This is a genomic window from Pseudoalteromonas sp. G4 (assembly GCF_028875915.1).
In the GTDB taxonomy this organism is placed as follows: Bacteria; Pseudomonadota; Gammaproteobacteria; order Enterobacterales; family Alteromonadaceae; genus Pseudoalteromonas.
Genome location: NZ_JAPEHW010000030.1, coordinates 1 through 43,065 on the forward strand (window position 1 = coordinate 1; position 43,065 = coordinate 43,065).

Genomic DNA, 43,065 nt, shown 5'->3' on the forward strand with positions numbered 1-43,065 from the left:
ACGCTTGCCTGATAGTTGCTTAGTCACTAAACCTTTTAGGTGTGACCAAGTTTCAGGAGTCATTGGTTTGTTGTCGTTTTTACCTTGATCAGACCACCACACAGTGTCAGCTGAGGTTTCATCACGTACGATGTACTTATCTTTTGGTGAACGACCGGTAAAGATACCAGTTTTCACGTTAACTGCGCCTAATTCAGTTTCGACACCTTTGTCATAACCTTCAAGGCCCGCTTTAGTTTCTTCCGCAAAAAGTAACTCGTAAGATGGATTGTGAACAATTTCTGAAACATCGTGAATGCCATATTGCGACAAATCAATCGAGTTTTCTAAAGCTGACATAGTTTAAACACTCCTAGGGGTTTTGAACGGGTAGTAAAATAAAATCGAATAAAATTCGAGCGTCAATTCTATCGTAATAGTAGAGTAAAACCAAAGCTGAAACCCCCGATTTTTCTAGGATTTATGTATTTTTTTTCATGATACCGGTGTCATTTTTAAATACCCAATATGCATTTAAAAAATGACATCGCTGTCATTTTTTTTGGGTGAGTTTTTAATCACTTTTATACAAGCAAATATCTGACGATATTTCTCTATTTTGATTGGTTTGATCTAAAAAAAGCAGGAGAAGGGTTTTAGGTAATAAAAAAGCAGGTATAAAACCTGCTTTTAAGATATTTAGCTTAGTTAAAGATATTTTCAATATCGCGTTTATTGAATTGATATTCTTTTAAGCAGTATTGGCAGTTAATTTTAATAGCACCCTGTGCTTTTGCATCTTCAAGCAAGACATCTTTGCCAACATTAACAATCGCATTTGCTATTTTGTCGCGGCTACAGCCACAGCGGAAGCTAACTGGCTGAGGATCAAATAAGCGCGGGTTATCTTCATGATAGAGTCGCGTTAATACCGTATGGCCATCAAGCTCTAATAACTCTTCATCTTTAATGGTATTTGTTAAAGCTTCTAAATGCGTAAAGTCTTCTTCCGCTTTTTCTTTATTTACTGGCAATACTTGCAGCAACATACCTGAGCACTTTTCTAGCTGAGTATCTGTGCTAATCCACATGCGAGTGCGAAGCTGTTCAGACTGCTGAAAATACTGTTCTAAACATTCAGCTAGGCTGTTAGATACCAAAGGTACAATGCCTTGGTAACGTTCTCCTTTGAGCGGTGTGATGGTAATTACCATATGGCCTTTGCCAATTAGGTTTAATACGCCATTTTCGGTAATATCACCTTGAATACGCGCAATACCACGCATATTTTGTTGGTGGTCACCGTTTATAACAGCGTATTTTACCGGGCCATCGCCTTGCAGTTGAACGGCAATATCACCTTCAAATTTCAACGTTGCTGTAAGTAAACATGTTGCTACTAAAAGCTCACCGATCAACTGCTTAACTTCAGTTGGGTAGTTGTGGTTCTCGATAATTTCCGAATAGGTTTTGTCTAATTGAACTAACTCACCACGTACATCATGGTTTTCAAAAATATATCTGTGTAATAAATCTTGCATTGGTCAAATACCTTGTTTCAAGCACTATGCTTGAGAAATATTAACTGTGTTTAAACTTAATAAGTTCGCGACGCTGTTTTTTATCCGGGCGATGTTCTGGGCTCGGAGAGAAAAATGCGTTGTTTTTGCGTGCCCAAGCGTTTTCTTCACGCTTACTAACACTTTCTTGTGTTTCTTTATATAAGGTCTGAGCAACGGGAGCACCACGTCTTTTGTCACTTATTTTTTCAATTGTGACAATTTTTTCATCAAACCCTTGCGAGAATTTAACGCTAGCGCCTAGCTCAACAATTTTACTGGGTTTACATCGTTGACCATTATAGTGCACTTTACCGCCTAATATCATTTCTCGGGCAATGGCGCGGGTTTTGTAAAAGCGAGCAGCCCAAAGCCATTTGTCTAACCTAACGGATAACGTTGAGTCTTGATTTGAAGTGTCTACTGAATTTTGCTTTTTACTCATGGAGTGAGTGAATAACTGCATTGAAAAGTGCGTGAAATATACCATAAATGCACCTGTAGACAAAATTGATACATTTATTTACCAAAATTAGAGACTCAGAGAAATGCAGCCAGTGACACAGAATTGTCATCTTTACAGTGTAAATTCCAGCCACTTTCCAGTTTACCTGCTTGTTGTAGTAAAGCTGACAGGTTAAGATGGTCGTTCAAAAATAATCAAACACATAATAATAATGCAGTTAAACCAAGCGCAAATTGAACAAGTAATAGCAAAGTTCCCGCATAGAAAAGCAAGCAATATTGTGCTTGTGCTTGTGGTTATTTATGTGGCTTATTTAGCAGCTCAATTAACTTGGATGCTCTGGCCAAAACCACAGCAACACATTATTTCTGTGACATCTAATACAGGAACAAAATCGTCTTTTAATTACGATAGCAAAGGTTTGGTTGCGCAAAATATTTTTGGCAGTGCAGAGCAAAAAGCTGAAGAAAAAAATCAAGAAATTATCAGTGACGCACCTGAAACAACGTTAAATATTAAATTAACGGGTGTAGTGGCGATTGCTGGTGATGAGAAAGCCGGTCATGCCATCATCGAAAGCCAAAATACGCAAGAAACCTACTCAGTAAGCGAGTTAGTTAAAGGCACTCGTGCACAAATCGAAACCATTTTTGCTGATCGCGTTATTATTAAAGTAAGCGGTCGTTTCGAAACCTTAATGCTCGATGGTATTGATTACTCAAAAACCGTTAAGCAACCTACCAAAAAACAAGGCAAGTCCTTTAACCAACTTCGTTCAGCAAATGAGTCTCCGGCTACTGCTATAAATGCAACGAAAAATGCAGACCTTAAACAAGAATTAAAAGCAAAGCGCAGAGAATTACTTGAAGAGCCTGGGAAACTTTTTGATTATATTCGCATCTCACCTAAGCGGGTTGATGGACAAATTGTTGGATATAACCTCAGCCCAGGTAAAGATCCCAAATTGTTTTCACAAATGGGGCTTAAAAGTGGGGACCTTGCGACTTCCATTAATGGTTATCAGCTAACCGATATGAAACAGGCTATGGCAGCGATTGGTGAACTCAGAAATGCATCATCAGCGACAATAGTTATCGAACGTCAAGGGCAAACTCTCGACGTGCTATTTAGCCTAGAATAAGAATACGACTCGGAGTAACTAAATGAAAAGCGTGTTAAACCTAAGCAAGGTTTACAAAGGATTACGTAAATATGCAGCATTATTAGTTGCTGTAGGTGTTTCCTATTCTGCACTTGCAGTGGAGTATTCACCTAGTTTCAAAAATACTGAAATCACTGAATTCATTAATGTTGTTGGTAAAGACCTTAAAAAAACCATCATTATTAATCCTAATGTCCGTGGCAAAATTAATGTGCGCAGTTATGAGGCGATGGATGAAGAGCTGTATTACGAGTTCTTCTTAAACGTACTTGAAGTCTATGGTTACACGGCGATTGAAATGGAAACCGGTTTTATCAAAATTGATAAAAGCGCAGATGGTCGCAAAAAGAATGTCCCGGTACTGAATGACGGTGAAGAAGTGACGGGCGATGTGATGATCACCCGTGTTGTACGTGTAAAAAATGTTAGCGTACAAGAACTAGGGCCCGTTGTTCGTCAGTTTAGTGACCAAAAAGGCGGTAGCCATGTTGCGCAATATACGGCATCAAACGTAATGATGTTAACGGGTCATGCGGCAACAGTGAATCGCTTAGTTCAAGTGATTAAACAAGTTGACCGAGCGGGTGATCAGTCTGTTGATATTGTAAAACTGAACTATGCAACAGCTTCTGATGTAGTTTCTGTAGTCGAAACGATTTACAAGCCCGCGTCAGGTGGAAAAAACAATATTCCGGCCTTCTTAATCCCAAAAGTAGTTGCAGATGAGCGTACTAACAGTGTGATTGTTAGTGGTGAGGGTGAAGCACGTGAGCGTGCAATCGAGTTAATTAAGCGCTTAGATAATGAGCTTGAGACGCAAGGCAATACCAAGGTGTATTACTTAAATTACGCCAAGGCAGAAGACTTAGTAAAAGTCCTGCAAGGTGTTAGTAAGTCAATTAATGATGAACAAAACCAAGGTAAAGCAAATACCCGTTCATCACGTAAAGATGAAATAAGTATTGAAGCGCACGAAGATACTAACTCGTTAGTAATCACCGCAAATCCAGATGTGATGCGTTCATTAGAAAAAGTGATTAAAGACCTAGATGTGCGCCGTGCACAAGTACTGGTTGAAGCAATTATTGTCGAAGTGCTAGAAGGTGATGGCGTTAACTTTGGTCTGCAATGGATTTCAGAGCAAGGCGGCATGGTGCAGTTTAACAACGGTAGTAGTGCGCCAATTGGTTCTATTGCCGCAGCAGCAGAAGTAGCGCGTGACAAAACTGTTACGAAGAACGTGATTGGCTCTGAAACAGGCACCGGTACCGAATATGAAGAAACTGTTGAAGGTAACCTTGAGCCTCTAGCTGGTCTACTTAGCAGTATTAGTGGTTTAGCTGTTGGTATCGCGAAAAACGACTGGGCTGCAATTGTGCAGGCAGTATCATCTGATACCAACTCGAATATTCTTGCTACGCCTTCAGTTACTACAATGGATAATGAAGAAGCATCGATGTTAGTTGGTCAAGAAGTGCCAATACTTACTGGCTCAACGTCAAGCAGTAACAATACCAACCCATTCCAAACGGTAGAGCGTAAAGAAGTGGGTGTAAAACTGAAAGTAACGCCACAAATCAACGAAGGTACAGCGGTTCAATTAAAAATCGAACAAGAAGTATCAAGTGTATCAGGTGCAACTGCGGTTGATATCTCAATTAACAAGCGTTCGATTAGCAACACTGTACTGGCCGATGACGGTAGCATGGTCATTCTCGGCGGCTTAATTGATGAAAACGTACAAGAAAGCGTGCAAAAAGTGCCATTGCTAGGTGATATTCCAGTGCTTGGTCACTTATTTAAATCAACGTCGTCAACCAAGCAAAAACGTAACTTATTGGTATTTATTCGCCCGACTATTCTGCGTGACAGTGTCAGCATGAACAAGTTAAGTCACGGTAAATATAACTTTATTCGTGGCGAGCAGGTAAAACGCAAAGACGATGGCATTAACTTAATGCCAAACGAAGCACCACCAGTACTGCCTGAGTGGAATGATGCGTTAGTATTACCGCCAACGTATCAAGAGTTCTTACACGACGAAAATAAAAAGAACCAGAAAGATGACTGAGATAGTTTCTGAGCTTAGTTTGGCACCTGTAGCACAAGTTAAACGTTTACCGTTTAACTTTGCTAAGCGTTTTAACATCTTAATGCAAACCATTAATAATGAGTTGGTGGTGAGTTATGCTGGCGATTTAAACCAACAAGCGCTGCTTGAAGTGAGACGTGTTGCGGCAAATAGCTTTACGCTTAAACAAGTTAATAAAAATGAGTTTGAATTATTACTAGAAGCGGCATATCAGCGTGATAGCTCTGAAACCCAGCAAATTATGGAAGATATCGGCAACGAAGTTGATTTATTCTCGCTTGCTGAAGAGTTACCGCAAACGGAAGACTTACTTGCATCAGAAGATGACGCGCCAATTATCAAATTGATCAACGCCATGTTAGGTGAAGCGATCAAAGAAGGTGCATCAGATATTCATATCGAAACCTTTGAACAAAACTTAGTAATTCGTTTCCGTGTTGATGGTGTTTTAAAAGAAGTATTAGAGCCAAATCGTAAACTAGCGTCGTTACTTGTCTCGCGTATTAAAGTAATGGCAAAGCTCGACATCGCGGAAAAACGTGTTCCGCAAGATGGTCGTATTAGTTTGCGTATCGCAGGCCGTGCAGTTGATGTGCGTGTTTCAACTATGCCATCAAGCTTTGGTGAGCGTGTCGTATTACGTCTTCTTGATAAAAACAATGCACGTTTGGATTTGGAAGATCTCGGTATGTCAGAGCATAACCGTAGAACATTCGCCGAATTAATACGTAAACCGCATGGCATTATTTTGGTTACAGGCCCAACAGGTTCAGGTAAAAGTACCACTTTGTATGCGGGCATGACCGAGATTAATACCCGAGACCGCAATATCTTAACGGTTGAAGATCCGATTGAATATGAAATTCCTGGCATAGGTCAAACACAGGTTAATCCTAAAGTGGATATGACCTTTGCCCGTGGCTTACGTGCCATCCTACGTCAAGACCCAGATGTAGTAATGGTAGGTGAAATACGTGATTTAGAAACGGCACAAATCGGTGTGCAAGCCTCGTTAACCGGTCACTTAGTGTTATCAACACTGCACACAAACACTGCAGCAGGTGCCATCAACCGTATGGAAGATATGGGCGTTGAGCCATTCTTACTTTCTTCATCATTACTTGGCGTATTATCGCAGCGCCTTGTCCGTACTTTATGTGATTGTAAATCGTCACATATTGCTGATGAACGCGAGTGTGAATTGCTCGGTATTGAATTTGGTAAAGGTGTCGAAATTTGTCGTCCAGTTGGCTGTAGCGAATGTAATCACAATGGTTATAAAGGGCGTACAGGTATTCATGAGTTGTTGGTGGTTGATGAAGCCGTGCGCGAGCTTATTCATGATGGTAAAGGTGAGCAAGCGGTTGAAAAATACGTGCGCAAAACCACCCCAAGTATTCGTCAAGATGGTTGCAACCGTGTACTTGCAGGACAAACGTCACTTGAAGAAGTGCTTCGCGTGACGCGCGAGGAAAGCTAGTGGCTGCGTTTGAGTACAAGGCACTAGACAGCCGCGGTAAAAACAAAAAAGGCCTACTTGAAGCAGATACGGCTAAGCAAGTACGCCAAATGCTGCGTGAGCAAGGACTTACTCCACTCGAAGTAAGTCAAGCAGCGGATAAAGAAAAGCAACAGGCCAAATCGGTTGGCGGTTTGTTTAAAGCTAAAATCTCAGCCCATGAGTTGTCCTTGATTACACGTCAGCTTGCCACCTTAGTGCAATCAGCACTGCCAGTTGAAGCTGCTGTGCTTGCCGTTGCTGAGCAATGCGAAAAGCCGCGCTTAAAAAGCATGCTAATGTCAGTGCGAGCAAAAGTAGTTGAAGGGTATAGCTTGGCTGAAGGTTTGGCTGAATTTCCGCATATTTTTGATCATTTATATCGTGCAATGGTTGCTGCAGGTGAAAAGTCGGGTCACCTTGACCAAGTACTAGTGCGCCTTGCTGACTACACTGAACAAAGACAACATATGCGTAGTCAAATTACACAGGCAATGGTTTACCCAATTATCCTTGTGGTGTTTGCCGTAGCAATTGTGTCAATTTTGCTTGGTACGGTAGTACCAACCATCGTTAAGTCTTTCCAAAGTTCAAAGCTAGCATTGCCTTGGACTACCGAAACGGTAATTGCGGCCAGTAATTTTATACAAAACTACTGGTTGTTATCATTAATTGCTATTGTTGCCAGCATTTTTGCCATCAAAAATGCACTTAAAAAGCCTAAAGTTCGTTTTTGGTTTGATTCACGTGTTTTGCAGTTGCCATTTATTGGCAAGGTAGCGCGAGGCTTAAATACCGCCCGGTTTGCCAGAACCTTGAGTATTTTATCTTCCAGTTCGGTACCGTTATTAGAAGGTATGCGTATTTCGGGTGAAGTACTGGCGAATGAAAAAATGAAAGCCGCGGTTGCTGAAGCCGCTGTAAAGGTCAGTGAAGGTGCAAGTTTAAAAGCGTCCCTTGACCAAACAAAATTATTTCCACCTATGATGCTGCATATGATAGCCAGTGGTGAAAAATCAGGAGAGCTTGAGCAAATGCTTGAGCGCTCAGCGGATAACCAAGATAAAGAGTTTGAAGCCTTAGTGAATGTGTCACTAAAGCTACTAGAGCCATTAATGATTGCGCTTATGGCAGTCATTGTCATGTTTATTGTAATGGCAATTTTACAGCCAATTATGGCGATGAATAACGCGATTGGATAAGCGTTAAGTTTTATAGAGGTGTTAAATGAAAAAGCAAAGTGGATTTTCATTACTTGAAATTATGGTAGTTCTGGTAATTATTGGCATGATTATGGCCATAGTTGCGCCGAACATTATGGGTCAACAAGAAGAAGCAAAAATTGACAAAGCGCGTATTGATATCAGTGCATTAGAAGATGCAATGAATATGTACAAGCTTCGCAATAACCGTTACCCAACAACGGAGCAGGGCTTAGAAGCGTCGTTTTCCTGAAGGTGGTTTTATTGAGAAACTACCAGTTGATCCATGGGAAAACCCATACCAGCTAGTAAGCCCAGGTGAATTTAGCAAAATTGATATCTTCTCAATGGGGCCAGACGGTGTTGCTGGTACAGAAGATGATATTGGTAACTGGGACGAAGAAGACGAGCGCTAATCACTAGCGTGAGTTTATATTATGAAAAAGTGGCAAAGCGGATTTAGTTTACTCGAAATTTTAGCGGTATTAGTAATTATCGGCTTTGCCATGAACCTTGTTGTGCTTTCGCTCAACGATCAAGATGAAGAACAACTCGAAGTGGAAGCATTAAAGCTTCACACCATGATAAATCTAGCTTCCGAATACGCTGTGATGAACCAGTTTGAGCTCGGTTTTCATATTGATAGAAATACAAACACATTTGAATTACTCGCATTTAACGGTGAAAAATGGGTGGTAATTTCAGAGCAAGATGTTTTGAAACCTCATCAGTTCAGTGAGTTTATTAATGTTGAGTTGGAATTAGAAGATCTTCCTTGGGGTGAAGAAAACTTGTTGCAACAGGTAGATTGGCGACAGTTGCTAAATAGTGAAGATGAAGAAAGCCTACTGGAATTAGATAAAATGAAAATTCCACAGGTATTGTTGCTGTCCTCCGGTGAGGTGAGCCCGTTCCAATTAATATTAGAGTTAAAAGAAAACGAGAAAGCCAAGCCTTATTTTATTAAAGGCGAGTTAATGGCACCGGTTGAGCTATCGCAGGAGCCGAATGACGATGTTTAATAATCGTGGCTTTACTTTGCTAGAAGTGATGGTGGCAATGGCAATTTGTGCCCTTGCGGGTATTGCGGCGATGAAAGCGGTTGGTGACCATATCAATCACTTATCTAATATTGAAGAGCAGCAACTAGCCAGTTGGGTTGCCGAAAACCAATTGGCCGAATTAACACTGACCACTAACTGGCCGCCTAGTGATGGCAAAACAGGTGATGAAGAGCAAGCTGGTGTTAAATTTTACTGGCGCCACAAAATTACGAAAACAGAAAGCAATGACTTGCTGGAAGCGCGCGTTATCGTGTTTTCAGATGAAGCACGCAAGCATGATGTATATGAGCTCATCACTTATATTACAAAAAATGAGGCCAACTAAATGCTAATGCGAAACTCTAAAGCATTTGGTTTTACCCTAATTGAAGTGCTGGTGGCGCTTGCAGTATTGGCGATGATTACCTTAGCCAGCCATCAAATTTTATCGACTGCAATTAATGCCAACCAAAACTCAAAAGAAAAAGTAGCAGAAATTGGCGCGCTTAATACTGCATTTCGTATGATGCAACAAGACTTCACTCAACTTGCATTGCGTAATACACGCAATGAAGCTGGCGACAGTTTAGAACAGTTTTTAGTTGCAGACCGCTTTTTGTTTGATAGCCAATACCACGGTATTGCAGGTGTGCGAGATGGTTGGAGTAATCCGGTTAATTTATTACCGCGCAGTGAATTACAGTTATTCAGTTATGTTGTAGAAGAAGATAACTTAGTTCGCAAGTACCGTATTTATGTTGATTCGTTTGATGGTACTGAACCTAAAAGCCAAACTCTGCTTGAAAATATAAAGGACTTTACCATTCGCTTTCGTGGTAATGACGAAAAGTGGGAAGAAAACTGGACACTAACAGTCTTGCCTAAAGCGATAAAAGTTGAAGTTTCGCTGGCGGATGATATAACAGTTAGCCGCATTTTTCTGCTGCCAGAACAGGAGTCTAAATCATGATGTTTAGGCAGTCAGGTGCAGCGTTAATTATTGTTTTATTTGTGGTGGCATTGGCAGCCTCTTTAGCAGTAAAAATGAATGCGCGTTTAATGGTTGAGGTGCAGCGCTCAAGTAATTTGGTATTACAACAACAAGCACGCTGGTATGCTATGGCGGGTGAAGCTCTGGCTAAGCGAGTGCTAATTGAAGTAAAAAAACAAAATAAAGATCGCATCGACTTATCGCAAAAATGGGCAATTGAAACACCACCATATCCTGTTGAAGATGGCACTATCGCAGGTAAAATAATCGATTTGCAAGCGTGTTTAAACCTTAATGCTCTGCGCTTTGTGGACCCAAATAATGCGAGTACACAAAACTTTAATGAGGCGCATAAAACATTAGAGGCTTTGCTTGATCTTATTCCTGATTTGCCAATGGAAGAATCAAAAGAAGCGTTAGCGGATAGTGTGTTTGATTGGCTTGATGCTGATAGCATGCCAAAAAGGCAAGGTGTCGAAGAGGGGGAGTATATGTCTTACAGTATTCCTTATATGACAGCGAATAATTTTTTTGCGAGTGTTTCAGAACTAAGACTAGTGCGAGGTTTTAACCCGCTAATGGTCGAAAAGCTAAAACCCTATGTTTGCGTTATTCCGCAATATGATGAATTCAAATTGAACGTAAACACGCTTCAAGCGGAACAAAGTTTATTATTGGCTGCAATGCTGAACATTTCAGAAAGCCAAGCTGAAACCATAATAAGTCAACGTCCTGATGAAGGGTGGGACGAGTTAAGTAAATTTATAGCTGATGCAAAGCAAAATGGCGCTAATACCTTAGATGACAAAGATAAGCGCTTTGTATTAAACAGTAATTATTTTGAAGCACAAATCAAGGCAAGCTTCTTTGAAACGAATTTTGCGATGAAATCCATAATACATATAACAGATAATCAAAAAGTTAGTGTACTGGCGCGTAGATTTGGAGGCGTACAGTGAAAGAAACCTTAATTATTCGCTTAGGGCATAGTGTTAATGAGCCAATCCACTGGCTTATTAGCAACGCGGATGAGACCATCGCGAGTGGTCAATTAGACAATAGCTTAGCGCTTGAAGAGTTAAGTGAAAAAGGCAAAAGCCGAGAGATAATCGCATTATTGCCAGCAACAAAAGTACAGCTTAAAACAGTAATTTTGCCGACAAAGTTTAATCGGAAGTTAGAAGCAGCCCTGCCATTTATGCTGGAAGAGGAGCTCGCTTGTGAATTGGACGATGTATTAATCACTATTGGTGAACCTTGCATGCTAGGTGAAAAACATGCTCTGCAGGTAGCGATATGTCAGCGTTCTTGGTTTGAAAATTGGCTGCAAGTTTTAAAAACTGCAGAACTATCACCTACGCGAGCATTACCAGATGCGTTATTGCTACCGCAGTTTGATGATGCTGAAATAACGGTAACATCGCTCAGTGGTAACTGGCTATTTAAATTAAATACTTGGTGTATTGCTGAAGTTGAAAGCAGTTGGGTTAACGAATTCCTTGTAACGCTTGAAGAAAAAGCGCTAGCGCATTTAAGCGATATTGATTTTGACTACCCAAATGCAGTTAAAAAGTTAGAAAATTACGATTTACCGCTCGCCATTTTTGCAAAGCAACTTCCGCTTCATAAATTTAATATGTTGCAAGGCGCATTTCAGGTTAAAAAACAAAGTAAAGGTGTGTGGCCTGTATGGCAAGTGCCTGCTATTGCGGCAGGTGTTGCATTACTCTTTGGTCTTGTTTTGAAAGCGGTCACCGCCTATCAATTGGAGCAGAAAGTAGCTGCTGCAAAAGCTGATACGATCGCAGCATATCAACAAGCGTTCCCTGGTTCAAAAGTGCGACCAAATCTAATTCGCCGCCAAATTCAGGGCAAATTAGATCAAATGTCGTCGGGTGGTGAAACTGGTTTCTTATTTTTGTTACACCATTTAACACCAATTTTTAAAGACATTGATGGGTTTACACCGGAAACTTTACGCTTTGATAGCAAACGCGGCGAATTACGTTTGCGTGCAAGTGCTAAAGATTTTCAGAGTTTTAATTTAGTAAAACAACGCTTAGAACAAGCTGCATTGGAGATTGAGCAAGGCTCATTAAGTAACTCGGGCAACCTTGTGGTAGGTGAAATAAAAATTAAGGCGGGTTCATGAAAGAATTAGAAACCTACTGGCAAAATTTAAAGCCGAATGAACAGTTGTTACTTAAATGTGCCGCTGTCATTTTTACGCTTTTTGTGATTGTGATGCTGATCATACGACCGCTTAACAATAAAATAGAAAAGGCAGAGAAAGCACTTGTTCAACAACAAGAGTTGGCTCACTTTGTAAAACAAAGCGCAGCAAAAATTAAAGGCAGTGGACAAGGTAAGGTCGCAGCAAGTGGTAGCTTAAGTCAAATTATCAATACGTCCAGCCGCCGCGCGCAAATCAGCATCAGCAAAATGCAGCCAAAGGATGATACCTTACGTCTCACGATTGAGTCGGTTGAATTTAATAAATTATTACCTTGGCTTGAGTCTTTGGTAGAGCAAAGTGGTTTAACGATTTCTGCAATCGATATAAACCGTGGTGCAGAGCCTGGTATGGTAAGTATTAGTCGTTTGGTGGTTGAAAAATAATATGAAAAAAACGCTATCTCTTATCTTTTTATTTATTTTTGCATTTATTGTATTTCTACTCTACTTGATACCTGCATCAGTAGTTTTTGGTTTTGCTGAAGGTTACTTACCTAAGAATATAAAAGTTGCGGGTGTTTCTGGCACAATTTGGCAAGGTCGTGTTGCTCAGGCTCAAATTAATCAACAACTTATCGATAAGCTAGAGTGGCAGTTAAAACCAGCTAGTCTGTTAACTGGTAAGGTGAGTGCTGATATTAAATTTGGTAGCTTACGCGGTTTTGATACGCCGTACGGTAAAGCGTCAGTTACTTTGCCATTTTCAGCGGAAACGGTGCAGTTAAGCCGTGCTAATATCCGCGTTGCGACATCAAGTATTATGGATAATGTTAAATTGCCAATGGCGCTGCCAACTAAAGGTAATTTAAAAGTAAAAGTGAGCAATGCTGAATTGCCATTAGTAGCAAAAGATAAGTTGTGTCATGTTTTAGCTGGTAATGCTGAAACGCACAATTTATCTGTGCAAGGTCTACAAGGTTGGATTGAGTTTGACACCATCAAGGGTAAGCTTGGATGTGAAAATGGGTCGCTAAGTTTAAATATTAGTGAAGAGAACCAACTTGGTCTGCAGCTAGAAGCGCAATATGGCATGCGCTTGATGAGTGTTAGTGGCTTTGTTAAACCAGATGCAAGTTTGCCAAAACAAGTTCATGATGCCGTTAAGTTTTTGGGTAAGCCAGATAATAGCGGGCGCTACCCGTTTAAGTTCTAAGTACAAAACATGATTGAATTTACACAAACAGATAAGCACGCGTTGGCGAGCTGGTTAGCAAGCAGTGAAATGGCACCTTCTGCGATGCCATTACCCCAGCTTGAAGGGTATTTATTTGCGCTTATAGCGGCGCCAGCTCCGATCATTGAAGATATTTGGGTAAGTGAAGCGCTCGGCAATAAAAGCGAGGAACTAGCCGACGATAAACTGTTTGCGTTAATGGCCTTCCATAATGATGTGAGCGATGAGGTTTTTGAAAAAGGCTATGCGCTTTCTTCTCGCATTAACATGATGCAACCGGGCGCTGCTAATTTATCAAAAAACGGTGAGCTTCATTTATGGGCGCTAGGTTTTACACAAGGCATTAAGCATTACATAGAGCCAATTGTATCGGCGAATAATCTCAATGGTGAACTAAGCGAAGCACTGGCAATGACATTAGGTTATTTATGCTTTTTTGCAGATTTAAATAATGACGCTTCATTGTGTGATGATGTTATCAGCTTGCTTGAGTCATTTGCTGAGGGGTATGCAGAGCTTATCGAAGCATGTGTGCTGGATGCAGAATTAATTGAAGAAGATGATTTAGATGACCTCGAATGAGATCATCTAAATATTCACAACTAAAGTTTGCTTTTCTTAGCTTGAGTTAACTAATCTATCTCAAGGGTGAGCCGAGTGCAGCCAGATCCGCAACTTACAATAAACTCACCATCTTTGTCGTTAAGTGCTACGCTAAGTGGTTTGTTACACGTATCGCAATTAACTGTACCGCCTTTTAAGAGCTTTTTTAAAACGGCTTTCTGATCATTAAAGTTTTTAGCAAATTTTTTATTAAGTTGCGAAAAATCGATCATTACTTTTGTCTTTCTTCACTGATGATTTTACAAAGTTGTCTTAAGTCATCACCGTAAAAATAAGAGTTAAGCTCTTTGTTGCGGCAATAACGAGTATTGAACGCATCCATTTTCTGGTTCGTTGCTAATTGTTTGCTTAAATAATCTTCTGTAGTTTGCGATAACCGAAGTTTTTCTTTGGCACGTGCAAGCGAGCGAGCAGCTTCTTGGTCAGTTTTTATTTTGCTTGAGTCACTTAACACACCCATTACTTTATCAAAAAGTTCTTGGCGAGGCTTAGCAATCGTCGGGTGATCAACACTTGCTAAGATGAGAATGACCAATATAAATAAGAAGTAATTTTTCATATTATTTTCTTTTTTTTGATTTAGCGCCTATTTGCTGTCCATTTAGTTTAATAAAATGCATCGCACTAGCAAAGACAATTGTTATAATTAGGCAACTTATCAGAAGTTTGCACACCTAGGGGCACCATGGACAAGCAAATTAAAGTAAAAAATATACCTACAGAAGTAAAAGTTCACAAACCTGATGCGGAGAAATTTGACCGCTTTAATCCGCGCAATCGCATATATGTACGAGCGGTTAAAGGATTACATCAAAAGTTGCGCAAATACCTAGGGTTTGTTGCTATGTTGAGCTTTATGTTGCTGCCATGGGTTAGCTTTAATGGACATCAAGCGGTTCTTTTCGATATTTTCAATCAGAAATTCAATATTTTTGGCATGACCTTGTGGCCTCAAGACCTTACCATTCTTGCTTGGATTTTTATGATTGGTGCTTTTGCGCTGTTCTTAGTGACAACTTTTTATGGTCGCGTATGGTGCGGCTATATGTGTCCGCAAACAGTCTGGACCTTTATCTTCATTTGGTTCGAAGAAAAAATAGAGGGCAGCGCTAACCAGCGAAAAAAACTCGACCAACGTAAAATGGACTTTGACAAATTCTGGCGAAAATCGGCCAAGCATTTAAGTTGGGTAGGCTTCTCTCTTTTTACATCATTAACCTTTGTTGGTTACTTCACGCCTATCAGGGACTTGATGGTTGACTTCTTTACTTTGGAAGCAACTTCTTACGCTGTTGGTGGGGTGTTATTTTTTACTTTTTGTACTTATGGCAATGCCGGTTGGATGCGCGAAATTATGTGTTTGCATATGTGTCCATATTCGCGTTTCCAATCAGCGATGTTTGATCAAGACACGTTTACTGTTACCTATGATGAAAAGCGCGGTGAAAACCGTGGTCCACGTGGTAGAAAGCAAGATCCTAAAGAGTTAGGCTTAGGGGATTGTATTGATTGTAAGATGTGTGTGCACGTGTGCCCAACCGGTATCGATATTCGCAACGGTTTACAATATGAGTGTATAAACTGTGGCGCCTGTATCGACGCTTGTGATGAAGTTATGGACAAGATGAACTATGACAAAGGGCTTATCTCTTACACGACAGAACGCAACTTGACCTCAGACAAGAAAACCCATGCCTTACGTCCTAAAATCATTGGCTACCTGGTGGTCATGTTGGTAATTTGCGGAATTTTCGTCGCCGATGTAATGACCCGAATCCCGATGGACTTAGACATAATTCGCGACCGAAATCAGCTTTATAGAATTAATAATGATGGGTTAGTGGAAAATACGTACACTCTAAAAATCCTTAACAAATCACAACAAGATCACAGTTACCAAATCTCGGTTGAGGGGCTAAATAATTTCACTATTATTGGCAAAACTGAAGTAAACATTCGTTCAGGCGAGTCGTACAGTTTACCGTTATCAATTGCGATTGACCCTTATGATTTAAAATCGCCAATCAGCGAATTTAACTTTGTGTTAAAGCGTGCTGATGAACCAAATACGCAACTTGCACAACCAAGCAAGTTCTTTAAAGGGCGTTAAATGTCGGCATTTGATTTTAGTGATTTAACACCTGATCGTATTTTAGATGCGATTGAAAGTATTGGTGTATATCCAACTTCAGGATTATTAGCACTCAACAGCTATGAAAACCGCGTTTATCAGTTTGTTGCGGAAGATTCTAAACGTTATGTTGTGAAGTTTTATCGTCCAGAGCGTTGGAGCTCTCTGCAAATACAAGAAGAGCATGACTTTAGTTTTGAATTGCTTGACGGCGAGGTGCCTGTTGTTGCACCAATAAAGCGTGATAAGACGAGTTTGTTTGATTATCAAGGCTACCGCTTTGCATTGTTTCCAAGTGTCGGTGGCAGAACGTTCGAAGCAGATAATTATGATCATTTGGAAGTTTTAGGGCGTTTTATTGGTCGTCTTCATAACGTATCAAAAACAAAACCTTTTGCTGTTAGACCAACAATTAGCTGCCAAGAGTTTTTACACGATGCAACACGCTCTTTAGTTGACAGTAATTTAATAACGCCCAGTCTAGAAACGCCTTTTATGACAGTGTTAGAACAAGTTATCGCGTTAACTGAGAAGAAATATCAGCCAAATAACGAGATCCGCTTGCATGGTGATTGTCATATTGGCAATATTCTGTGGACCGGCAATGAACTGACGTTTGTCGATTTAGATGATGCGCGTCAGGGGCCAGCGGTTCAAGATTTATGGATGATGTTAAGTGGTGATGAAAACGAGCAGCGTATGCAGATGGATACTTTGCTGTGTGCCTATGACGAGTTTTCTTCATTTGACTTAAAAGAGCTGCACCTGATTGAACCTTTACGCGCCCTACGTATGATCAATTACATGGGGTGGCTCGCTAAGCGTTGGAAAGATTTAGCATTTCAACGGAACTTTTCGTGGTTTGCATCAGACAAATACTGGGAACAACAAATATTAAGTTTAAAGGAGCAATTGGCTGCGTTGCATGAAGCACCGTTAAAGCTTTTGCCATAAGAGAACCCTATGACTAAGAAGTTATTTTTTATTGTTGCACTATTTTTTCCGCTTGCACTGTTTGCATCGGACTTCAAATTTGAAGAGGGAGAGCATTTCTCTCTAATTAAAACAGATAAATCAGAAAAACCTCAGGTTACTGAGTTCTTTTCTTACTACTGCCCACATTGCTATAACTTCGAAATGATTGCACAGCGATTAAGCAAAGAGTTGCCGGCAGATACTTTTGTAAAAAGCCATGTTAACTTTTTAAGAGGTATTGAGCCTAAAACCCAATCATTACTATCGACAGCTTATTTAATCGCGAAGCAAGCTGGTAAAGCGAACGAAGCAAGTGATGCTATCTTCTCGTTTATTCACCGTAATCGCGGTAGTTTCTCAACAATGGACGATGTACGCCGTTTATTTGTGTTAAACGATGTTATGACAGAAGAGAAATTCAAACAGCTTTCAGGCAATATGGCGATTGCTGCGCAAGAGCAGTATATGGTTGAGCAGCAAGACCGCTTTGCTGAATTAAACGCATTAACAGGTGTACCAACGTTTATTGTTAATGATATTTACCGCATTGAACTAACCAGCATTAAATCATACGACGAGTTAAAAGCACTGGTTGAATACTTATTAAAAAAATAACGGAGTAATAAATGAAAGCATTTTTTAAAGCTGCTCTTTTAGCTTTAGCATTGCCAGTTGTTGCAATTGCAAATCAATATGAAGAAGGCGTGCATTACGATGTAATTTCAGATCGCGCTACAAAAACACCAGAAGTAACAGAGTTTTTCTCATTTTACTGCCCTGCATGTAACAACATGGAAAACGTTATTTACGACTTAAAGCCGATGCTTGATAAAAACGTAACGTTTAAAAAAGCACACGTAAATTTCATGGGTGGAAAATCAAAAGAAAACCAAGAAATGTTATCGCAAGCATTAGCAACGGCTGAAGCATTACCGCAAAAAGACCAGATTATTGCTGGTATTTTTAACCATGTTCATGGCGAGCGAAAAAACTTTAATGAAGTTGCAGATGTAAAAGATGTGTTTGTAGCAAAAGGCGTTGAAGCATCAACTTTTGAAAAATATTACAAAAGCTTTGCGGTTCGCACTAAAGCGAAGAAAATGAGCAAAGAACAAGAGTTTTATAAGTCGAAAGGTGCACTTGGTTCTGTGCCTACTTTTATTGTGAATGGTAAATACAAAGTTAACTTTGGCCGTAAGTCGGGCATTTCGAGTGCTGAAGATATGGCTAAACTAATTAACTACCTAGCTCAAAAGTAGTTTTTGCTTATCAAAAAAAGGCGCTTATAAAGTAGACGAGTGCGAAACTGAGGGATGATTTGTCTCTCAGTTTTTTTATGCTTGTTGGAAAATAAGGGCTTGGGCTAGTGCAAGAAGGCAAAAAGCCATAAGTTTACACTGAAAAGGTCAATTAAATCAATTTGTTAGTGTCAAATTGATAATTGGCGAATTTCAATATCTTGAAATGATTAATGTTTTTAGTCCCAATCTTTTTAAAAAAGGCTTATGACTACATGTCACAACTATTAATCGCCTTTTATATAATGATATAGTCACATTTAATACAGTTGAGGTCAATTTTTTTTATATAAAAAACAGGTGCGCTAAGGATGAAGATTACAACATGGAACTGTAATGGTGCGTTGCGTAAGAAGACTACTGTGATCGATCAGCTTCATTCTGATGTGCTTATCGTACAAGAATGTGAAGATCCCGCTCTGTCGACCAAAGATTACCAAGCTTGGGCTTCAAACTGTATCTGGGAAGGTGAGTCGAAAAACAAAGGTATTGGTATATTCGCAAAGACAGGCATAGAGATAAAGCGACTTGACTGGGACGCCAGCTACACCTTAGCTACAGGGCTTTCATACCTTAACAAAAAGCTCACATGGTCAACCAAAGAGCTTAGGCAATTCATTCCTTTCATGATCAACGACAAGTATTTGTGTATAGCCGTCTGGACGAAAGGTTCAAGTGATGAAGTGTTTGGCTATATGGGGCAGTTTTGGAAGTTTCTTCAAATTCACAAAAAAGAGCTGGCTGTTGATAATGTGCTGATTATGGGCGATTTTAACAGCAATAAGATGTGGGATAAGCCAGATAGATGGTGGAGCCACAGTGATGTTATAGATGAACTTGAATCTATTGGTATAACAAGTCTCTACCATTCACAAACGGGCGAAGCCCAAGGAGAAGAATCAGCGCCCACTTTTTACCTTCAGCGCAAGCTTTCGAAGCCATATCACATCGATTATATATTTACTGGAAAGAATGTGCATAACGCATCGCTATCTATCGGTAAAAATGACGACTGGATTGAACATAGCGATCATATGCCGCTATCAATTATTACTTGCTCAACTCAGGCTTTGGGATATTTTTGACACAATTTTCAGTCCACATTTTGACTAATTTTTTTGAAGCAGTGCCAGATAGATTGCACAAATTGACTAATTGCTTATCCATGTTATTTGTGTAGCAAAAGGACAATATCTATGGGTTACAACGACAGCCAGCAACAGAAAAGAAATGAATTAAAAAACGCAGCTCTAATGGTTCGAATGGAAATGGAAGGTGACCTGTTAGAGTTTATCCCTAGCGAGCTTGGAGCTAAGCATCAGCCACTTTTGAAAAAAGTTCAGGAAATCGAAAGTGAGTTTCAAGCTTTAGCCGACCACGGAAACCTGCGCTGTATATACGCTACTATAGCTCGATTAGCGATTCATACACATCAATTCGAACTAGCAGCAGCATATGCGCTTGCAGGGATTGAATTGAATGAACTAGCAAAAGACAAAGAGGGTGTTAACGTAAACAAAGTCGTTCTTTTGGATATGCAAATGTTTTTAGGTGCATACAAAAGTTTGGTCAAATTTCTACAAGAAAACCCAGAAATAGCTACTGAAGATAGAACATTCTTGATGACTGATTATGATGGAAAAGAAGGCTCAGAAAATGATGGACTAGCTACAGACTTGTTGTCAACCAAGCTCCGCCCGCAAAGCTATGCTATAGCCATTGAGGCAATAAATAATCCATGTGGTTTATCAGCGGAAGATATTGCGAAACATTTAGGTGTCACAGTCGAGACTGCCTTGAAATATAAGAGATAAGCAGGAAACTTACCTTAATAATATGCCTTTATCTCTCTCAGTGTAATCGTATAACTGTACCTTGAATAATTATTGAACCGTGTTATTTCTTAGTAAAAGAGTGATGCGGAAATGGAAAATCTATCTACAAAAAAATTAATAGAATTATTTGAAAATATCCGAGATGAGATGATTGATGATATCGAAAATACCGATTTTTTGTCTGTACGTAGAGAATCAGTGCTAAAACATCAACCTCTTTTAGATGATATTCTGAAAATTGAAGAGGCGCTTCTTTCTACAGATGGAGGCTTTGTAAACATACGCTTTATGTATTGCAACATATCTCGATTGGCGCTTCACACTCATGATTTTGAGCGAGCGGTATCATATGCGCTTGCAGGGATCGAGCTTAACTCTTTGGCAGAGGACAAGGAGGGGGAGTTGCTAAATATGGATAATATTGTAGTTATCATGCTTTATTTGAGTGCGCACAAAAGCTTAGCCAAATACCTCCGCAGCAATCCAGAATTAGTGAGCAGGATAAGTCTTTCACTTGAAGATATTGATGGCAGATCTTCAGAGAATGACGATTTAATTACATTTTTGCTCAATAGCAGCAAACGACCCAAAAGCATGGCTCTGGCTATCAAGAGAACATTGGAAAGTGGAAACCATGATAGAGCGATTAGTGCAAAAGAGGCGGCTCTCGTTATAAAAAAATGTGCTTCAACTATGGGCGTTACTCCAAACACAGTCTTAAGAAATGCACTAAGTTAATTAATTCTCCTGCCATTTGTTTTAATTTTCAAAATTACACCTGTTCCTGTTAAAGCTGCATCATTTTTGAAAGAGTAGACACCATATTCTTCACTTGCCATTGCGACCGAAACTGGAGTTGGCTCTCCTGATACAACTTCCATACCAATCCCCATACCTGTAGACCTCGACACCTTAATTTCGGGTTTTTTAGATATGGGCTTGCCGTTATAGTCGCTTTTTATTATGTACATAAAATCTGCGTCGGTAGCTACAACAAAGCTGTTGCCATGAAGCATACGATTATAAAGGCCAACCTGTGAGTATATTTCTTTCCTAAAATTTATGAATTCTAAGTCTACCTCCGATAGCTTGGTGCTTTCGGCTGCACTCTCTTGTTTCTTTAAAAAGACATATCCAGAAGTTGTTGATGAAGGGAGTGTGCTATAACTAGGAGTTGCCTTCATGTCACCGCTATATGATGAGGTTATGTTTACTCCAGACATATAAGTAGAGCCGCCAGACACATTGTTGATAGAGCGTAGAACTAAGTCAGCCCCCAAGGCAACCGCTTTCTTTGCCATTTCGTTTTCATTGGTTGAGAAATCTACAAACTCAATAACTGTATAGTTTGGATATACCCGTTGGTGAACTATTGAGAGGTCTGTTAAATAATATTCGCTGTAGGAGATATTGTTTTGGTTATAAATAGATAGGGAAGATGTTGATGAACAAGCTGATACCAATATAAACAAAGGTAATAGCATGATTAGCTTTAGTAAATTCACTGGAAATAATCCTTTTCACACTCAAAAAATCCACTTTAATACTATACATTATCCATGGTGAAACACCTACCTTTCAAAATATAATTGGTTGTTTTATGTGTTGCCCCCTGCAATATTTGATAGAGGGCAATGAAGTTAATAGATGATATTAAACTTTTTTTAGTTTTAGCACCTCATTGGCAATACTGAACTCTAAGATGTCATGTATATCGTAGACTCTATCGACGAGACCTAAACGTTGTGCTGGCGTCGCCTTGGCACGTGGCGTTTTAGTGAAATTACGGTAAATGCGGAAGATCTCTAGTAGCATAGAAATGTATTTTGGGTTGTAAGCGCCATATAAATTCCACTTCTGATAACTTGCGCTCGCTGTTCCTGCATCAGCCGCTTCTTTTTCTTCATCATTCATATTAACCGATGTAGCTATCGGACGCTCAGCCATGGAAATACTGCGTTTAACAGCATTAAAGTAGCTGTCCACGCCTTGCAATGCCGCATCTTCAATGAATTGCTGGTCATAATCAGTCAATAATAATAAGTCTAAGGTGCGCCCTTTAATCAGCGGCTTATCTTGTCGAACCCAGACTGCGTCTTTTTGAGTTTCAGTGTGCCCTTTTTGTAACGTACTTTTTCGGGTCAGGCATGCACGCATCTTTTTCGCATTGATCATTTCCTTAAAAATCTTGGTTACGGCAAAATCAAAGCTCACATCGCTGTCGGCATATAGATCTACTGACTTCACTTGATTTAAGAAAGGCTTAAGCATCTCTAGGTGAGCGATCACAGAGTAGGTCTGACGAAGCAGCAGGTGTTTATTGGGCGTTTTCACATCAGGATCGTCATAGATGTTTTCATCGGGCAAGTTGTACTGCTGATAGCGACGCTTATGGTGTGGTTTTTCATACTCGCCAATACGCTTGAATTCTTTTGCTAACGCCATGTAGTCAGAGGTGAAATCAAAATTAACCTTGCTGCCTAGTACATACCCTGAATGATTATCAACAGTGCATGTATTAATCAGCTTTGTTCTTCTCCTATCATGTCGCGAACTCCAATTGGCATAAAATTGCATGTTATCGAGACTTAACGATAGATGGGTGTTCTTAAGCTTATGTAGGTTTTGGGCTAGGAGATATTGCTCAAATTGGAGACACTGGTAATAGAAAAACTCAATTCGGTCAAAAATAACACGATGATTAATTTTGTGCTTTGCGTAAATTCTGTTGAATGGCGCTTTGTTGACCAATTCATTGAACAATAGATAGTTGATTTGTGGGTTATGTTGACCCTTTTCAGGATCGAGTGCTGCCGTTATTCGGCTATGGCATCGCTTGCATTTAAACCGCTGTGACGCTGCATCACGAGGCACATGATACCTGCCATTAGCATCTGGATATGACACCTTTGGCAACCCTTTCACATTTTTGAGTTTCTTTTTGTTCTGACCGTCTAGCCAATATTCATCAGGATGCGAAAGAATGTCTTTGTCTTGATTAGGACAGGGCTTTTTTAGCTTGGTAAACGTCTTTTCGACCCCGCGTACTTTCTTGACTACCGTTTCGTATTTCTGACCGTCAGGGATGCCTTTACGCTTATCCTCTCTTAGTCCCGTGTTAGGGCAACTTGGCACTTTAAGTTGATATATGGATTGTAAACGCTTAATTTCCTGCACGATCCCTTTATTGCTAACAATCTTACTTGATGTTTTACACTGCTTACATGTTAACTGAAGACCATTCTTAGGCTCGCCAATTACGTAGTTTTCAAGCGAGCGCGCTTTTTTGCCAAGGTTTTGAGGATCTGGAAATTTTGGTGGCACGCCATAATTGGCGCAACGTGTGTTTTGACAAAAGTTTAGCTGGTAGCCCTCATACGCTCGTGGCAGTGGAAATTTTTCTGGCTGCGCCCGCTTTTGACTTGGATCGCGGGGGACTCTAAGAACGGGCTTATCTGCGGCCTTAAAAGCAAGGTAAACACGACCTGCAAGCTCAGCATCAAGAACAGCACCATGCATGGTACGCCTTGATAAATCGATACCATACATACGACACGCATCATCTAGGTCTAGCTTACTTTTGCGCTTCATAGGCGCTTTGACCATGAGCATAACGCACGTGCTTTTAAATTCTGTGGAGAAACGAAAGTCTGAGCCAGCAAGTTCGCACTCGTTATCGAGCATACCTAGATCAAACGCTTTGTTATAGAAGAGTAGTTCACTATCCCCAATGAACTCAATGATCGCATCAAGGCGATCTTTAAATTTCGGCTGTGTGCGCAGGAAGCTGGTTTTAAGGCCATGTATTTCGTATGCGGGGTTGGAGACTTTTTTGCGTTCAGGCGTGAAGTAGGATTGATACTGCTTACCCGTAATCTCACCATCAACGATTTCGACAAGACCTATCTCGACGACTCGGTCGCCGTTTTTATAGTTCAATCCAGTGGTTTCAGTGTCCACTGCAACGAGTCTTGTCATGCCAAAGCCTCCGATAAGAAAGCGAAGCTATATTATAATGCAACGAGAGTGAATTGTCGATTTGGTCATTAACTATTGAATTATAGTGATTTTATCTATCGAACTTATGTTTTAATGGTAAATTAAGTGCATATTTAACTTATTCTTAATGGAAAAAGGGACGAAAATCGTCCCTTAATATCGCACTCGACTACTTATAAAGCGCCTTTTTTTATGCCCATAATTTCGATTTTAAGACTAAATAATAGTGCCAATATACTGGTAATTATAAGGTTCTATGCTTGACTTATAGAATGCAGCAAAAACAGGATGTTGACATGGATTCGAAAGAGCAAACCGTCTTTATATTTGATTTAAGCGAAGAGCAACGTACTACAACGCAAAAGTGCATTGAATACCTTTGGGCTGGACGTATTTTCACAACAGGTGATCTAGCTAGCTTACAAAGTGAAGTGGTACAAGGTACTAATGAAGACACCTTAGTTATCTCTGCAAATTCTTTCGGTGATGTAGATATGGCAAGCTGGTTATTAGGTACAGGCTTTAAAGGTCGCTTAGTCTTATTGCTTACTGAAGATGATGCTGTACCCTTATTTTTGCCTTGTGAATTAATAGCGCAAATCAATAAACCTGTTAAGCTCAGTGACTTCAATCAAGTTTTCAGTCAACGTTCGGTTACAGAGCACATCATCGATAAAGAAAAATTAGCTACGATTCTTTCACGTAGAGATTGTGTAAACCTTGATTTTCAACCTGAATTTCGCAGTCAAAACGAGAAGCTATCTGGTTTTGAATGTTTAGTTCGCTTTCAAGAAAATGGTATTAAGTTAAGTACTAAGCAGGTTATGGATGCGATTGAAAAACATCAATTAATCGATGTGTTTAGTGATATGTTTTTCCAACGAGTTGCAGAAGTTTTACCTGCATTTAGCAGCGTTCGCTTATCAATTAACTTATCGTTAATCGATTTAGGGCAATATGACTTACTGCAAGTAATGAGCTCGCATTTAAACATTGCAGGTATAAACCCTGATCAAATTATTTTTGAGTTTCCTCTTGATGCGTTTTACAGCTCTAACAGCAAAGTTATTGGGTTGTTAGCTGGGTTAAAAGAGCTAGGCTTTAGCCTTGCGATTGATGGCGAAGAAGGTATTTTGACACGGCTTGAAAAACTACCCTTAGTGATTGATGAAGTGAAAATTCCGGTAGAGCAACTACAACAACTCGATAAAGAGCAAACAGACAAGGTTGCTAAGTTCTACCATCATAATAGTGTTGATTTTGTCTTTGTTAAAATTGAAAGTTATCAACAGCAGAAGCTAGTGCAAAATAATTTCACACGAAGCCATATGCAAGGCTATTACCTTGCACCACCTATTCCTGTAAACCAGGTATTTGAGATGCTAAAAAATAACTGTGTGAATTAAAAAAATTCATTATTTTTTTTATGCAGGTCATTTAATGTAATTGGCTAATAAATTATCTAACAAACTTATTTTGGTTAATTTATTCGTTAAGTGCGTTGTTTTTGCTTTTTTGTTTTTTGTTTTTGATATTAATTGCAGGTTTGTTGGTTTTTTTATGCTTGTTTTGCGTTGCTTCTAATGGTTAAATTGCTTCAGTCAATGATGGAAACCATATAAATATGTCTTACAACACGATTAGCCTACTTCTAAATAACCTCTTACTGCTTAACGGCAGAAGCGGGGCTTAGTGTGTTTGACTGAAAAGTTTGCAAAAACCCCGCTAAATGCGGGGTTTTTTATGTTAGGGCAAAGGTGCAGGTATGAGCGATAAAATTTGGATATTTGATACAACGTTACGAGATGGCGAACAAGCATTAAAAGCAAGTCTTACTGAAGATGATAAGATTAAGCTAGCACATGCTATTAGTCGCCTTAATGTTGATGTTATGGAAGTAGGATTTCCTGTTTCAAGCCCTGCAGACTTTAGAGCTGTAGAGCGTATAGCACGTGAAGTAAAAGGCCCTGCAATTTGTGGCTTAGCACGTGCGGTAGAGAAAGACATAGAAGCCTGTGGACTTGCTTTAAGACCAGCTGAAAATCGCCGCATTCATACCTTTATTGCAACCAGTCCTTTACATTTAGAGCATAAATTACGCATGAGTTTAGATGATGCAACTGCAATGGCAGTGCGTTCAATTAAACAAGCGCGCAATTACACTGATGACGTAGAATTTTCATGCGAAGATGCGGGACGTACGCCGCATAGTGATTTATGCCGCATTGTAGAAGCAGCAATAAATGCGGGCGCATCGACAATCAACTTACCTGATACCGTAGGGTATGTTACGCCTGACGAATATGCTGCGATGATCACGCATTTAATGAACAACGTGCCAAATATTGATAAAGCGCGTTTAAGTGTTCATTGCCATAACGATTTAGGTTTAGCGGTAGCTAACTCGATTGCTGCGGTACAAGCTGGGGCGCGTCAGATAGAGTGTACCGTTAACGGAATTGGTGAGCGCGCTGGTAACTGCTCACTTGAAGAAGTGTCGATGATCTTAAAAATGCGTGAAGATCATCTTAAATTACGCACTGATATCGTAAGCGAAGAGATTTATCGCGCTTCACGTCAAGTGAGCCAAATTTGTAATATGCCTGTGCAGCCGAACAAAGCGATTGTAGGTGAAAATGCCTTCGCACATAGCTCAGGCATTCACCAAGATGGTGTACTAAAAGCGCAAAACACCTACGAAATTATGTCACCAGAAACCGTCGGAGTGCCAAATAATCAGTTAAACATGACTTCGCGTTCAGGTCGCCATGTTATTCAGCACCGTTTAAGTGAATTAGGCTATCAGCCTGATGATTATGATATGGACTCGTTATATCAGAGCTTCTTAGCATTAGCAGATCAAAAAGGTACTGTTTATGACTATGACCTAGAGGCGATGATCTATTTCAATAATCAATCAAATGAGAGCGATTTTTACCAGCTGTCATTTGTCCATTCAACGTCAAATTCTCAGTCAGTGGCTAGCAGTAGTGTAGGCATGACTATTGGTGGCAAAGAAGTTACCGAAGCCGCAACCGGTAACGGCCCTGTTGAAGCCTCATTCAAGGCTATTAAACGTATGACTAATATGGATATTGAAATTATTGAATATAATTTAGACGCAACAGGACAAGGTGAAGCATCCCTTGGTCAAGTAGACATTATCGCTAAGTTTGATGGACGCCAATACCACGGTGCAGGCTTAGCAGCAGATATCGTAGAAGCGTCCGTTCGCGCTTTAATTCGAGTTCACAATTTAATTTATCGGGCACAGCAAGTATCCGATTTAAAACTACAAAGGAAAGCAGTATGAGCAGCCAAGCAAATTACGACATCGCAGTGTTAGCGGGTGACGGTATTGGACCGGAAGTTATGACCGCCGCTATCGACGTGCTAAACGCCGTAAGTGATAAATTTAATTTTTCATTAAGCTTAAATCACCATGCGATTGGTGGTGCGGCAATCGACCAATTTGGTAAAGCACTGCCGGATACGACCTTGGCTGCGTGTGAACAAGCAGATGCGATTTTATTTGGTTCAGTTGGTGGACCAAAATGGGAAGGATTGCCGCCAGCAGAGCAACCTGAACGCGCATCATTATTACCGTTACGTAAACACTTTGGTCTATTTTGTAACTTACGCCCAGCGCAGCTATTACCAGCATTAAGTGCGGCATCACCGTTACGCGCAGATATTAGCTCAAAAGGCTTTGATATTTTATGTGTACGTGAATTAACGGGTGGTATTTATTTTGGTGAAAAAGGGCGAAGTGGTGAAGGTGCTGAGGAATATGCATTCGACACTCAAACCTATTCGCGTAAAGAAATCGAACGTATCGCACGCTTTGCGTTTGAAGCAGCAAAATTGCGCGCCAATAAAGTAACGTCTGTTGATAAAGCGAACGTACTTGCATCAAGCGTGTTATGGCGAGAAGTTGTTACGGAAGTAAGTAAAGATTACCCAGATGTAGCACTTGATTATATCTACATTGATAACGCAACAATGCAGCTGGTAAAAGAGCCAAACCAGTTTGATGTACTGTTATGCGACAACTTGTTTGGCGACATTCTTTCTGATGAATGTGCCATGATCACAGGCTCTATGGGCTTATTGCCTTCTGCAAGCTTAAACCAAACGGGTTTTGGCTTGTATGAACCAGCTGGTGGTTCAGCACCTGATATTGCAGGCAAAGGTATTGCAAATCCAATCGCACAAATTTTAAGTGCAGCATTAATGCTACGTTATTCATTAAAACAAGATGAAGCAGCGCGCACTATTGAAAAAGCGGTTGCAGAAGCGGTAGCTGCAGGTGTAGGTACACCAGATATCTACCCAACGGCTGGCTACACCACACTTGATGTTGCAAAAGAAATCATTGCACGCATTTAATTTTTATATGGCCTGAAATTCAGGCCACCGTCACCGAAATTAGCAAGGGGAATGACGTGGCTCAGACCTTATACGACAAAATTTGGCAGGCACATAAAGTGACTGCAATTAACGATGAAAGTGATTTGCTTTACATCGATAGACACTTAGTACACGAAGTGACATCACCACAGGCTTTTGCTGGTTTACGCGAAGCAAACCGCAAAGTACGTTGTCCTGAAAAAACATTTGCGACCATGGATCACAATGTTTCAACTAAGAGTCGCTCTTTGGATGCAGCAAGTGAAGTGTCTAAAAATCAGCTGGTTGCTCTAAAAGAAAACTGTGAAGAGTTTGGCATTGTACTTTACGATTTAAATTCAATTAACCAAGGTATTGTGCATGTAATGGGACCTGAACAAGGCATTACATTACCAGGCACAACTATTGTGTGTGGTGATAGCCATACATCTACTCATGGTGCTTTTGGTGCGTTGGCTCATGGTATTGGTACTTCTGAAGTTGAACATGTATTAGCAACGCAAACCCTGCAGCAGAAAAAAGCAAAAAGCTTAAAAATCCAAATAGATGGCCAAATCAATCATGGTGTAACAGCAAAAGACATTATTTTAGCGGTGATAGGTAAATTAGGTACTGCTGGTGGTACAGGGTATGTTGCCGAGTTTTGCGGCGAAGCGATTAGTGCGCTTTCTATGGAAGCACGTATGACACTTTGTAATATGAGCATTGAAATGGGTGCTAAAGCAGGCTTAATTGCACCGGACCAAGCAACTTATGACTATCTTGAAGGGCGTCCATTTGCGCCTAAAGGTGATGATTGGCATCAGGCGGTTGCATATTGGCAAACCTTAAAGAGCGATGATGATGCTGTATTTGACCAGACAGTTATTTTAAATGCACAAGAGATACAACCGCAAGTGACGTGGGGCACGAGCCCAGAGCAGGTGATTGGTATTGATCAAACAATTCCAGATCCTGACGCGCAAAGCGATTTAATTAAAGCCGATGCGATACGTCGCGCACTGGCTTATATGGATTTAGCGCCTGGACAAAAAATCTCAGATGTAGCAGTAGACACTGTATTTATTGGAAGCTGTACCAATAGTCGCATTGAAGATTTACGCGCTGCCGCCTCTTTAGTGCAAGGTAAAAAAGTGGCTGAAGGTGTTGAAGCGTTGGTGGTGCCGGGTTCTGGTCTTGTTAAAAAACAAGCGGAAGAAGAAGGTTTAGCTGACATATTCAAGCAAGCTGGTTTTGAATGGCGTGAGCCTGGTTGTTCAATGTGCCTAGCAATGAATGACGACCGCCTAGGCGCGGGTAAACGTTGCGCGTCTACTTCAAATCGTAATTTTGAAGGTCGCCAAGGACGTGGTGGGCGTACTCACTTAGTCAGCCCTGCAATGGCTGCTGCTGCGGCAATTCATGGTCGATTTGTTGATATTCGAGGAGGTATCTAATGGCTATTTTTCACAGCGGTTTAATGGCGCCACTTGATAAAAACAATGTCGACACAGACCAAATTATTCCTAAGCAGTTTTTAACGTCAACCAGCCGTGATGGTTTTGATAAAGCGTTATTTTACGATTGGCGCTATTTGGAAAATGGTGACGCAAATCCAGACTTCATTTTAAATGAAGCCCGTTACCAAGGTGCCAGCGTGCTGCTTACTCGCGATAACTTTGGTTGTGGCTCATCGCGTGAGCATGCGCCTTGGGCATTAAAACAATATGGTTTTACAGTGATTTTAGCCGAAAGCTTTGCTGATATTTTCTTTAATAACTGTATGAATAATCAAATGCTTGCAATTGCGTTACCGAGTTCGACACTGGATAAGTTATTTGCGGTAACGGAGCAAATTGAGCAAGTAAATGTTGTGATAGATTTGGAAAACCAAGTAATTAAAAGTGAGCAGCTTGATGATATTAGTTTTGATATCCGTCCTGATATCAAGCAACGTTTATTATCAGGGCTTGATTTTATTGGCGTAACTGAAACGCTAAATGATAAAATTGATGCTTTTGAACAACAACTTGTGAGCCAAAGAGCTTGGCAATAATGACCTTATCAAATTAGAATTCTAAAAAGGCTGTGTTAACAGCCTTTTTTATTTTATAAGGAAAGAAAATGAGTGGTGAAACGAATCTACAACAGTTAATAAAACATATGCAACCAATGTTGCACCCTGAAAGCTATGTGTTTGTTTGTACAGAAACAGTTGATTCTTTGGATATGAGCAAGGTGTTTGCGCGTATTAATGAGCCTGAAGGTATAACGCTGATTTTAACTAAAGCTCAGGCAGATGAATGGCAGCTGACATACAGTTCAGAGTTTTCATTAATCACTTTACAGATCCACTCAAGTCTTGATGCTGTTGGTTTAACCGCTGCTTTTTCAACAGCCTTGGCAAAATATGATATTAGCGCTAATGTGGTTGCAGGGTTTTACCATGATCATATTTTGGTTGCTAAGAAAGATGCTTCAACAGCAGTCGAAGTACTTCAAGCGGTAACCAAGCAATAAGGGTAAAAATGGATTCTTTGTTCCACTGGATTGATTTAGTTGGTGTTGCAGTATTTGCGATATCAGGTGCTCTGGTCGCTTATAAAAAGAAATTAGATGGCTTTGGTGTCATCGTACTCGCGTCAGTTACAGCGATTGGCGGTGGTACAACACGTGATGTAATTTTAGATGTGCCGGTTTTTTGGTTAAAAGATCCCACTTATTTAATTTCGATTTTTATTGCGAGTGCCATCACAATTGTTTGGCTTAATCGTCAACGAGGTTTTCCACAGGTATTACTTGAAATAGCGGATGCATTAGGATTGGCATTTTTCGTGGTGATGGGGGTGCAAAAAGCCTTAAGCCTTGGTATGCCTGATTTAACCGCCATTGTAATGGGTACTATTACAGGTTGCTTTGGTGGCATGATCCGCGATGTGCTCGCGCGCACCACCCCGATGGTATTAAAGAGCGAGCTCTATGCTACAACCTGTATTTTTGGTGGCATTTTATACACACAAAGCCTTAATCTTGGACTTTCAGCAAATTTCGCCATGATTTTAGGTATGCTGGGTACATTAGGCTTACGTGCGGGGGCAATAAAATGGGGATGGAGCTTACACGTATTTAAATACAGCAAGATAGATAAGTAGCTGAGCGCTTAAATTCAGCTACACTAAAAGTAAGAGCTTAAATATAAGGACAACGGAATGTCTTTTGCCTGTGTTTATTCCCGCGCGCAAGTGGCTATGGATGCGCCTTTAGTAACGATTGAAATTCATATCACCTCTGGCTTACCCAAGTTTACCATCGTTGGATTACCCGAAACCTCAGTAAAAGAAGCCAAGGACCGTGTGCGTAGCGCCATAATTAACAGCCAATTTAAATTTCCGCAAGAGCGCATAACCGTAAACCTAGCACCAGCCGATTTACCCAAAGAAGGGGGGCGCTTTGATTTAGCCATTGCTATTGGCATTTTGGTCGCATCAAATCAATTGGGTCAGTTGGACTTAAATAAACACGAGTTTTATGGTGAGCTGTCTTTAAGTGGCGAGATCAGGCCAATTCATGGTCTGCTTGCATCGCTGATAGCGAATATTAATAGCAATAAACAAATTTATATTTCAGGCCATAATGCCAACGAAGCTGGGCTGGTATCACATTGTCAGATTAAATTAGCAACAAGCTTAAATGAGCTCTGTCAAGATTTAACGGGGCAACAAGCACTTAACTTCTTGGTAGCTGAACCTCAAGCAGAAAAAGCCATGCCACATTATTTAATTGATATGGCTGAAGTAAAAGGGCAGGGGCAAGCTAAACGCGCGCTCGAAATTGCCGCGGCAGGAAAGCACAATGTAATGTTTCTTGGTCCCCCCGGTACTGGGAAATCAATGTTAGCGGCAAGAATGGCGACTATAATGCCGCCATTAACTGAATCTGAAGCACTAGAAACAGCAACACTTTACTCAATTATTGGAAAATCGGTAGTTCAGCAGCAATGGCAAATACGACCATTTCGCTCACCGCATCATACTTGCTCAGCGGTTGCTTTAGTTGGTGGCTCTTCAAACCCTAAACCTGGTGAAATTAGTCTCGCGCATAATGGCGTGCTATTTTTAGATGAGCTTACTGAATTTGAACGCAAAGTATTAGATAGTTTACGTGAGCCATTAGAAACCCGCAAAGTAACAATATCACGAGCCGCAAGGCAATCAGAATTTCCTGCAAACTTTCAGTTAATTTGTGCACTAAATCCAAGTCCAACAGGGTGTCATAGAGATAATCGTGCATCGCCAGAGCAAATTTTGAAATACTTAAGCCGCGTCTCTGGACCCTTTTTAGATCGGATTGATCTGCAAGTTGAGTTACCAAAATTGAAAACCCATGAACTGCAATCGAATCAATTTGAGGAAAGCTCAGAGCAAATTCGCGAAAGAGTCGTAAATGCACAAAAATTACAATATCAACGTCAAGGTAAGCTTAATGCGTTACTTTCAAATCGAGAACTTGAGAAAGTGGTGCAACTTGATAATGAAAGTATGATGTTTATGGCGTTGGTTACAGAAAAGCTCGATTTATCCCCACGTTCGTATCATCGAGTATTAAAAGTTGCACGTACGATTGCTGATTTAGCTGGCAAGCAAACTGTTGATTTAATGCATATTAAAGAGGCAATCAGCTATCGTGCATTTGAGCGATTAATTAATACCTTAACACGAGTTTAAAAACATCAAAAAAATGCGCTAGCTTAGGTGTTTCCTGAGTTGCACCACTATTAACCACCTGTTAACATGAAGTTTGGTGCAATTGACAGGAGTTGAAATGAAAAAGTTAGCGAGTGTAATAGCTGGTTTATTGTTAGCAGGCCAAAGTTTAAATGCGATGGCTAATGCTGACCGTGCCATGGATCTTTATCTTAATCAAGATTATGCCCAAGCCTTTAAGCTTTTTCAGAAAACAGCTCACCTCGGTCATGGCAAAAGCCAATTTAATTTAGGGGTGCAATACCTTCGTGGTCAAGGTGTAGCACAAGACCCAATCCTAGCTTACGCCTACTTAGCAGTTGCTATCGAAAATGGCTTTTTAACAGCAAGGCAAGCACTTAAAACAGTTGAGCGCAGATTAACTCCTGCACAAATGGAAAATGCACAAGCGAAAGCCAATGAATTAATTGGTTTGTATGGCAAAAATGGCAGCGAAAATATTCGTTATGCACTACCTTTTGATCGTGACTACAACCCAACCCCCAAGCGTACTGAAAATCCAGAAGCAAAATATCCTAGCAGCCTGTTTAATAAAGGCATTCCGGGCATGGCGCGCTATTTATTTGACATTGACCGCAACGGTATTGTGCGTGATGTGCAGTTATTACAAAGCTATCCAAGCGATGAATTTGCAGAAAGCGTATTAGATAAATTAGAAAATTCGCGTTATCAAATTCTAAAAGTGGGCGGCAGTTTACGAAAGTTTAGTCAGGCACAGTTTGGTGTCGTTTTTAAACGCACAGATATTCCAGAAGAAACCCTTAAACAACTCGAGGCTAAGCATAAAAAATTATTAGCTCAGGCAAAACGTGGCAACACTAAATCCCAAGCTGAACTTGCTGATATGCTAGAGCTGATGAGTGATGACGATATGCTAAAAGTAGCTTATTTGCCAAAAGATTCTGTGGCAAGTTCAAATGGCGTTGCAAATTTACTGGCAAGTAACGCAGAAGAGTTCACTGAAACCCCAGAACTTAGCGAAGATTTCTATAACTTCAATTACCTTGTTTGGCTAGATAAGCAAGGTAAAACCATTCGTTACGAAGCAACTGGTGACTATAAAGCACCTAAAGAATTAGACAAACTTGCTGTTAAAACCATGCAAAACTGGCAAGTACTAGTCAGTGGTGATGAGCAATCAGAGTATGGGCCATTTTTAGCAGAGTTTTTCTATAACAATGAAGCACGAAATAATACTTACTCAAACTATATCAATCGCCAAAATGTAAGATTAAAACAGATCATTGCAAAACCGCGTGAAGAGATGCCGAGTTACTGGCGTTTAAAAGCAGCGCAAGGCGGTGACTTTGCATCACTTATGTTACTTGGTGCGGGATGCAATTTACGTATTTTAGGTACCGCAGCGGATCTCGGTCATACACCGGCACAAACACTGGCTGCTAAATGTATTTTACAAAAAGCAGATGCGAGTAAAGAGTTACTCAGCCAAGCGCGCGAGTGGCTCGGCGATGCCGCAGAAAAAGGCGATTATATTGCGATGCGAGAGCTTGCAGGCATATACGCACGTGAGTCGCATAACCAAGGCGAGTTGAACTATGCTATTGAACTAACAAAGTTAGTGGTTGATGAAAAGGATGACCCTTGGGCATATGAATATATGGCAGCCGCCTATGCAAAATTAGGTCAGTTTGATGAAGCTGTAGATATGCAAGAGAAAGCAGTAAAAGAAGCATGGGACAAAGACTACTTTGTTGATGCCGCGAAAGCGCGATTAGCAGCTTACGAAAACTCTAAACTTGGTACCTGGTAAAAAGCTAACATTAATCAATTATAAAAGGCCGCAAAAGCGGCCTTTTATATTTTGTTTATTAGCTAGTTAACCCGAGTTTAGGTTAGTTAAGTGAATTTTTATTATTAACCTAGCGCAATCATGTAGCCTTTGCCGCGCACGGTTACAATGCGTTTTTGTTCTTTTTCGTCACCGAGCTTTTTGCGCAAGCGGCCAACTAATACATCAACGGTTCTATCTGAAGGGCTCCAATCAGATTGGCCAATTTCTTCTGAAAGTTTTTCACGGCTAGTGGGTTTACCGGCATTGCCAATTAATGAAATTAACACTTTATGTTCAGCTTCGGTTAGCCTAATTTCTTCGCCATTGGCGACAATCAGTGTACGGTGTTCTGGGTGCACTTTAATATCTGAGTATTCAATGTATTCATCATTCGCTTGGAACAGATTAAGGCGTTTTGCTAAGGCTTTTAATCGCAGCTCTAGTTCTAATAAATCTACAGGCTTACAAATATAATCATCAGCGCCTTGTGCTAACCCTAAAATTCGGTCGGCCTGAGAGTCTCGGCTCGACAGCACGACAACACCAATATCTGAAATTAAGTTAATTTCTTTTGCGAGCACTAAGCCATCTACTTGTGGCAGAACAATATCGATAACTGCCAGCTTAATGTCATGATTTGTGCGCACAATATTAGCCGCATTAGCGCCCGTTTCGTCAACAACAAAACTAAAATCACTATTGCTAAAATGTGATTGAATGCGCCTTACTAGCAAGGAATCATCTTCAACTAGAAGTACTTGTATTGTCATAATGTTCGTTATTCGATTATCTGCCCGAAGCGATATTATCACCAATTTTGCACTGAATGAAAAATAGAAAGATAAGTATGTTAAGTATAGGTGTACAAAAAAAATAACGGCTTTAAAAAAGCCGTTATTTTTACTTAGCGTTTTATGGTTATTTTTGTGGGTATAAGTCCTGCCACCACTGTGGTTGTTCTTTCAAGTGCTTATCAAAATAAGCCAGCATAGTGTTCCACCAGTGGAAGCGCTTATCGCGCGCAAAAATTTGGTGATCTGCACCTTTATATTCAACTAATTCAACATCTTGGCCTAGTAGCTTTAATGCTGTATACATAGTGTGGCTTTCACCTACTGGTACATTGGTATCAGCATCACCGTGGATAAGTAATAACGGTGTTTTTACTTTATCTGCGTTAAATACAGGGCTGTGCTCTGAATAAAGCTTAGCGTTATTCCAAGGGAAGCTGTTTTTAGAGGCTTCACCTGAATATAAATAACCCCACCAACCTTGGCCCCAGTAAGAGGTAATATTTGAAATGCCCGCATGAGAAATAGACGCGCTAAACATATCTGTTTTGGTTGCCAACAACATGGTCATAAAGCCACCATACGACGCACCTAAGTTACCTACTTTGTTTTTATCAACAAAGGTGTACTTATCTAGGAATGCCTGAGTGCCTTTAATAATGTCATTGGCTGTGTATTCGCCCCATGCATTAACGTGTTTTGCCGAAAAATTTTGGCCAAAGCCTGTTGCACCGGTTGGTTGTAATACATACACCACATAGCCATTTTCTGCCCATAAATTAAATGGGTAACGCCCTGTAAATGCACGATTTACTGGTGACGTACCACCATAGTAATACACCAGCGCTGGGTATTGTTTTTGTTTATCTAAATTACTTGGTAAATAAACGCGGCCCTTAATTTCAGTACCTTGGTCATTTACAAAGTTAAATTCTTCAAGGCTCGGTAACTGTGTTTTAGCATAGTAAGCTTCTTTCGCATTCCACAGGGTACGAGTTTTATCACTGTTTGGTTTACTCTTAAGTTGTACTTGTTGTGGTAGTTGCGCGCCAGTACCAGCGTAAACTAAGGTTGGTGATTTATCATCAGAAACACTAAAACAGCGATTTTTACTTTCATCAAATAAATACAGTTGGCGCTTATCTTCTTCACCCACATTTAAAATAACATCATCATTGTTTAAAACCGTGAACTGGCCAATGCTAGGTTTGAATGTTTTTGACAATGCTGTGATTGTTTTGCCGTCATAACTTACAGAATATAATTGTGAATCGTAGTTATTACTAAGCTGTGATGATGCAACGTTTTTACCTGCGTTATCACCAAACTCTGGGCCAGCGGTAATGTATAAACCATCACTAGAATATTGCGCACTATTAAAAGTACGGTACTTGCCAACAGTGGTTTGGCTATTGTTTTTTAAGTTGTACTCAAGCAACTCAGTTAGCATATGCGGTGGTGCTGCATAATCTGAAATAGAACGGCTTAATAACAGTGTGCCACGTTTAGCATCAAAATCTTCAAGGCTAACACTAAATTCAGCAGGGCTTACTTGGCGCATTAAACCTGAATTTACATCGTATAAATATACGCTGGTCTTATTGCGAGCATACGACCAACGATCTTCTAAACCTTGGTAATACTTGGTAAGCGACGTCGATTTTTCAGGGCGTTTAACCCAAGTAAAAATAAGCGTGTCGTTATCATAAAAATCAACATTGCTAATGCCCGATAACTCTTCACTTAATGCGCTTGTAGTTAGCGTTTTCAGATTAAGCTTGTAAAGCACTTTATTGCTTGTGTATACAAGGTGCTTGTTGTCGCTTGACCAAGCAAAGTTGCTTGCACCTTCAGGTAATGCGAAAACAATCTCGTTGCTTTTAACCGACTTAATGTAAGTCTCTTTGAGTGCTTTATTACCGTTTTTATCGTTGTAACTGCGCGTTTGCCAAATCAAGTGCTTACCGTTTGGTGAAATACTTAGGTTGCTAACCGTTTTGCTATCAAATAATTGTTTGGCGTTTAGTGTATTTGGCGCATCACTAGAAACGCTAATGTTGGCACCTTCAAGATCGCTATTTAAATCAAGTGCAACCTTGCCCCAGTCTTCAACGCTTTCAGTGATAATGATTACTTGGTGTTGACCTGTGCTCAGCGGTAATTTATATGCATCGCCTTTTTTAGAGAGTAACTCGCCATTTAGGTAAAAACTGGCTTCTTTAACACCATCTAATTTAAGCGTTGCTGGTGTAAAGCGTGTTGTGCTGAGGGTGAACTTTAATGCTTGTAAGCCCGGTTCAGTGAGTGCGTTTAATTTATTTAGGCTCTGCCATTTAACTGTATTACCAAACAGGCTTACTGATGCTTGGTCTGCAGCCAAACTCTGTTTTAGGTTATTTAAAATGGCATTTTTGTGATTAGTTTCAAATGGCTTAAGTGCATTTTGCGGTGCGATTGGGCCTAAATAATTGATCTTACTTGTATCAATGGCTTCGGCATTGGCGATTGGAGAAATAAAATAAGCGCCGAGCATTACTGCTAAAAGAGACTTTTTCATTGTCTGTCCTTATCAAAATAGATTGCAGAATCATAACTAAAAAAAATCCTTCTGTATGCTTGAACTCGGTAAGTTGCAGCCCAATTATGGTGAACAACGAAAACAAGTGTGAATGAACTTTGCACGGGTGATCGTAATCAAATTAGCTTTGCTGTTTATAAATTCATACAATTTTACGACGGTTATTGTACGCAGTGCTTAGTTTATTGGGTAAACTAGGCTTGATAAATTTACGCCATGATTCGAGAGGTTACTGTGGCTTTGTTAATTACCTATATGCTGTTAGCTATAGGCATTTCATTTTTATGTTCAATTATGGAAGCGGTATTACTAAGTATTACCCCAAGCTATGTCGCCAGTTTAAAAAAGCAAAAACCAAAGTTGGCTGAGCGCATCAATTCATTAAAAGAAAAAGTAGATCAGCCGTTAGCGGCGATCCTAACTTTAAATACGGTTGCACACACAGCCGGTGCTGCGGGTGTAGGTGCACAAGCTGCCGCGGTATTTGGTGATGCGGCAATTGGTATTGCGTCTGCGGTAATGACACTACTGGTGTTAGTGTTGTCAGAAATTATTCCTAAAACATTAGGTGCTAATTATTGGCGCCAATTAACGCCTATCGTATCGTCATCATTGGTGGTGATGGTGCGCATATTAAAGCCGTTTATTTGGCTTTCAGACATAATTACGAAAATGCTTGGCAGCAAACAAAGCGAAAGCCATTTTATTCGTGCTGAAATTGAAGCAATGGCAGAAATGGGCAGCGAAGCAGGGGCACTTCATCAAGAAGAAAGCGAGCTTATTCGCAGCCTTTTAAAGTTCCGTCATTTAAAGCTTGATACCTTATTAACACCGCGTACAGTGCTGTTTAGGGTACATAAAGATCTCACTGTAGATGAGTATTTAAAACAACACGGTAGCGTAGCGTTTTCGCGTGTGCTGGTGTTTGATCAAGACTCAGATGATATTATTGGCTTTGTGCATAAAAACGACATCATGCTGGCATACCACCGCCTTGGTGAAGACTACAAAATTGCTAAACTAGTTAAGCCGATTTATACCGTGCCTGAAACCTTGCATGTGCATACGTTATTTCAAACACTGTTAGAAAAACGCATTCATATTTGTTTGATTGTTGATGAATATGGTGATGTACAAGGTATTGTGACGTTAGAAGATATGATTGAAAGCCTAATGGGTATGGAAATTGTAGATGAACGTGACCAAACCTTAAATATGCAATTAATGGCTAAAGAGAAGTGGCAACAACGTGTTGACAATCACGAAAACCTGATTAAAAACGAAGAACACGGTGTAGAAACAAAAACACCTGAAGCTCTGAAAAAGTCGCTCAGTGATGAGTGTAACTAAGCTGCAATCTCGTTTTATTAACCTCGCCAAGCGTTTTAACGCTTGGCGAGGTGTTATGTTGCTAGCTGCCTTTGTTGCATTCGCTTTACTGATAACATCACTGGTGCTAAATACGCCATTTTTAAATTCGTTGCAGGCAGGTTTCTTATTACTGTTTTGCTGGAGTTTATTGGGGTATTTCTTTATTGCGTGTTTTAGTTTATGCGATCAAAACCAGCCAGTTAACGCTTCTTGGTTTATGCGTTTAAAGCATAAATTAGTTAATATATTCATTAGAATTATTACTCTAATTTTTATTGTTTTAACAGCAATAACCCTCTATTTAACGCTTCGGCTAATTACTGTATTTAACAGTTAAAATTTAAATTGAATGTAATATTTAATTTTTAACATAAAATTGCATTTTTTAATCTATAACCATCTTTATTGCCACAATTTAAACCACAAAAAACCCATTAAAAGCGTCTAAGATCTCCGCGATTTATAATTCATCATCTGCGAGCGTGTTATGACGAAAGTAAACAACCAGAATCTGCTGCAATTGCGTTTTATTGAGCAAGCATTTATCGAGCAGCTAAAACCTTCTTTTGATAACTTACCGGCAAACCCATATGCCGACGGTGCATTTCGTTTACGCCGTTACTCTGTAATTAAACTTGTTGATGGCAAATTAAGCCTACAACCAACTAAAGCATTTGTTCAAGATGACTCAATTAACCAATTCCAAGGTAATATTGAGCGTACTTACGAAAACCTTGAAGAGTCGCTATTAGCGACTGACGGTATGCAGCATTTAGTTAACCAATTTATCGAAATGTCAGGCATTGCTAGCGATACTGATATCGAAATTCATCAGTTCCGCATGTTAGCGATTGATGCAGATACACCACCTGCACCAGAAGGTGTTCACCAAGATGGTTTTGACCATGTTTGTGTTGCTGGCGTGTCACACAGCAATATTGAAGGTGGTGAGCTACTAGTTTACGAATCACGCGATGCAGAGCCATGTTTCAAAATGGAAATTAAAGACGGCATGTTTGCCATGGTAAACGACCGTCAGGTATGGCACAACGCGACACCAATGAACAAAATCGATAACGATAAAGTAGGCTACCTAGACTGCTTTGTATTAACAGCGTAGGAACTGATAATGCAATTAACTAAAATCCGTAAGCAGTTTCCAGCATTAATGCAGGAAGTTGCAGGTAAATCACCGGTATTTTTAGATGGCCCAGGTGGCTCACAAGTACCGCAAAGTGTTTTAACTGCCATGTCAGCTTATTTAGGTCGTTATAATTCAAACTTAGGTGGCGCATTTTTCTCAAGCCACCAAACGGTTGACCTAGTAAACAAAGCACGTGAAAGTGCGGCAACATTGTTAAATGCACCAAGCAAAGAGCAAATTGTGTTTGGTCCGAATATGACCAGCCTAACCTTTAGCTTTAGCCGTGCTATTAGCCGCGATTGGCAAGCGGGTGACGAAATTATCGTAACTAATGCAGATCACTTCTCAAACGTATCTAGCTGGCAGCAAGCGGCAGACGATAAAGGCGTAAAAGTTCACGCATTAGAAGTCGATACAGCAGACTGTAGCCTGGATTTAGTGCAGTTAAAATCATTACTCAATGAAAACACTAAGCTTGTTGCCGTCACCTACGCATCAAACACTACAGGTACTATCAACGATATTAAAGCGATTGTTGATATGGCACACCAAGTAGGTGCGCTAGTGTATGTTGATGCTGTGCATTATGCACCGCACATGCTGGTGGATGTACAAGCACTTGATTGTGACTTTTTAGCGTGTTCTGCATATAAATTCTTTGGCCCACACTTAGGCATGGTTTATGGTAAACGTGAATACCTAGAAGGTTTTACACCATATAAAGTAGAACCAGCAACCGATTTAATTCCAGGTCGTTGGGAAACGGGTACGCAAAGCTTTGAAGCAATGGCAGGTTTTATTCAAGCCGTTGAATACATTGCAAGCCTAAGCGAGCTCGATGAAAGCGAGCCACTGCGCACGCGATTAGAGGTGGCTTTTGCCAATGCTAAACAGCATGAAGATGCGCTTTCTAAGTACTTCCTTGAGCGTATCGCAAAGTATAAATCAGTGACCTTATACGGTATTGCTGATCTGTCGCGTTTAGCCGAGCGTACACCTACCTTTGCAATTACTGTTGCGGGTGTAACGCCACGCCAAGTGTCTGAGCACTTAGGTAAAGAGCATATTTGTGTGTGGGACGGTAACTTCTACGCCAAAGGCTTATGCCAACAGCTTAACGTGTTAGACAACGGCGGTGTTATTCGCATTGGTTGTATGCACTACAACACAATCGAAGAGCTAGAGCGCTTCTTTGATGTATTAGAGCCGCTACTTGCATAAGCTCGCAATAATACCAGTTTTATTAATTATTTGATCATTCTAGCGAGTTAAATGACCCATAAACTGCGTTTTAAAATTCTAAAGTAGAACAACTACATGTCTAATTTTAAGCCTTGTTTCTGAGCCATTTTTCTGTCGCAATAAATGACCTGCTAATTAATGCAACTGGTATAATCAAACGTGAAAAAGGGTAACTGAGTTACCCTTTTTTAATGGATAATGACAGCATCAACTAAACCTAACTGAGCCAACTTGAAGTTAACCAGCTTTAAATACAAAACCCGCAAAGGGCCAGACTATCGCCATGGCGAACAAGTGTCGTTTTTAGATATAAAACAAACCTTTGGCATGGGGAATATTCGTGTGGGTAGCTGGGTAACGCGCGAAGAAAGAGACCTTGCCGCTAATTTAGTATTCGATGCACTGGCTGATTTAGCCTACATCTTGGCATTACCGCCACAAGCAATGGGCCTGCGTGGCAACTTAAACCTTGCCTTTGGTAGTGGCGGGCGAAAGGGCGTGCAAGCACATTATGCGCCTCATTATCGCGAACTGGCATTGGCTAAAAACGCGGGAGCAGGGGCACTTGCTCATGAGTTTTGGCATGCCTTTGATCATTACATTGCCGACAAAGCCTTTAATATTAATGATTCGGAGATCTTGCCAAACCGCATTCTATTCGCCAGTGACTGCTGGTTGAAAAACAAAACACAAATTGCCCACCCGTTAAATGATCGCCTAATAAATATTTTT

40 protein-coding genes and 2 pseudogenes are annotated in these 43,065 nt (G+C 40.3%); 33 read left to right on the forward strand and 9 right to left on the reverse strand.

What is annotated here, in order from left to right; all coding sequences use genetic code 11:
* From ON073_RS10405 to hslR, 3 genes are all read right to left on the reverse strand, one after another.
* Nucleotides 1-339 (reverse strand): phosphoenolpyruvate carboxykinase (ATP) (locus ON073_RS10405; protein ID WP_274761824.1); only part of this gene is annotated, 339 nt, incomplete at its 3' end.
* Nucleotides 340-683: 344 nt separating this feature from the next.
* On the reverse strand, nucleotides 684-1,520 hold the full coding sequence (gene hslO / locus ON073_RS10410) for an Hsp33 family molecular chaperone HslO (protein WP_274761825.1): 837 nt from the start codon (nucleotides 1,518-1,520) through the stop codon (nucleotides 684-686).
* Between the two features lie 40 nt (nucleotides 1,521-1,560).
* Nucleotides 1,561-1,983: a ribosome-associated heat shock protein Hsp15 gene (gene hslR / locus ON073_RS10415; RefSeq protein WP_274761862.1), complete on the reverse strand. Its 423-nt coding sequence runs from the start codon at nucleotides 1,981-1,983 to the stop codon at nucleotides 1,561-1,563.
* Between the two features lie 232 nt (nucleotides 1,984-2,215).
* On the opposite strand from hslR, the gene gspC reads away from it, so the two are divergent.
* The 13 genes and pseudogenes from gspC to ON073_RS10480 all read left to right on the forward strand — a co-directional run bounded on the left by gspC (nucleotide 2,216) and on the right by ON073_RS10480 (nucleotide 13,983).
* Nucleotides 2,216-3,145, forward strand: coding sequence for a type II secretion system protein GspC (gene gspC / locus ON073_RS10420; protein WP_274761826.1), 930 nt, complete (start codon nucleotides 2,216-2,218; stop codon nucleotides 3,143-3,145).
* A 22-nt stretch (nucleotides 3,146-3,167) separates the two neighbouring features.
* On the forward strand, nucleotides 3,168-5,237 hold the full coding sequence (gspD, locus tag ON073_RS10425) for a type II secretion system secretin GspD (protein WP_274761827.1): 2,070 nt from the start codon (nucleotides 3,168-3,170) through the stop codon (nucleotides 5,235-5,237).
* Nucleotides 5,230-6,738: a type II secretion system ATPase GspE gene (gene gspE, locus ON073_RS10430; RefSeq protein WP_274761828.1), complete on the forward strand. Its 1,509-nt coding sequence runs from the start codon at nucleotides 5,230-5,232 to the stop codon at nucleotides 6,736-6,738. Before gspD ends, gspE begins: the two co-directional genes overlap by 8 nt.
* Complete coding sequence (gene gspF / locus ON073_RS10435; protein WP_274761829.1) at nucleotides 6,738-7,958, forward strand: type II secretion system inner membrane protein GspF; 1,221 nt, start codon at nucleotides 6,738-6,740, stop codon at nucleotides 7,956-7,958. The genes gspE and gspF overlap by 1 nt, the downstream gene beginning before the upstream one ends.
* A gap of 25 nt (nucleotides 7,959-7,983) precedes the next feature.
* Nucleotides 7,984-8,374: pseudogene (gene gspG / locus ON073_RS10440) on the forward strand (type II secretion system major pseudopilin GspG).
* A gap of 21 nt (nucleotides 8,375-8,395) precedes the next feature.
* A complete protein-coding gene (gspH, locus tag ON073_RS10445; protein WP_274761830.1) occupies nucleotides 8,396-8,980 on the forward strand; it encodes a type II secretion system minor pseudopilin GspH in 585 nt (194 codons plus the stop codon).
* Nucleotides 8,967-9,347 (forward strand): type II secretion system minor pseudopilin GspI, encoded by a 381-nt coding sequence (gene gspI / locus ON073_RS10450; RefSeq protein WP_342455413.1) that lies wholly within the window; start codon nucleotides 8,967-8,969, stop codon nucleotides 9,345-9,347. The genes gspH and gspI overlap by 14 nt, the downstream gene beginning before the upstream one ends.
* The gene (gspJ, locus tag ON073_RS10455) at nucleotides 9,348-9,971 is read left to right on the forward strand and encodes a type II secretion system minor pseudopilin GspJ (protein WP_274761831.1); all 624 of its coding nucleotides are present in this window, start codon (nucleotides 9,348-9,350) and stop codon (nucleotides 9,969-9,971) included.
* Nucleotides 9,968-10,951: a type II secretion system minor pseudopilin GspK gene (gspK, locus tag ON073_RS10460; protein WP_274761832.1), complete on the forward strand. Its 984-nt coding sequence runs from the start codon at nucleotides 9,968-9,970 to the stop codon at nucleotides 10,949-10,951. The genes gspJ and gspK overlap by 4 nt, the downstream gene beginning before the upstream one ends.
* Nucleotides 10,948-12,144, forward strand: a complete 1,197-nt coding sequence (gspL, locus tag ON073_RS10465; RefSeq protein WP_274761833.1) for a type II secretion system protein GspL — start codon at nucleotides 10,948-10,950, stop codon at nucleotides 12,142-12,144. The genes gspK and gspL overlap by 4 nt, the downstream gene beginning before the upstream one ends.
* Nucleotides 12,141-12,611 carry a type II secretion system protein M gene (locus ON073_RS10470; RefSeq protein ID WP_274761834.1) on the forward strand — a complete coding sequence of 157 codons (471 nt, stop codon included), beginning with the start codon at nucleotides 12,141-12,143 and terminating at the stop codon, nucleotides 12,609-12,611. The genes gspL and ON073_RS10470 overlap by 4 nt, the downstream gene beginning before the upstream one ends.
* Before the next feature lies 1 nt (nucleotide 12,612).
* Complete coding sequence (locus ON073_RS10475) at nucleotides 12,613-13,380, forward strand: type II secretion system protein N (RefSeq protein ID WP_274761835.1); 768 nt, start codon at nucleotides 12,613-12,615, stop codon at nucleotides 13,378-13,380.
* A gap of 9 nt (nucleotides 13,381-13,389) precedes the next feature.
* Nucleotides 13,390-13,983, forward strand: coding sequence for a UPF0149 family protein (locus ON073_RS10480; RefSeq protein WP_274761836.1), 594 nt, complete (start codon nucleotides 13,390-13,392; stop codon nucleotides 13,981-13,983).
* A 50-nt stretch (nucleotides 13,984-14,033) separates the two neighbouring features.
* Here ON073_RS10480 and ON073_RS10485 read toward each other — a convergent pair whose 3' ends face one another.
* The gene (locus ON073_RS10485) at nucleotides 14,034-14,237 is read right to left on the reverse strand and encodes a hypothetical protein (RefSeq protein WP_274761837.1); all 204 of its coding nucleotides are present in this window, start codon (nucleotides 14,235-14,237) and stop codon (nucleotides 14,034-14,036) included.
* Complete coding sequence (locus ON073_RS10490) at nucleotides 14,237-14,584, reverse strand: hypothetical protein (protein ID WP_274761838.1); 348 nt, start codon at nucleotides 14,582-14,584, stop codon at nucleotides 14,237-14,239. Before ON073_RS10490 ends, ON073_RS10485 begins: the two co-directional genes overlap by 1 nt.
* Before the next feature lie 126 nt (nucleotides 14,585-14,710).
* Between ON073_RS10490 and ccoG the strand changes: the two genes are divergently transcribed.
* The 7 genes from ccoG to ON073_RS10525 all read left to right on the forward strand — a co-directional run bounded on the left by ccoG (nucleotide 14,711) and on the right by ON073_RS10525 (nucleotide 21,002).
* Nucleotides 14,711-16,135 (forward strand): cytochrome c oxidase accessory protein CcoG, encoded by a 1,425-nt coding sequence (gene ccoG, locus ON073_RS10495; RefSeq protein WP_274761839.1) that lies wholly within the window; start codon nucleotides 14,711-14,713, stop codon nucleotides 16,133-16,135.
* Complete coding sequence (locus ON073_RS10500; RefSeq protein WP_274761840.1) at nucleotides 16,136-17,110, forward strand: serine/threonine protein kinase; 975 nt, start codon at nucleotides 16,136-16,138, stop codon at nucleotides 17,108-17,110. It abuts the gene before it with no gap.
* Nucleotides 17,111-17,119: 9 nt separating this feature from the next.
* Nucleotides 17,120-17,746 carry a thiol:disulfide interchange protein DsbA/DsbL gene (locus ON073_RS10505; protein ID WP_274761841.1) on the forward strand — a complete coding sequence of 209 codons (627 nt, stop codon included), beginning with the start codon at nucleotides 17,120-17,122 and terminating at the stop codon, nucleotides 17,744-17,746.
* Nucleotides 17,747-17,757: 11 nt separating this feature from the next.
* Complete coding sequence (locus ON073_RS10510; protein WP_274761842.1) at nucleotides 17,758-18,390, forward strand: thiol:disulfide interchange protein DsbA/DsbL; 633 nt, start codon at nucleotides 17,758-17,760, stop codon at nucleotides 18,388-18,390.
* Nucleotides 18,391-18,740: 350 nt separating this feature from the next.
* On the forward strand, nucleotides 18,741-19,514 hold the full coding sequence (locus tag ON073_RS10515) for an endonuclease/exonuclease/phosphatase family protein (protein WP_274761843.1): 774 nt from the start codon (nucleotides 18,741-18,743) through the stop codon (nucleotides 19,512-19,514).
* Nucleotides 19,515-19,625: 111 nt separating this feature from the next.
* Entirely contained in the window at nucleotides 19,626-20,243 is a 618-nt protein-coding gene (locus tag ON073_RS10520) for a hypothetical protein (protein ID WP_274761844.1), read from the forward strand.
* 111 nt (nucleotides 20,244-20,354) lie between these two features.
* Nucleotides 20,355-21,002: a hypothetical protein gene (locus tag ON073_RS10525; protein WP_274761845.1), complete on the forward strand. Its 648-nt coding sequence runs from the start codon at nucleotides 20,355-20,357 to the stop codon at nucleotides 21,000-21,002.
* Here the strand turns inward: ON073_RS10525 and ON073_RS10530 are convergent.
* Both ON073_RS10530 and ON073_RS10535 read right to left on the reverse strand, forming a co-directional pair.
* Nucleotides 20,999-21,769 (reverse strand): hypothetical protein, encoded by a 771-nt coding sequence (locus tag ON073_RS10530; RefSeq protein ID WP_274761846.1) that lies wholly within the window; start codon nucleotides 21,767-21,769, stop codon nucleotides 20,999-21,001. The two genes, ON073_RS10525 and ON073_RS10530, sit on opposite strands and share 4 nt — an antisense overlap.
* A gap of 148 nt (nucleotides 21,770-21,917) precedes the next feature.
* A complete protein-coding gene (locus ON073_RS10535) occupies nucleotides 21,918-24,242 on the reverse strand; it encodes an exonuclease domain-containing protein (protein WP_274761847.1) in 2,325 nt (774 codons plus the stop codon).
* A gap of 317 nt (nucleotides 24,243-24,559) precedes the next feature.
* Between ON073_RS10535 and ON073_RS10540 the strand changes: the two genes are divergently transcribed.
* The 9 genes from ON073_RS10540 (at nucleotide 24,560) to ON073_RS10580 (ending at nucleotide 35,186) form a co-directional block, all read left to right on the forward strand.
* On the forward strand, nucleotides 24,560-25,669 hold the full coding sequence (locus ON073_RS10540; protein ID WP_274761848.1) for an EAL domain-containing protein: 1,110 nt from the start codon (nucleotides 24,560-24,562) through the stop codon (nucleotides 25,667-25,669).
* A gap of 359 nt (nucleotides 25,670-26,028) precedes the next feature.
* Nucleotides 26,029-27,576, forward strand: a complete 1,548-nt coding sequence (leuA, locus tag ON073_RS10545) for a 2-isopropylmalate synthase (protein ID WP_274761849.1) — start codon at nucleotides 26,029-26,031, stop codon at nucleotides 27,574-27,576.
* On the forward strand, nucleotides 27,573-28,652 hold the full coding sequence (leuB, locus tag ON073_RS10550) for a 3-isopropylmalate dehydrogenase (RefSeq protein ID WP_274761850.1): 1,080 nt from the start codon (nucleotides 27,573-27,575) through the stop codon (nucleotides 28,650-28,652). The genes leuA and leuB overlap by 4 nt, the downstream gene beginning before the upstream one ends.
* Nucleotides 28,653-28,708: 56 nt before the next feature.
* Nucleotides 28,709-30,109 (forward strand): 3-isopropylmalate dehydratase large subunit, encoded by a 1,401-nt coding sequence (gene leuC / locus ON073_RS10555; RefSeq protein WP_274761851.1) that lies wholly within the window; start codon nucleotides 28,709-28,711, stop codon nucleotides 30,107-30,109.
* Entirely contained in the window at nucleotides 30,109-30,708 is a 600-nt protein-coding gene (gene leuD, locus ON073_RS10560; RefSeq protein WP_274761853.1) for a 3-isopropylmalate dehydratase small subunit, read from the forward strand. The genes leuC and leuD overlap by 1 nt, the downstream gene beginning before the upstream one ends.
* Before the next feature lie 68 nt (nucleotides 30,709-30,776).
* A complete protein-coding gene (locus tag ON073_RS10565) occupies nucleotides 30,777-31,172 on the forward strand; it encodes an ACT domain-containing protein (protein ID WP_274761854.1) in 396 nt (131 codons plus the stop codon).
* A gap of 8 nt (nucleotides 31,173-31,180) precedes the next feature.
* Nucleotides 31,181-31,804 (forward strand): trimeric intracellular cation channel family protein, encoded by a 624-nt coding sequence (locus ON073_RS10570; RefSeq protein ID WP_274761855.1) that lies wholly within the window; start codon nucleotides 31,181-31,183, stop codon nucleotides 31,802-31,804.
* Nucleotides 31,805-31,861: 57 nt separating this feature from the next.
* Entirely contained in the window at nucleotides 31,862-33,376 is a 1,515-nt protein-coding gene (locus ON073_RS10575; RefSeq protein WP_274761856.1) for a YifB family Mg chelatase-like AAA ATPase, read from the forward strand.
* A gap of 97 nt (nucleotides 33,377-33,473) precedes the next feature.
* Complete coding sequence (locus ON073_RS10580; protein WP_274761857.1) at nucleotides 33,474-35,186, forward strand: energy transducer TonB; 1,713 nt, start codon at nucleotides 33,474-33,476, stop codon at nucleotides 35,184-35,186.
* A gap of 104 nt (nucleotides 35,187-35,290) precedes the next feature.
* On the opposite strand, the gene ON073_RS10585 is transcribed toward ON073_RS10580, so the two are convergent.
* Both ON073_RS10585 and ON073_RS10590 read right to left on the reverse strand, forming a co-directional pair.
* Nucleotides 35,291-35,977 (reverse strand): response regulator transcription factor, encoded by a 687-nt coding sequence (locus ON073_RS10585; RefSeq protein WP_274761858.1) that lies wholly within the window; start codon nucleotides 35,975-35,977, stop codon nucleotides 35,291-35,293.
* Nucleotides 35,978-36,125: 148 nt separating this feature from the next.
* Nucleotides 36,126-38,555: a S9 family peptidase gene (locus ON073_RS10590; protein ID WP_274761859.1), complete on the reverse strand. Its 2,430-nt coding sequence runs from the start codon at nucleotides 38,553-38,555 to the stop codon at nucleotides 36,126-36,128.
* A gap of 255 nt (nucleotides 38,556-38,810) precedes the next feature.
* On the opposite strand from ON073_RS10590, the gene ON073_RS10595 reads away from it, so the two are divergent.
* The 4 genes and pseudogenes from ON073_RS10595 to ON073_RS10610 form a co-directional block, all read left to right on the forward strand.
* Nucleotides 38,811-39,926: a CNNM domain-containing protein gene (locus tag ON073_RS10595; protein WP_274761860.1), complete on the forward strand. Its 1,116-nt coding sequence runs from the start codon at nucleotides 38,811-38,813 to the stop codon at nucleotides 39,924-39,926.
* Nucleotides 39,927-40,434: 508 nt separating this feature from the next.
* Nucleotides 40,435-41,067: a 2OG-Fe dioxygenase family protein gene (locus ON073_RS10600; protein ID WP_010561220.1), complete on the forward strand. Its 633-nt coding sequence runs from the start codon at nucleotides 40,435-40,437 to the stop codon at nucleotides 41,065-41,067.
* Nucleotides 41,068-41,076: 9 nt separating this feature from the next.
* Nucleotides 41,077-42,312, forward strand: a complete 1,236-nt coding sequence (locus ON073_RS10605; RefSeq protein WP_274761861.1) for a cysteine desulfurase-like protein — start codon at nucleotides 41,077-41,079, stop codon at nucleotides 42,310-42,312.
* A 252-nt stretch (nucleotides 42,313-42,564) separates the two neighbouring features.
* A pseudogene (locus ON073_RS10610) lies at nucleotides 42,565-43,065 on the forward strand (CLCA_X family protein); the annotation flags it as partial.

Coding starts and splice junctions, on each gene's coding strand:
- ON073_RS10470 (WP_274761834.1), top strand. CDS start 12,141: ATGAAAGAATTAGAAACCTACTGGCAAAATTTAAAGCCGAATGAACAG.
- ON073_RS10570 (WP_274761855.1), top strand. CDS start 31,181: ATGGATTCTTTGTTCCACTGGATTGATTTAGTTGGTGTTGCAGTATTT.
- ON073_RS10510 (WP_274761842.1), top strand. CDS start 17,758: ATGAAAGCATTTTTTAAAGCTGCTCTTTTAGCTTTAGCATTGCCAGTT.
- hslR (WP_274761862.1), bottom strand. CDS start 1,983: ATGAGTAAAAAGCAAAATTCAGTAGACACTTCAAATCAAGACTCAACG.
- ON073_RS10585 (WP_274761858.1), bottom strand. CDS start 35,977: ATGACAATACAAGTACTTCTAGTTGAAGATGATTCCTTGCTAGTAAGG.
- ON073_RS10540 (WP_274761848.1), top strand. CDS start 24,560: ATGGATTCGAAAGAGCAAACCGTCTTTATATTTGATTTAAGCGAAGAG.
- leuD (WP_274761853.1), top strand. CDS start 30,109: ATGGCTATTTTTCACAGCGGTTTAATGGCGCCACTTGATAAAAACAAT.
- ON073_RS10605 (WP_274761861.1), top strand. CDS start 41,077: ATGCAATTAACTAAAATCCGTAAGCAGTTTCCAGCATTAATGCAGGAA.
- ON073_RS10520 (WP_274761844.1), top strand. CDS start 19,626: ATGGGTTACAACGACAGCCAGCAACAGAAAAGAAATGAATTAAAAAAC.
- ON073_RS10485 (WP_274761837.1), bottom strand. CDS start 14,237: ATGATCGATTTTTCGCAACTTAATAAAAAATTTGCTAAAAACTTTAAT.
- ccoG (WP_274761839.1), top strand. CDS start 14,711: ATGGACAAGCAAATTAAAGTAAAAAATATACCTACAGAAGTAAAAGTT.
- gspC (WP_274761826.1), top strand. CDS start 2,216: ATGCAGTTAAACCAAGCGCAAATTGAACAAGTAATAGCAAAGTTCCCG.
- gspD (WP_274761827.1), top strand. CDS start 3,168: ATGAAAAGCGTGTTAAACCTAAGCAAGGTTTACAAAGGATTACGTAAA.
- leuB (WP_274761850.1), top strand. CDS start 27,573: ATGAGCAGCCAAGCAAATTACGACATCGCAGTGTTAGCGGGTGACGGT.
- ON073_RS10535 (WP_274761847.1), bottom strand. CDS start 24,242: ATGACAAGACTCGTTGCAGTGGACACTGAAACCACTGGATTGAACTAT.
- ON073_RS10565 (WP_274761854.1), top strand. CDS start 30,777: ATGAGTGGTGAAACGAATCTACAACAGTTAATAAAACATATGCAACCA.
- ON073_RS10490 (WP_274761838.1), bottom strand. CDS start 14,584: ATGAAAAATTACTTCTTATTTATATTGGTCATTCTCATCTTAGCAAGT.
- hslO (WP_274761825.1), bottom strand. CDS start 1,520: ATGCAAGATTTATTACACAGATATATTTTTGAAAACCATGATGTACGT.
- ON073_RS10600 (WP_010561220.1), top strand. CDS start 40,435: ATGACGAAAGTAAACAACCAGAATCTGCTGCAATTGCGTTTTATTGAG.
- ON073_RS10500 (WP_274761840.1), top strand. CDS start 16,136: ATGTCGGCATTTGATTTTAGTGATTTAACACCTGATCGTATTTTAGAT.
- ON073_RS10580 (WP_274761857.1), top strand. CDS start 33,474: ATGAAAAAGTTAGCGAGTGTAATAGCTGGTTTATTGTTAGCAGGCCAA.
- ON073_RS10515 (WP_274761843.1), top strand. CDS start 18,741: ATGAAGATTACAACATGGAACTGTAATGGTGCGTTGCGTAAGAAGACT.
- gspH (WP_274761830.1), top strand. CDS start 8,396: ATGAAAAAGTGGCAAAGCGGATTTAGTTTACTCGAAATTTTAGCGGTA.
- gspJ (WP_274761831.1), top strand. CDS start 9,348: ATGCTAATGCGAAACTCTAAAGCATTTGGTTTTACCCTAATTGAAGTG.
- ON073_RS10480 (WP_274761836.1), top strand. CDS start 13,390: ATGATTGAATTTACACAAACAGATAAGCACGCGTTGGCGAGCTGGTTA.
- ON073_RS10590 (WP_274761859.1), bottom strand. CDS start 38,555: ATGAAAAAGTCTCTTTTAGCAGTAATGCTCGGCGCTTATTTTATTTCT.
- ON073_RS10575 (WP_274761856.1), top strand. CDS start 31,862: ATGTCTTTTGCCTGTGTTTATTCCCGCGCGCAAGTGGCTATGGATGCG.
- ON073_RS10505 (WP_274761841.1), top strand. CDS start 17,120: ATGACTAAGAAGTTATTTTTTATTGTTGCACTATTTTTTCCGCTTGCA.
- gspE (WP_274761828.1), top strand. CDS start 5,230: ATGACTGAGATAGTTTCTGAGCTTAGTTTGGCACCTGTAGCACAAGTT.
- leuA (WP_274761849.1), top strand. CDS start 26,029: ATGAGCGATAAAATTTGGATATTTGATACAACGTTACGAGATGGCGAA.
- gspI (WP_342455413.1), top strand. CDS start 8,967: ATGACGATGTTTAATAATCGTGGCTTTACTTTGCTAGAAGTGATGGTG.
- gspK (WP_274761832.1), top strand. CDS start 9,968: ATGATGTTTAGGCAGTCAGGTGCAGCGTTAATTATTGTTTTATTTGTG.
- ON073_RS10475 (WP_274761835.1), top strand. CDS start 12,613: ATGAAAAAAACGCTATCTCTTATCTTTTTATTTATTTTTGCATTTATT.
- ON073_RS10525 (WP_274761845.1), top strand. CDS start 20,355: ATGGAAAATCTATCTACAAAAAAATTAATAGAATTATTTGAAAATATC.